Raw genomic sequence first — 57,671 nt, 5'->3', positions numbered from 1 at the left:
GGATCCTTCGCCACCGTGTACCGCGCCGTCGACGAACGGCTCGACGACACGGTCGCGATCAAGATCCTCGCCGAAAACCACAGCCTGAATCCCGAGATCCGCGAACGGTTCATCGCGGAGGGACGTTCGCTGCGGCGGGTAGGCGGCGCGCACGTCGCGGCGATCCACGACATCGGCGAGTCCGCGGAGCAGCAGCCCTACCTCGTGCTCGAGTACGCCGACCGGCGGTCGCTCGATGATCGGGTCGCGTGGCTGCGCGACCAGGGCTGGCGCGCGTCGCCCGCCGATCTGCTCGCCGTCGCGCGTCCATTGGCGGCGGGTGTCGAGGCGGTCCACCGCGCACGCCTCGTGCACCGCGACCTCAGCCCCCGGAACCTGCTGCTCGCCTCGGGCGCGCACAGCTCGCCTGGCGACGAGGGCACGAGCGGATCGTCCCTCGTCCGCGACGACGAGCGGCTGCTGCTCGCCGACCTCGGAATGTGCAAGGACCTCGCGCTGAACTCCGGCCTGACGGTGGCGGGTGGGACGTCCGGATTCCGGCCGCCCGAACAGGACGCCGTCGGCGTCGTCAATACGCAGGCCGACATCTGGGCGATGTCGGCGCTGCTGACGTGGCTTGCCGAGGGCGCGGCGATCCCGCCCGAGCTCAGGCGCGTCCTCAGCAGAGGCATGTCGGTCCGGCCTGAACGCCGTCAACTCGGCGCTCAGGCATGGCTCCGCGAGGTCGAGGCGGCCCTCGCGCCGCCGGCACCCACGGCGCCGGTTGACTCCGCGCCGGCGGCACCGGCGGATCCTCCTCGCCCGACCCGGGCATGGCGGTCGCGCGCTGCCGCGATCGGTGCCGTCCTGCTCGCTCTCGCGGGCGCCCTCACACTGGGTCTGTGGCTCGGCGACGAACCCGCGCCCCCCGCAGCGGTGGCCGGAGCGTCGATCAGCATCTCGGGTCCGTCCGAGATCGACGTCGGCGAAGAGGCGATTTTCACTGCGACGGTCGACGGCGTGACGTCATGGTCGTGGTCGCTGCCGACCCAGAGATTCGTCACCGACTCGGCGGAGGTCACGATGGTCGCGACGAGCCCGGGCACGGGGGAGGTCGTGCTGCGTTCGCGCACTTCCGACGGGGTGGAACTCGAGGCGCGTCACATCGTCCGCGTCGTGGAATGAGAATTCTTCCGATCTCATGCAACCAATCGGTGCCGGTCCGCGACATACAGGCGAACCATCCACGCCTCTGAAGGAGAGACTCATGACACACACGGCGAAGCGCGCGATGCTGGCTCGCGGCGGAATCGGTATCGCGGCACTGTCGATGCTCGTGCTGGCGGGCTGCGGGACCGAAACGCAGACCGCCGGGTTCGCTGACAGCGAGGAACCCGCGCAGACGACCGAGGGACCCACCCAGGCGAGCGAGGACGCTGCGCCGGCGCTGACGACTGACCCCGGGTTCGTCTACGAAGACATCTCCAAGGACGTGACGATGACCGGCACGATCCGTCCGGAGCAGGGCGAGATCATTACCCCCAGCGGCACGCTCACGGTCAATGAAGTGCAGGAAGTGACTGCCGTCGCCGCCGAGGAGGTCGGACTCGATCCCGCCCCCGGTACGGACGGTGAGGCGGCCGAGTACGGCGCGGCCCAGGGTGAGGCCTTTCGTATCGTTGACGTGACGTACACACCCCACTCGGAAGCGCCCGGCGACGATGTCGCCACGAGTGACCTCTCCCTCGTGGCGGGAGGCGCGCAGCAGCACCTCTCTGCGCTGGAGGATCAGCAGGACCACCGGATCCTGGTCTCCGCTCCCGACGACGGATCCACACGACTCGTGGTCTCCTCCGAAGGCCACGACCAGTACGTCGACGTGCTCACCGGCGAACGCGTCGACGACGAGGTCGCGGCCGCCTACTACCTGCCGACCGCGCGCCAGGAACTCCACCACACGTTCGCGATCGATGACGACGCCTTCCCGACCAAGACCCACAGCTCGCCGGCGGAGGACGTGACGATCGACTACTCGTTCCAGATCGTCACGGCGACGCTGACGGCGTGGACCGCCGACGACGGTTGGGCGTCTCCCGGCCAGGCGTGGCTCGAGGTCGACTGGAACTACGAGGTGACGGCCGAGCACCCGGTGATTCCTGGCAGCATCGAGAAGCTCGATGCGGCGCTCGCGATCGATGTCGACGGCGAGGTCACGGAGGAGACCATCCACGTCGAGGACGAGACGCGGGACGCGAAGGGCGACCAGACGGCCTCCCTCGCGGTGCCGGTCGATACGACCGAGGTCGGTCTCAGCGTCAGCGGCGACATCGAGGTCGGGATGCTCTACGGCAGCGGACTCGAGATGGCCGGCGAGAAGGCGGCGGAATTCTCCGGCGACGAGCTGACGGTGTCGTTCGCGGCCCGATGATCGTGTCCGGCGGCGGAGCGGCGCCCGGATCCGGTGTCGGCTCTCAGGCGACAGGCGCACAATGGCGACGATGCTTGAATTCACGCCTCGCTCTGCCGCCTCCCATCACGCACAGGATGAGCCCGTCGTCGCCACGAGCCGCCACGTTCTCGACAACCCCGCCTGGTCCGCGCTGACCGGTCCTCATGCCGCATTCGCCGAGGGCAACGACCTCGTCAAGCATTATCCGCAGGACATCTCGGCGTTCGGCGGCGTCGCGTCGTGGGACGACCCGGACGTCTGGGACGCGATCATCGACGTGTACGGGCACGGCGCAGAGGTGTTCGCCTCGCATGCCGAGCCGGAGCTGCCGGACGGGTGGGAGTACCTGCGTCGCGGCCTCGGCGTGCAGCTGGTGCCGACCGAGCGTCTCGAGACGAGGCCCCACCCCGAGGCGGTCGAGCTCGGCGCCGACGACGTCGACGACATGCTCGCGATCGTGGAGCGCAACAAGCCCGGTCCCTTCCTGCCGCGCACGCACGAGCTCGGGCGCTACGTCGGGATCCGGCGTGACGGACGCCTCGTCGCCATGGCGGGCGAGCGCCTGCGCGCCGACGGGTGGACCGAGATCAGCGCCGTGTCGGTGGACGAATCGGCGCGTCGGCAAGGTCTCGCCTCCGCCCTCACGCTCGACATCGCCCACGCGATCCGCGCGCGCGGCGACGAGGCCTTCCTGCACGCATCGGGCACGAACACCGCAGCCGTCTCGGCGTATGAGAAGCTCGGCTTCGTGCTGCGGCGGCGGGTGCCGTTCCTCCGGATCCGCACACCGTAGGGCGGTCGCGTCGTTCGCGCATCGGCGGGACCTTTTTCCTCTATCAGGAAGACTTATGCATCAAAGATGCATAAGTGGGATAGCGTGAAGGCACACCCATCACCTGCGACGAGGGAGTGCCGATGCTGCTCGAACGAGACCTGATCCAATCCACGGGGTTCCGCAACGTCTATGAGGGTGGGCGCGCGACGGGATTCCAATTCCGCGTGCGCATTCCCTCGTATCGCGGGATGGCCGCTTCGCTCATCGACGGCATCGGGGTGCGGATCCCCGGTCTCGTCGACGTCGCGCCCGATGTTCCCCTCTGGACGCTCGGCGGCCGCACGATGACCCTCGCCGAGGTCCAGGCGAGCGAGGGATACCGCTGGTCGCTCGAGGATGGCGCGCTCGTGACGGTGCCGCTCGACGGTGGGCTCCCCCAGGGCGTGCACGAGCTCTCGGTGGAGATCCGCTTGCGGATGTCCTACATCCCGATCGAGCACCAGCCCACGCTCGCGCGCGAGACGAAGCACGTCACGCTCGCGCCCGAGGGCGATGGCGGCCCCTTCAAGTACGGCGTCTCGCTGTACAGCTTCATGCACGACTACGGCACCGTGCTCGACCTCGAGACGTCGCTTCGGCACGTCGCGGACGTCGGCGCGACGGGCGTCGAGATTCTCGGCGAGGCGCACGTCGCCGGGTATCCGAACCCGACGACCGCCTGGATCGACGAGTGGTTCCGGCTGCTGGAGAAGTACGCCCTCGAGCCGACGAACTACGGATCCTGGATCGACACGCGACTGCACCCGGACCAGGACATGACGGCAGAGCAGGGCGCGGCCGCGCTGCAACGAGACCTGAAGCTCGCGAAGCAGTTCGGCTTCCGGTTCGTGCGCCCGAAGATCGGCGTCGTCTCCAGCGACCTCGTCCCTCACCCGATCTGGACGGAATCCGTCGAGCGCTCCCTCGACCTCGCCCACGAACTCGACGTGGTGATCTGCCCCGAGATCCACTCGCCGACGCCCATCAAGCACCCCGTCGTCGACGACTACATCTCGCTCATCGAACGCACCGGCACGAAGCACTTCGGTCTGCTGATCGACACCGGCATCTTCCAGGATCGTCCCATCCCGCTGCGCGCCGGAGAGACCCGCGAGACCCGCCCCGCGTTCCTCGACGGCATCGGGGTCGACCCCGCCGATTTCGCCGACGTCGCGAAGTACACGGTCTTCGTGCAGGCGAAGTTCCACGACATCGACGAGAACCTCGTCGATCAGCAGATCCCGTGGGAACCCGTGCTGCGCGCCATGAAGGACGCGGGCTACACGGGGTATCTCTCGAGCGAGTACGAGGGGGAACGCGATCCGTGGCGCTCGATCGAACAGGTGCGCCGTCAGCACTCCCTCATCCGCCGCATCGCCTCGTCGCTGTAAGGAGCACCCCATGCCCAACGGACTCATCGCACACGACAGTCTGCGGGCCCACCCCGCCGGCGCCGCCCTCCGTCTCCAGGTGCCCTGGTACCGCAGCCTGTGGCTGTCGTCCGTCACGTCGATCACGCTGTCGATCGACGGTGTCGAGGTCGCGCAGGAGAAGCTGACCTTCGAACTCGACGGCACAAGCTACGCGCTGTCGGAGCTGCCCGCCCAGAGCGAGACGCTCTGGTATCTCGAGTCGCACCCGCTCCTTGTCGTCGCGCTCGACGAGCCGGTGGTCGTCGGCGACCAGCGCGACGTCGTGATCCACGGCGAACTGCGCCTGCCGTACATGCAGATTGCGGCGGGCGAGAACGGCGGGCCCGGCATGTACGTGCCGAACATCGTCCACCAGGAGGAGCGTCTCACGGCGACGGATCGCGACGCGCCTGCGCCCGAGCTCGCCCGCGTGACGGATCCGCGGCCGCCCGCCGAGGATGATCCGTTTCCGCTCGGCCTGACGCTCTACTCGGCGAGCGCGGAGTTCCGTGCCGGCTGGTTCGACTTCGATCAGCTGCTCGATCGCGTCGCGGATCTCGGCATCGGGCCCGGCATCGAGATCGTCGCCTCGCAGATGCTCCCCGAGTATCCGCGCGTCACCGACGAGTTCGAGCGGCGCTGGCGGTCGGCGTTCGACCGCCACGGCTTCGTCGCGAGCTCGTTTGGCGCGAACCTCGACATGGGCAGACGCCGCGACCGCGACATGACGCCGGACGAAGAGTACGACTTCACTCGGACGCTCTTCGCCAGTGCCGCGCGGCTCGACTTCCCGCTCATCCGCATCCAGAGCGCGAAGCCCGAGCTGCTGCGTCGCCTCCTCCCGCTCGCCGAAGAGCTCGGCGTGAAGCTCGCGTACGAGATCCACGCACCCCTGGGGCCGAACTCGCCCGAGATCCTGCGCGTGCGCGAGGTCTACGAGGAGCTGGGCTCGCCGCTGCTCGGCTTCGTCGCCGACTTCTCGTCGACGATGCGCCGTATGTCGCCGACCCTGCTGCGCGCGGTCGCGCGCGCCGGCCTCGACAGCGCGGCGCTCGAGCGCCTGCAAGAGATCTGGGCGACCGATCGCTCGATGCGCGAACGCCAGGACGAGTTCATCGGGTACCTGCGCGGACGTGACTTCGACCCGGGACGGTTGGGATCCTTCGCGCACCTCGCATTCAACATGCACGGCCACGTCGACCCCACCGAGTGGGCCGACATCATGCCGCAGATCATGCACGTGCACGCAAAGTTCTATGACATCGACGAGTCGGGCGAGGAGCCCGCGATCGACTACCCGGAGCTCGTGCGCGTGTTCGTCGAGGGCGGCTATCGCGGCTACTTCTCGAGCGAGTGGGAAGGTCACGCGTTCGCCGAACTGGGTGAGGTGGATCCGCTTGTACTCGTGCGCCGCCAGCACGACCTGATCCGGGCGAGCGCCGCCGCTCTACGGGCGCACGTCTAGCTGGACCAAATGGGGTCGAACCCCACTTATGTCATACATCCGCAACGGTTATGTGTGTTTCTCGCATAACTTTGCGACAATCGAGTTATCGCGGGGCACGCCCACCCTGGGGCACCCGGATCGCGATCAGACGAAGACGTCGAAAGGGCACAACATGTCAACGCAGAACTCCCGCCGCACGCGCATGGTCAGTACCGTCGCGGTCGCAGCGATGGGCACGCTGGTGCTCGCGAGCTGTTCCGGGTCCGACGAGGGAGGCGACACTGCGCGCTTCTCGATGACGTACGCGACGTCGAACAACCTCGAGAGCCCCTATGAGACGCTCGCGAATGAGTACATGGAGACGCACGACGTCGACATCGAACTCAACCCGCAGCCGAACGACAACTATGCGCAGTCGCTTCGCACTCAGTTGCAGGGCGGCAATGCCGCAGACATCATCCAGACCGCTCCGGGGAGCGGACAGGGCCAGAGCCTGATCGAGCTGTCCGATGCCGGGTTCCTCACGAAGCTCGGCTCCGGTGCCGAGGCGCTCGTTCCCGAGGGCAGCGAGGATCTCTTCGGCGCCGACGGCGTGTACGGCGTCCCGATGGACTACACGATCGTCGCCACTGCGTTCAACGAGACGGCGGCAGCTGAGAACGACGTGACCTTCCCCGCGGACACTGACGAGCTGCTCGCGACGTGCGCCGATCTCGGCGGCGCACCGGTCTCTGCCTTCGCTCTCGCCGGGGCGGCGGCGCCGAACACGGGGATGATGGCGCTGTCCATCTCCGCCACGAAGGTCTTCGCCGAGGATCCCGCCTGGAACCAGAAGCGCATCGACGGTGAGGTCACCTTCGCCGAGAGCGAGGGGTGGCACGACACGCTCGAGCTGATCGTGGAGATGAACGAAGCGGACTGCTTCCAGCCCGGCGCGGCCGGCGCCGGCTTCGAGGCGATCACCAACGGGCTCGCGGCGAAGTCGTCGCTGACCGCCTTCGTCCCCAGCGGCGCGGTTCACGAGATCATGAGCGGGCCGGCCGAGGGCCAGGAGCTCACGCTCCAGCCCTTCCCGTCGGCCGGCGAGGAGGACTTCATCCTCGCGAGTTCGAACTATTCGCTCTCGCTCAACGCGGCTGCCGGTGATGCGGCGTCTGAAGCGGCGCAGGACTTCCTCGCGTGGGTCGCTGAGCCTGAGCAGTCTCAGACGTTCGCAGACATCGCAGGTGTCCTTCCCGCAAGCGGATACGCCGAGCTCGATCTGAGCGGGACGGCGTACGCCCCCGTTGCCGACGCGTTGCAGGCCGATCGATTCGCGCCGCTGCCCAACTCGCAGTGGGTGAACCAGTCGGTCTACGACGAGCTCGGCTCCGGCGTGCAGGGCCTGCTGACCGGACAGAGCACCGTTGACGACGTGCTCGCCGCGATGGATCAGGCCTGGGACAACTGACCCGCACCGCGATACACCGCGACGAGAGAGGGGAACGGCGATGACCACGTCAGCAACTGAGATCGTCACGGTGCCACGCCGACGGCGCGGACGGGGCCCTGCGGGAACCCGTCCGCGCTCGGGCGGCCTGCTGAGCTTCGGCCACTGGTGGTGGGCGCTCCCGGGCATCGTGCTCGTCTTCGGCGTCCACTACGCCGCCAACGCGGTCGGCGGGTTCTTCGCGTTCACCGACTGGTCGGGCATCGGCTCGTTCAACATGATCGGGTTCGACAACTTCGTCAGGATCTTCCGCGATCCGTCGAAGATCCTCGCGCTCGGCAACAGCCTTTTCCTCGCCTTCGGATCCGTGATCGCATCGAACGTCCTCGCGCTCGCGCTCGCCGTCGGCCTCAACCGAATCCTCAAGACCCGCTACGTGCTGCGCACGCTCTTCTTCATGCCGACGGTGCTGAGCCCGCTCGCCGTGTCGTACATCTGGAAGTTCATCTACGAGTTCGACGGCCCCCTGAACGGGCTCCTCGCCATGATCGGACTGGACGGACTCGTGCGCCCGTGGCTGGCGGATCCGTCTCTCGCGATCTGGATGATCCTCATCGTCATCGTGTGGCAGAACATCGGCTTCGCGCTCGTCATCTACATGGCCGGGCTCGCGAGCGTACCGGTGGAGGTCGAGGAGGCCGCCGCGATCGATGGCGCGAACCTGTGGCAGCGGTTCTGGAACATCGTCCTTCCCTCGATCAGACCGGCGATCGCGATCGCGACGACGCTGGGGATCGTCAACGGACTGCGCATCTTCGACCACATCATGGCGCTGACAGGTGGCGGTCCGGCCGACGCGACGCAGACTCTTGCGACGGAGATGTACAAGCAGGCATTCTCGCTCGGCAACTTCGGGTACGGCGCAGCGCTCGCCCTGCTTTTGACCATCGTCATCCTCTTCTTCGCGGTGCTGCAGCAGCGCGCGACCCGCGGCCCCAAGGAGGTCTGAGATGTTTCGCTACACGAAGCGCACGCTCGTCCGCGAGATCCTGCTGTGGGTCGCGGCGCTGGTCTACCTGCTGCCCTTCTATATTCTCGTCGTCACGGCGCTGAAGCCGGACAGCGAGGTGTTCACGACGTCGGGTGTCACCCCGCCGGAGCAGCCGACGCTCGGCAACTTCACGGAAGTGCTGACGGCCCAGGGCAACTCCAACATCCTGAAGGGTCTGATGAACAGCGTGATCCTGACGGGCGGGAGCATCCTCGCGCTCGTGCTGCTGGGATCGCTCACGGGATACGTCATCAGCCGTTCGACCCGGAGGTGGAGCAGGGGCGCGTTTTATCTGTTCCTCATCGCGATCGTGCTTCCGACGCAGCTCGGAACGGTTCCGCTGTACATCGGCGCCCGTGCGCTCGGCCTCACGGGAACGCTCCACGGGATGATCGTTCTCTACACGGGAATGATGCTGCCGCTCGCGATCTTCATCTACGCGGGATTCTTCCGCGGTCTCGGCACCGACTTCGAAGAGGCCGCGACGATCGACGGGGCATCACGCACACAGGTGTTCTTCCGCATCGTGCTCCCGCTGATCGCTCCGGCAACCGGCACGGTCGCGATTCTGACGGGTCTCATCGTGTGGAACGACTTCTTCGCGTCGCTGATCTTCCTCGGCGGATCCGACAACCAGACCCTGCCTGTCGCCATGTACTACTACGTCGGATCGCTGGTCTCGCAGTGGAACAAGATCTTCGCGATCGTCATTGTGTCGATGATCCCGATCCTCGCGCTGTACCTGATCGCGCAGAAGAAGTTCATCCAGGGATTCGCCGGCGGGCTCAAGGGCTGACGCGCGACGTCCGCTGAGCGCTCCCGACATCGAAAGGTCACCACATGTACCAACTCGCACCGAACATCGAACTCCTCTTCACGGAGACCGGCGACTATCCGGACCGCGTCCGCGCAGCCGCCGCGGCCGGCTTCGACGCCGTCGAGATGTGGGGGCCCACCGGCGTCGACGCCCCGGCCGAGCCGAAGGACGTGCCCGCGCTCAAGGCGGCGCTCGAGGAGACCGGGACGCAGCTGACGGCCCAACTGTCCGAACCGCGCACGCAGTTCATGATCCCGCCGTGGGATCACTCCGAGTTCTTCCGCAAGCTCGACGAGGGCGTCGCGATCGCCCGCGACCTCGGCTGCCCCCGCATCGTCGTCGGCAGCGGCACGGGCTTCGGCGGCTGGAAACGACACGTGCAGCTCGACAAGCTCGTCGAGATCTACCAGAAGGCCGTCACGCAGATCGACGGATCCGGCATCACGCTCGTCCTCGAACCCGTGAACATCCGCGTCGACCACCCCGGCTCGCTGCTCGACCGCACCGCGGAGGCGGCGTACGTCGCGCGCGGCGTCGACTCGCCGGACTTCGGGATCCTCTACGACATCTATCACTCCGCCGTCGAGGGGGAGGACATGGCCGCCGAGCTCGAGGGCGCGGGCGACCTCATCCGTTACGTGCAGCTCGCGGACGCGCCGGGCCGCGGCGAACCGGGGACGGGTGAGCTCGACTGGCCCGCGCGCCTCCGCACTCTCCGCGCCTCCGGATACGACGGACCCATCGGGCTCGAGTACTACCCGCAGTCGGCCTCGGCGGCGTCGGTGCGGCGGATCGTGGAATGGGCGGCCGTCGCATGACCAGATACCCGGAGTCGGTCGACGTGGTGATCGTCGGGTCCGGCCCCACGGGTGCCGCATACGCGCGGATCCTCTCCGAGACGGCACCGGGAACGACGGTCGCGATGTTCGAGGTCGGGCCGACGGTAACGGACCCGCCGGGTGCGCACGTCAGGAACATCGCGGATCCCGAGGGGCTCGCCGAAGCGCAGCGACGATCCGAGGGGCCGGGCGCGGGCGCCGCGACCGTGAGCTCACCGGGTGCGGTCAAAGCGGGAGACCGCCGGGCACGCCCCGGAACGTACCTCCTCGACGACGGGTACATCCAGGAGGGCGAGGACGGGCTGCCCGTCGCCGCGTTCTCGAGCAACGTCGGCGGGATGAGTGCGCACTGGACCGCGGCGTGCCCTCGGCCGGGCGATTCTGAACGAATCGGCTTCCTCGACGAGGAGGGCGTCTTCGACGAGCTGCTCGCCGAGGGCGACCGCCTGCTCGGCGTCACGGCCGACGCCTTCGACGCGGCGCCGTTCTCAGAGCTCGTGCGGGAACGGCTCGCGGCGGCGGTCGACGACGGGCGCCCGGAGGACCGTCGCGTCCAGCGCATGCCGCTCGCCGTCCGCAGGCGCGACGACGGACGACTCGTCTGGTCCGGATCCGACGTCGTGCTGGGCGACGTCACGCGCGCCAACCCGGCGTTCTCGCTACACGATGAGTCGCTCGTCACGCGGGTTCTCCTCGCGGACGGCCGCGCCGCCGGCGTCGAGGTGCGTGACGTGCGCGACGGCTCGCTCCACACCGTCGCGGCGCGGTTCGTCGTCGTCGCTGCCGACGCGCTGCGCACCCCGCAGGTGCTGTGGGCATCCGGGATCCGTCCCGCCGCGCTCGGCCGCTATCTCAATGACCAGACCCAGGTCGTGTTCGCGTCGCGGCTGCGCGACGTCTCGGCTCCCGCCGAAGAGCCCGCAGAGGCAGGCGTGCTGAGCGAGACGAGCGGCGTTAGCTGGGTGCCGTACAGCGACGCGCTCCCGTTCCACGGCCAGATCATGCAACTCGACGCGTCACCCATCCCGCTCGCCGAGGACGATCCGGTCGTGCCCGGTTCCATCGTGGGGCTCGGGTTCTTCTGCGCGAAGGACCTGCAGGCGTCGGACCGCGTCGCCTTCGACGAGGCCGAACTCGACCCCTACGGTATGCCGGCCATGCGGATCCACTACACCCTCACTGACACGGATCACGCGGTGATCTCGCGCGCGAAGGAGGAGATCGCTCGCCTCGGTCGCGCCGTTGGAGAGCCGCTCGACGAACATCCCTTCGTCTTGCCGTTCGGATCATCGCTGCATTACCAGGGCACGGTCCGGATGGGCCGCGACGACGACGGCGCGAGCGTCTGCGATCCGTTCAGCGAGGTGTGGGAGGCGCCGGGCGTCTTCGTCGCCGGCAATGGCGTGATCCCCACCTCGACCGCCTGCAACCCGACCCTCACGTCGGTTGCTCTTGCGGTGCGCGGCGCCCGTCGCATCGCCGCTCGCCTGGGCTGACGCAGACTCCTCCCGTCTGGACGACTCGTTGACTTACGTAGAAAAGAGACAATAGTATGTATGAAACAACAACAAGGATGAGGAGGCTCCGGTGATTCCCGACCGCATCATCGAGCAGGGCACGCTCACCAGCGACGGATCCCGCGCATCGGTCGAGGTGCGCATTCCCTGGTATCGCGCGCTCCCCGCGTCGTGCATCTCCGGCGCGACCCTGACCATCGACGGCGTCACGGCGCCGGCCGACTCGCTCCGCTGGGAGATGAACGGCCGCTCGCGCACGTTCGCGGAGATGGTCGACGACACCGAATCGTGGTGGTTCCCCCTCGACTCGGCCGTGCTGTCGGGAGATCTCGCGATCGACCCCGGCGCCGAGCACGAGGTCGCCGTCGATCTCACCCTGTTCATCCCGTACATCGTCATCGGTGACGGTGAAGTGCTGCACATCGACGAACACGATGCCAAGACCATGAAGGCGGTGGCCGCATGACCGCGCTCGGTACCCCGATCCAGGGCGTCACGCTCTACAGCTTCACCCGCGCGTTCCACGGACGCGAATACGACCTCGAGAGCCTCATCCGCAAGGTCGCGGCCGACGGATACGGCCCGGGGCTCGAGGTCATCGGTTTCTCGAGCCTGCGCGGCTTCCCCGACGTCGACGATCGCTTCGCCGGCTGGTTCCGCGACCTCGTCGATGAGGTCGACCTCGTGCCGACGTCGCTCGCGATCAACGCCGACATCGGGATCCACCGCGACCGTCTGCTGAACCAGGACGAGCTGATCGCATACATGACCCGCCAGATCGAGGCGGCGGCGAAGCTCGGCTTCCCCGTCGCGCGCGTGCAGATCTCGATCACGCCCGACTCGATGGAGCAGCTCGCCCCCATCGCCGAGCGCCACGGCGTCAGGCTCGCGCTGGAGGTGCACGCCGATCAGTATGCCTCGCACCCGCGGATCCTCGCCCTCCGCGACCGCTACGAGAAGGTCGGATCCCCGTACCTCGGCTTCACGATGGACTGGGGCGCGACCGTCTCGGGATTCGCCCCGTCGCTCGTGGAGTCGTACCGCCGCCGCGGCGCGAGCGAGGAGCTCCTCACCGCCGTCGTGAACCTGTGGGACGACTTCTATCGGGAAGGGCCGCCCGCGGACCAGGAGGAGCACAACGAGCGCTTCGGTCGCTTCATCGGCCTCGCGTCGCAGCACGGCCGGCCCGACCTCGGCATCGACTTCGGCATCAACGGCACCGGCCTGTTTGGGCCGGCGCGCGTGGACGACTGGCTCGAGATCATGCCGTGGATCCACCACGTGCACGCGAAGTTCTTCGGCATCGATGAGAACGGGGAAGAGCCGTCCGTGCCCGTGCGTGATCTCATCGAGCTGCTTGTGAAGAACGGCTACTCCGGTGCGGTCTCGAGCGAGTACGAGGGATGGCACTGGAACAACTGGCAGAGCCCGTTCGATATCGTCCGCGACGAGCAGGCCGTGCAGCGCTCGGCTGCCGAGAACGCCGGATCGCGCATGGTCACCGGCGCCGCAGACGCGCGCACGGTGCTTGCCGCACACCACGCTCTTGCAGACAAGAAGGAGGTCTCCCGATGAGTGACGGAATCGCCGGCACCGGGATCAAACTCGGTACCACCCTGTACTCGATGACGAGCGAGTTCGCCGCCGGGCAGTACACGCCCGAGACCCTCATCCGCGCCGTGGCGGAGCAGGGCATCGGGCCGGGCGTCGAGTTCAACATCGCGCAGCTGCTGCGCACCTACCCCGACGTCGACAAGGAGTTCGTCGACCTCTGGTTCAAGACGCTCGAGGAGTGCGAACTCGAGCCGAGCGCCGTCGGCACGAACCTCGACATGGGGCGCCGCAAGCACCGCGACATGACGCCGGATGAGGAGCACGAGTTCCTCGCGCGACAGCTGAAGACGGCGCACACACTCGGCTTCAAGCGGATCGTCATCCGCTCCCACGGCAAGGAGCTGCTGCGCAGCCTGCTGCCGCTGGCGGAGAAGTACGACCAGCAGCTCGGATTGGAGATCCACGCTCCGCTGGGCCCGAACTCCCCCGAGGTGCTGCAGATCCGCGAGATGTATGACGAGCTGCAGTCCGAGCGCCTCGGCTTCACGGCCGACTTCTCGTCGACCATGCACAGCCTCTCGCCGACGCTGCTGCGAACGCTTCGCGAGATGGGGATGGACGAGAAGCACTTCTCGGTCATGGACGAGATCTGGCGCGAACCGACGCCCATGCATGTGCGCAATCAGAAGTTCGAGGACTACCTGACTGGCGAGGGCGTGGACTTCCTGCGCTTTGGGCCGTTCACCAGGCTCGCGTTCAACATGCACGGGCTCGTGCCGCCGGAGGAGTGGCTCGACATCATGCCGCAGATGTTCCACGTCCACGCGAAGTTCTACGACATCGGGCCGGACGGCGAGGAACCCGCGATGGACATTCCGCGCATCGTGAAGCAGTTCGTGAAGGGCGGATTCGAGGGATACCTCTCGAGCGAGTGGGAGGGCCACGCGTTCTCCGATCTCGGCGAGGCGGATCCGATCGACCTCGTCCAGAAGCAGCACGCGCTGATGCGCGGCGCCATCGAAGAGGCCGTGGCCGAGCGCCAGACGGTGTGAGTCGAACGGCGCGTTAATCAATCTCAAGGAGTGACATGACCGACACCGTTGTCGATGCACGCATCACCGAGCTGGCCGCCGAGATCACGCGACTGCGTGAGCAGGTCGCTGGCGCGCAGCGCCTCGCGCAGCGCGCCGAGGACCGCGGGCAGGTGGAGAACCTCTTCAACCGCTACATGTATCTGCACAACGCCTTTCAGGACGAGCAGATCATCCCGTTGTGGGTGAAGGAGGGCACCGAGGGCATCCGCGCGCGATACACCAACGCGGGACAGTACACGACGTGGGAGAGCGTGACGCGCTATCACCGCGACCGTCCCACGCCGCCGGGGAAGCTCATCCTGCACGCCACCACGACGCCCGTGATCGAAGTGGCTGGCGACGGACAGACGGCCAAGGGTGTCTGGCTGATGGCCGGTACGGAGTCGGGTCTGACTGACCCGAAGGTGGCCGAGACCTTCCCGGACATGTACTCGCCCGACGAGGTGCTCGGCCAGAAGGTCTGGGCGCACTGGGTGTGGTGCAAGTACGCGATCGACTTCCTCAAGCAGGACGGCGAGTGGAAGTTCTGGAAGTTCCGCTGCTATGAGCTCGCCCGCGCGCCGTTCGAGGAGAACTGGGTGAGCTTCGGCCTGAAGAACCAGGGCGCCTTCGATCTCGACCTCATGTACTTCGGCGACGACGGTAAGCCGGTGTTCATGCCGCCGGCCGATGAGCCGGTGCCGACGACCAACCATCCGTACAGCCCGGAAACCGCGCAGAAGCTCGAGCCAGTGCCGCCGGTGGCGCACGACCACTTCACCGACACCTTCGCTTAGGAGACCTATCATGGCCACTCACAACTCCCTCTTCTCCGACAAGGACGTGCGCCGCACCGACGACGGGCTGGCGGTGTCGGTGCAGATTCCCTGGTACCGCAGCCTCTGGCTGTCGGCGGTCGACGGGGTCGCGGCGTCCGTGAACGGCACCGAGGTGCCGACCGAGAACCTGCGCTTCGCCCTCGGTGGTCGCGAGTACCGCGTGGAGGAGCTGCCTGAGCAGTTCGACACGCTCTGGTTCGTCGCCGACCGACCCGACGTGCTCATCCGCCTCGACGACGTGCCAGCCGCGGGTGAGACCATCACGGTCGAGGTCGTGCTCACGATGCGCCTGCTCTACATGCAGATCGCACCGGGCGTCGACGGAGGGCCTGGTCGTTACGTCACGAACCGCGTTCCCGTCGAGCGCGAACTTGTGCTGACGTGAGGACATCGACCGATGGCTGACGTGCTGAACGTGCTCATCCTCTCGGGTCACATGACCAGGGAGCACGACAACGAGTTCCGCAGCTTTCGTCAGCACAATCAGTGGCTGACGACGGTCCTCGAGGACACCGGGCGTTTCCGCGTGCGAGTCGTCGAGGACCCGCGCGGGCTCGGGCCTGAGATCATCGACAAGTACGACGTCGTGATCGTCGTGTTCGAGGGCCGCGACGGGTACCACGACAAGGCGGTCGGCTTCGGCGCGGAGACGGACGCCGCGCTGCTGAAGTTCGTCCACGACGACGGCAAGGGCATCGTGTGGTTCCACGGGTCGGCTGCACAGGAGGACGACTGGGGCTATCCCGACGAGTACAACGTCATGCGCGGCTCGAGGCTGACCGTCGACGGCGGTCTGCGGCCTCGCCCGTGGGGCGAGGCGCAACTCGACACCGTCGATCCGCGGCATCCGATTACTGACGGCATCAGCGCACGCTGGACCGTGACGGGTGACGACATTCTCGTCGGGGTGGAGATCCTCGACGGCGCTCAGGTGCTGCTCACGACGTTCGACGATCTCGAGGCGTACGAGAATGCGCCCGTCTGGCCCATGCCGCACTATCCGGTTGCGATCCCGGAGGAGGGCGTGGCGGCGCTGCCCGGTATGAACACCGATCAGCCGATCGCCTGGATCAACGAGTACGGCGAGGGCCGTTCGTTCACGATCACCATCGGCCATGACATCGACACGTTCCGTCGCATCGAGTTCATCCGGATGTTCCCGCGCGGCGTCGAATGGGCGGCCACCGGCGAGGTGTCGCTGAACGGCCCAGATCGCCGGGGCGAGCGTCGTTTCCTGCCCTGGCCGTACTACAACGGCGAAGGGTGAATTGGCACGCGGACCCTCGCTACCGCGTGATTGCGGACCGGTCGATATCGGCGATGTCGGTCGATCCAGTGCGGGGCGGCGACGTAGGGGATGCCGTCGTGCATCTGGATGAGCCACCCGCCGTCGTCGAGGCGGTGGTGGTGCCACCAGCAGAGCATCACGCCGTTCGAGGTGTGCGTGGCTCCGCCCCGCGAATGCTCCTCGACGTGGTGGATCTCGCACTGCGACGCGGGGACCTGGCATCCGGGGATGATGCAGCCGCCGTCGCGCGCGGCGATCGCCCGCCGCTGGTGCGCAGAGAACAGCCGCTCTGGCACGCCGAGCTGAAGGATCTTGCCGCCCCGGTCGAAGACGACCTTCTGCACGGCGCCCGTGCAGGCGATGCGGTGCGCGACGCGCGCGGGCATCGGAATGTCGACGCCGTCGGCCCGGCAGACGCCGCCGTCGAGGTCATTCACGGTCGCGGTGACGACGAGCGTGGGGGCGGCGCCGCCGATCGTCGGGGCCACGCGTGACGCGGCCTCGGCAGAGAGCATGCCCATGAGCGCATCGTGTTTACGCTGTGGGACCGTGCGCGGGTCGAGGACGTGCTCGGTGTCGGACCACGGTTCGTCGTGGTCTGCATCTTCGGGAGACGGCGCGAACGAGACCGATCGGGTCGGGGAGGCCAGGTGAGCGTCGAAGAGTCGCTGCAGCAGGCCGGCGGTCTCCGGCATCAGCCGGCCGCTGAGCGGCACGAGTCCGTCGCGTTCGCGACCGAGTGTGACGCCGCGCCTGCGTTCCGCGTAGGCGGCGTCGGGGTCGACGCCGTCCTGGTCGAGCGCCGTCGCCCACAGGCTCGTGACGGCGCGGACATCGTCGTGGGTCTCGGCGGGGGTCTCCTCTGCCGAAACGTCGCCCGTCGCGAGGGCGACGACACTCGCCTCGGCCGCATCGACATCGGCGGGATCGGCGACCCCGCGATCGGTCACCTTCGCGAGCGCGTCCGTGATCGTGAGAGCCGCGTCGACACCGAGGGCTCCGTCGTGAAAGGCTGCCGCGACCGAGGGGAACGCCGCCGGCAGGGGCTCGCCCGTCAGGGTCGTTCCCGCGCGAGTGCGGCGGTCGAGGCGGATCCGTTCCTGGATCTCGCGCCGGGACGCCTTCGTGGTCAGCGCCAGCAGCCCGGCCGCGTTCGGGCACGCATACTTCTGAGACAGGCGCTCCTCGGGAGGCAGCGACGAGCTCGACCGCTCGTCGACCTCGCCCGCGATCCGCACGCGTAACGCGTCGACGAAGCGTCCCAGCTCCTCGACCGTCCTCGATGCGTCGGCCAGCGCAGCATCCGGCAGCTGTTCGACGCGCTCGATCAGCCCGGCTACGAGCGCGACGGCGGCTCCCACGTGCCGCCGCGGCGGCAGTATCGCGGGCGCTTCCGCGGGTGCCTCGAGGATCGTCGTCATGCTGTCAGAATAGAACAGACATACGACAAACGAAGGAGAAGCTGGCGGAGCAGCTCGAATAAAAGTATGACTGACACCTCGCGGCGGCCGCGTGCACAGGATTCAGGCAGCGGCGCCCTCCGCGAGTGCCTGGCGGGCGAGCGCGAGGTGCGCTCGCGTCATGTCGGTCGCGTCGGCGTCGAGCCAGTCGTGTCCGCCCCACTCGCTGCAGAGCGCGCCGGCGAAGCCGGAGCGGGCTAGCTCGGATCCGAGCTCCCGGATGGGCGTGCTCACGCGCCCGTCGGTATCGTCCAGATCCCAGAACTTCAGGTGGACCGCGCCCACCAGCGACAGGACCGGTCGCAGGTCGGCGGCGGTCGAACGGCCGAAGCGCACGATGAGATTCATGAACGTCGTGCGCAGTTCGGGCGGGACGGATCCGCCTCGCAGCGCCGCGATCACCGCCTCATGGGTCGCGGGGTCCCGCCATTCTTCGCGCAGCCGCGCGTGCAGCTCCGCCGGAAGCGACGTCATCCGCTCGAGGTAGGTGACCGGGAGCGCCGGCATGAGCATGCTCGTGTCGACGAGAACGCGCAGACGCGGGTCATCGAGGTCGGCGATGTCGTCGAACGCAGCGCCCGAGGGGGCCTGCTGCCCCTGCATCTCCTCGTACAGCACGAGATCCAGTTCCTCGAGAACCGGGAGCAGGCGCTCGAGCAGCGGGCGCCCGGCATGCCCGAGCGGGAGGCGCACGCCCTCGGCGCCGACGAGAGAGGCAGCACGGAGCTGCGGAAGGAGGAAGGCGAGCCGCTCATCGTCGTCACGGCGTCGAGCCGTCCCCACCCAATCGTCGATGCTCGCGCCGACCATGCTCACGGATCCGCCTACCGCGGCGACATCGTTCCGGAGCCGCAAGACGTCGTCGGACGAGGGCGCCGGGAAGGCAGGCCACACCTGCCCCGGTTCGACCTCGATCACGGATGCGACGCCGTCGGCGACGATCCCGACGACGATGTCGTGGGCGGGCCGGTGCGCGCCCACGACGTCCGGGGTCCAGTTGAACGCGTTGGCGCTGAGGCGCCACTCGTCCGGCAGGGTCGTGGCCGGGGCGCGATCCGCGGTGCCGGAGATCGGAGACCCACCGTGCGCTGGCCCTGCGCCGCCCCCGGCGTCATCAGAACCCGAAGGCCCGCCGGTCGCCCCGATGCTCGCCTCGGCGGCGGGCGACGCTCCCGTCGTGGGTGCGACCTCGCCGCAGACATCACGCGAAGCCGACGCGCGGTGAACGGACGGGTCCAGCTCGCGTTCCTCGCGCAACGGGAGCACGAGCGGTCCGTCGGGTCCGCCCGCGAGATAGGGCACGACGAGCCGGAACAAGGCCTCGACGCGATGCGCTCCAGGCCCGAGTGAGGCGGATCCGCGCAGCACCAGTCGATCCTGTAGGAACCACCACGCGTCCTCCCGCGCGAGGTCCGCGGGCGGGATCTCGCGGTCTCCGAGGGCGACGGCAACGTCGCAGCGCGCGCCGCCGATGACGACGGACAGCTCCGTCACGCACGCGAGCGGCATCGACCGGATCCACGGCAGCGACAGCCGCAGCTCGAATCCGTCGGGCCTGGCGGTCAGCGCGTCGTCGCGCAGTATCGGGGCAGCCACGTCACACCCGCGTGAGGGCCGGCGACGGCCTCGCGTCCGCGAACCAGCGCGGGAAGGTGGTCTCGAAGAGCTCCTCGATGGCGAGCTCCGCACCGCCCGAGATGGGCGCCGACTGATCCTTGCGCGACGTATCGATCACGAGGTCTCGCGTCGCGAGGGGGAGGGACAGCTCGTAGATCCGCTGCCGCACCTCGGCGAGCATCACCTCGCCGGCGCTCGCGATCGCCCCGCCGATGATGATCGTCTTCGGGTTGAACATGTTCACGAGCACGGCGAGCGCATCGCCCGCCACCCGCGCCGAGGTCTGCACGAGCTTCAGCGCGAGTGCGTCCCCGTCGCGCACCGCGAGCGTGATGTGCTCGGGTTGGAGCGGCTCACCGGCGGCGACGCGATCCGCGAGCACTGACGTCGCGCCGTCGGCGATGGCGCGCTCGGCGTCGCGGATGAGGGCCCAACCGCCGGCGACCGCCTCGAGGCAGCCGGTCTTTCCGCAGCGGCACTGTTCCTCGGCGCCCGCGATGCGGACGTGGCCGATGTCGCCCGCAGATCCGTTCGCGCCGCGGTGGAGACGGCCGCGCGAGAGCAGGGCGGATCCGACGCCCGAGCCGATCTTCATGTAGATCATGTCTTCATGCGGCGCTCGGCGGCCCTCGCGCTCCGTGAGGACGAGCATGTTCACGTCGTTGTCGACCCACACGGGCGCCTCGTACCGCTCTTCGAAGGGCGCGCGCACGTCGAACTCGTTCCAGCCGGGCATGATGGGGGGCGCGACGGGACGGCCGGTCGCGAAGTCGACGGGGCCCGGAAGGCCGACGACCACGGCCCACACGTCGCGCTCGCCGTGCTGCGTGACGAGCTCATCGACGAGCACGATCGCCCGTTCGAGCGTCGCCTGGGGGCCCTGGGCGATCTGCCAGACGACGTGCGTGTCGTCGACGATGTTCCCCTCGAGATCCGTGATGCCGACGTGGATGTGCTGCGCGCCGAGCGCGCAGACGATGATTCGACCGCGCTCCGCGCGGAACCGCAGGGTGCGCGCCGAGCGTCCGCCCGTGGAGGGCGCGAGGTCGGCGTCCTCGAGGAAGCCCATGTCGATCGCGTGGTCGATGCGCTGCGTGACGACGCCGCGGCCGAGGCCCGTGAGGCGCCCGATCTCGGGCCGGGTGACCGCTTCGCGTGTGCGGACGAGGTTGACGATCCTGAGGAGGCTGGTGACCTCGTCGGTCTGTGCGGCGAACCGCAGCGTAGATCCGGTGCCCATGGAATCTTCCTGATGAGAGTGACGTATCTCACCGAGTGTATGCGTTATCGTCGAATTCGTTGCCGCTTAAGTTGATTTTCTACGTAAGTGAGTCGGGTATGGCTGCTCAATGGGGCGTGGGGATGATCGGCGCGGGGCCTGGTGTCTCCGCGCTGCACCTGCCGACGCTGGCGCGCCTCGGCGAGAGCTTTCGCGTCGTGCGCGTCGCTGACGGCGGCAGCGGGCGAGCGGCCGACCTCGCGGCGCGCACCGGCGCACGGGCAACGAGCGACGCGGCAGATGTGATCGCCGACCCCGCCGTCGAGGTCGTCGCGATCTGCAGCCCGCCTGAGCTGCACGCCGCTCAGGCGATCGCCGCAGCGCACGCACGCAAGCGCGCGATCCTCTGCGAGAAGCCCCTCGGCACGACGCACGACGAGGTCGATCGAGTGATCGAGGCGTGCCGCGCGCACGGCACGGCGCTCGTGGTCGGCACGAATCACCTGCACGACCCCGCGTGGGGGCGGGCGAAGCACTACATGCTGGAGCGGGAATGGCGCGTGCGCGGGATATCGGTCACGCTCGCATTGCCGCCGAACGGGCGATACCACGAGGCCGTCACCGAGTTGCCCGCGATGGCGCCTGGGGGCAGGCGTCCCGCCCCCGATTGGGGGAACCCCGCGGTGGTCGCCGCCATCGTGCGCCAGCTGATCCTCGGGCTCGCGATCCACGACCTGCCCCTCGTGCGCGACCTCGCCCCGGACCTCGAGCGCGTCGCATTCGCGCGCCCCGCCCCGCCGATCGGGTGCTCCGTCGGGTTCGTCGCGAGTGGCGTACCCGTCAGCCTCACCGCCGTCATGCTGGCCGGCGGCGCCGACGCTCTCTGGCGGATCCGGATCCTCACCGACGGAGACGAGATCGATATCGACTTCCCACCGGCGTTCGTGCATCGCGGCAGCGCGGCGGTCACCGTGCGCGACGCGGATGGGCGGGAAATTCGCTACCCCACGGATCCCGAGGACGGGTACGTCGCGGAGTGGCGAGCGCTGGCGGCACTCATAGATGGCGGGCAGACCACGGAATACGACGAAGTTGCCGCGGACGCGCACTTCGCGATCGCGCTCGCCGATGCCGCCGCCGAGTGGATTCGCGCCGAGGCGGCGTCGTGACGCGCGTGATCACTACCGAGCTGGCCGCGTATCGCGCGGCGGCGGCGGAGCTGCCGCTGAGCGCGTCGCTCGGTGCGGAACCGGCCGGGGCGGTCGTCGTGGTCCCCAGCCTCGCTGCCGTGAGGTGGGCGATCGCGCAGGGTGCGGCGGCCGTGGTCGTCGCCGACGTCTCCAGCGCCACGTCAGCCGAGGCGGCAGAAGTCACCGGGGCGCGCGTGCCGATCGTCCTCGCCCGCCCGCGCCTGCGAGCCGATGAATCCGATTCGGTGAGCGCCCGTGCGGAGCAGCCGCGACACGTCGTCGCAGACGTCGTCGCCACTCCGCCCGAACGCGCGGCCGCCGTGGCGGACGCGGCCGGCTGGATCCGGATCCTCACCGGAGGCGTCCCGACGGTGCGCGCCGTGGATCCCGTCGGCCTCGCCCTGCTCGACGGCCCGCGTGGCGAGGCGATCACGCTCACGGTCGCGTCGCCGTCCGCCCGCAGTCGCGGCGCGAGCCTCCGCGTCGAGGCGCTCGGCGAGGCGCGCGTGACGATCGCCGCGGACGGCACGGGCGGTGACCTCAACGTGACGATGACCACGTCCGCGGGTGCGCTCCGCGCGCCGCGCCGCTGGGAGACGACGGAGCGCCATGCCCTCCGTCGCGCGCTCGCCGCACTGAACGGCGGGCCGGTCACGGATCTCGGGGACCTCGCGGCCGACCTGCGGGTGGCGGAGGCGCTCGACGGCTGATCCGTCGTCACGTATGGTGCGCCGTTCGACCCGTGCGGTCACGCGGCGGCGCGCGCCCCCAGCGTCGCCGCGGCCTCGACGAACAGTTCGCGCAGCCACGCGTGCTCGGGGTCTCGCTCGTGGATCGGATGCCACCACATCGCGTTGAGCACCGGAGTCGCTTCGAAGGGGAGCTCAAAGCGGGCGACCTTCGCGGATCCCTCGAGGGACGATGCGAGGGATTCGTGCACGATGCCGAACCGGTCCGTGCCCTCGACGAAGTGTCCGAGCGCGAGGAAGCTCTCGACCACCACCTCGATCCGCTGCTCGATGCCGAGCTGCTGCACCTGTCGCTGGGCGGAGGTGAACGCCTCGCGGGCATGCCAGGTGAGGACCCACGGCCGCTCGGCGAGATCCTCCATCGTGACGGGCGCGGTCACCCGCGGGTCGTCCGAGCTGCGGATCCCGACCCACCGGTCGTGCCAGAGGTCGGTGTACGGGAGGTCGTTGAGGAAGCCGTGGGGGATGAGGAGCGCGTCGGCCTGTCGGAGCCGGGTTGCGGCTTCCTCGACGATGAGCGGGTTGTGCATCTGGAACCGCAGCCGCACGCCCGGCGCGCGCAGGCTGGCGAGGCGGCTCACCTCGCGCCCGAGCGTCGCGAAGGCGTAGTCGGATCCGTAGATCGAGAATTCGCGCGTCGACTGCTCCGGATCCCACGCGGCCTGGGCCTCGAAGACGCGGCGCGCCGCCTCGAGCGCCGTCGCCGTGTGGTCCGTGAGTCGCACGGCGAACGGCGTGAGCTCGTAGGAGTTGCCGCGGCGGGCGAGGATCGGGTCGTTGAAGTGGGTGCGCAGGCGCGACAGCGACGCGCTGAGCGCGGGCTGGCTGAGGTGCAGGCGCTCGGCGGCCCGCGTGACGCTGCGCTCGGTGAGCAGGGCGTCGAGCGAAATGAGGAGATTGAGGTCCAGTCGGGACAGCAGGGGGGCGTCGGACACGGCGGAATACTCCTCCTGTCGGGTTCTCTCATCGATGAGGTGGCGCCATTCTATCCGTCTGATCTATCGAGCAGAAGAGGAGTATCAGAGGCGTCGATCACCGTCGGGTGAATTCATTATAGTCAGCATCAGGCACACTTATGTCGTAAAGCTACCTAAGGGTGGTAGGGTGGCATCGACATCGGGGCCCCGAGGGCCCGTCCTCACCGCCGACGAGGTCCGTGAGGCACACCTGGTCGAGTCGACAGCCCGGTCGTTTCGGGCCACATCCTATGAACCTCTCACCGCTCCGTACGCGCCTCGTCGTCGGCGCACTCTTCGTCGTCGCGCTCCTCGGCGCGCTCGATCACACCGTCGTGGCGACGTCGCTCGCGACGATCGCCGGCGATCTCGGCGCGCTCGCGCACATGAGCTGGATCATCGTCGCCTACACCCTCGCCAGCACGGTGCTCCTCCCCGTCATGGGGCGCCTCGGCGACGCGATCGGTCCGCGCACCGTCTTCCTCGCGTCGATCACGCTCTTCCTCGCCGCGTCCCTCGCGTGCGGATTCGCCTGGAACATGACGAGCCTCGTCGTCGCGCGCGTCGTGCAGGGCATCGGCGCCGCCGGGATTCAGCTCATGTCGCAGACCCTCGTCGCGTACATCGCCGAACCGCGCCGTCGTGCGCAATACATGAGCGTCATCGGCGCCGCATTCCCCGTGGCCATCGTGGCCGGCCCGCTCATCGGAGGCGTCATCACCGACACCTGGGGCTGGCCGTGGGTGTTCTGGATCAACCTCCCGGTCGGCGGCATCGCGCTCGTGTTCGCGGCCTCCGCCCTGCCCCGTGTGGCGCGAGCCGAACGGCGCCCCCGCATCGACGTCCCCGGCGCCATCGCCTTCGCGACCGGAATGACCGCACTCGTGCTCGGTGTGACGTGGTTCGGCGAGGGCGCGGGAGCACCGGCGGTCGCGGCGGTCGTGCTCGCCGCAGTCGCTTTCACGGCCTTCGTCGCGATCGAGCGCCGCGCCACGCACCCGCTCGTCGCCCTCGAGATCTTCCGCGACCGGCGTATGGCCGCCGCGACCGCGCTGTCCGCGATCATCGGCGTCGGGCTGTTCGCGATCGTCGCCTACGTCCCGACGTTCATCCAGATGGCGTACGGAGTCACGGCGACCGTCTCGGGCTTCGTGCCCATCGCGACCGTGTTCGGCATGCTCGTCGCGAGTCTCGGCACCGGATGGCTTGTCGGGCGCACGGGCCACTACCGTCGCTACGCGATTGCGGGCCCCCTCATCTCCGCCGCCGGTCTTGCGACGATGGCGTTCCTCCCCACGGGCCTGCCGCTCGGTGTGCCCATGGCCGCGATGGCGGTCGTCGGGATCGGCACGGGCGCCTTCATGAGCCTCGTCGTCGCCGTCGCCCAGAGCTCGGTGCCGCGGGAGAGCACGGGCGCCGCGACCGCGGCCGTCAATCTCGTGCGCCAGATCGGATCCACCGTCGCCACCGCGATCGTCGGCGGGATCATCGGATCCGGCGTCGCCGCGCTCCTCGGAGCCGACATCGCGTCCCTCACCCCGAGCGAGATCCGCGCCGCGTCCGACGGCGTGCAGGCGGCCGTCGTCGACGCGTACGCGACCGTCGTGAGCCCCGTGTTCGGGGCGCTCGCCGCGGTCTATGTGATCGGCTTCCTCATCGCCCTCCTGCTTCCCGCCGGCCGCATCGACGATGCACACCCCGCCCCCACACCGTCCCACCAGACCACCACCTGAGGAGACCCCTATGACCGCTTCGCCCACCGTCGCCATCGTCGGCAGCGGACCCGTCGGATCCGCATACGCCCGCGTCATCCTCGAGAGTCATCCGACGGCTCGCGTCGTGATGTTCGAGGCGGGGCCGCAGCTTACGGAGAAGCCGGGCGAAAGTGTCCGCAACATCGCGGATCCCGCCGAGAAGGCGCGCGCCCGCGAGGTCTCCCAGGGGCCCCAGTCGGGCGAGCACCGCGAGACGCTCGGGATCCCCGAGGGCACCGTCGTCGAGGGCATGTTCACGGCACGCGAGGGAACGCACCTGCTCGACTTCGGGGGCAGCGGATCCGCGCACGCCCCGCAGTTTCCCGCCGCGGCGGCGTCGACGAACGTCGGCGGCATGGGCGCGCACTGGACGTGCGCGACGCCGCGGCCGACCGGATCCGAGCGCGTCGACTTCATCGACGACGCCGAGTGGAGTCGGCTGATCGACGACGCCGAGCGGCTCCTCCACGTGCAGAGCGCCGCCTTCGCGGATTCGGCCGTCGGCGCCGCGATCCGGTCTCTGCTCGCCGAGGAGTTCGCCAGCGAGCTCCCCGAGGGGTTCGGGCCGAGCACGCTGCCGGTCGCGGGTGATCCGCAGCCCGACGGCACGGTGCGGTGGGCGGGGGCCGACGTCGTCCTCGGCCCGCTCGTGGAGGCGTCGTCGCCGATCTCCGAGCGCTTCACCCTGCGCGACCTCTCCCTCGTGCGGAGCATCGCACACGAGGGGTCCCGCGCGACCGGCGTCGTCGTCGAGGATCTGCGCACGCGGGAGACCGAGACCCTGCACGCTGACCTCGTCGTCGTCGCGGCCGACGCCTTCCGCACGCCGCAGCTGCTCTGGGCGTCCGGCGTCCGCCCAGCGGCCCTCGGGCGCTACCTGACGGAGCACCCCGTCGTCATCTCGACCGTCGCGCTCGACGCCGAGCGGATGCGCCGCTTCTCGACCGATGACGACCTCGCGGGTGAGCTCGCGCGCCGCGCCGCGAACCCGGTCGACCCGGTGGCGGCCGTGAATCGGATCCCGTTCTCCGAGCCCTACCATCCGTTCTCCCTCCAGGTGATGTATGCGGAACAGCCGCCGTTCCCGCTGTCCGCCGACCATCCGCGCGCAGGAAACGCCTGGGGGTACGTCAATATGGGGTACGGCATGCGCAAGCGTCCGCGGGTCGAGGACGGGATCGTCTTCTCCGATTCCGAGCTCGATTATCGCGGCATGCCGAACTTCACGATCGAGTACGCGCTCACGCCCGAGGAAGAGGCGGAGATCGCCGACGGCACGGCTCACCTACGCCGCGCGGGCGAGGCGCTCGGCGAGTTCATCGCGGATCCGCGCCTCATGCCGGCGGGGTCGAGTCTGCACTACCAGGGCACGACACGACTGGGCTCGACCGACGACGGCACGAGCGTCGCGGATCCGCATTCGCGCGTGTGGGGGTTCGACAACCTCTACGTCGGCGGGAACGGGACGATCCCCACCGCGACGACGATGAATCCGACGCTCATGTCGGTCGCGATCGCGGTACGCGGTGCGCGCGATGCGGCGGCGCGGCTGCCGGGCGACCGCGCGTCGGGCCCGTCGCGGCCCGGCGAGGAAGCCGCCACCGGGGTATAAATCGCGTCGATTCGCCGAATACACAGATTCGGGTTCCCTGATGTGCCCGAATCGTCGAGAGTGGAACCATAGCAACCCGATGAAAGGGATCGAAGATGATCAAGCTGTTGTCGCATCTGTCGTTCGTGGCGATCACGACGCCTGACGTTGACGCGTCCGTGAAGTTCTACGAGGAGCAGGTCGGCCTGCAGGTCACGGACCGCATCGACGGCGCCGTCTACCTGCGCTGCTGGGGTGACTACTACCGCTACAGCGTCGTCGTCATGCCGGGTGACGAGCCCGCGCTCCACACGGCCGGCTGGCGCACGTCGAGCCCGGAGGCGCTCGAAGAGGCCGTCAAGCGACTCGAGGCCGAGGGCGTCGAGGGCGAGTGGTCGGACGAGCACACCATCGGACGCGCGTACCGCTTCATCGGCCCGCAGGGCCACCCGATGACGCTCCACTGGGACGTCGAGCACTACCAGAGCGGATCCGACATCGCGTCGATCTACCCCGACCGTCCGCAGCGTCGCTCGTCGCACGCCGGCGCTCCGCGTCAGCTCGACCACGTCACGATCGCGGCGAAGGACGTCGACGAGTTCGCGGCCTGGTACGAGCGCGTCCTGGGCTTCCGCATCATGGCGCGCACCATCCTCGACGAGGCGCCCATCTCGGTGTTCAGCGTGCTGACCACGAACGAGAAGTCGCACGACCTCGGCGTCGTGCTCGACGGATCCACGCGCGCCGGTCGCGTGAACCACTTCGCGTTCTGGGTAGACACCCGCGAGGAACTACTCATCGCCGCGGACGTGCTCATGGAGAACGGCACGGCGATCGAATACGGTCCCTCGATCCACGGCATCGGCGAGCAGAACTTCCTCTACTACCGCGAGCCGTCGAGCCTGCGCATCGAGCTCAACACGGGCGGCTACCGCAACTACGTGCCGGACTGGCAGCCGAACACCTGGAAGCCGTCGCTCGGATCCAACAACTTCTATCGCAACGGCACCATGCCGATGTCGATGACGGAGTCGTTCCCGCCCGCCGATGGCCCGAGCGCGACCGAGGAGGGTGTGCCCGACGAGATCAAGGACGCCCTGCTCAACCCCTACGCGAAGGAAGGCCGGGGCTGACGGCCCGCCGCCGCGACCGTCTCGTTACGGTCGCGGCGGCTCCGTTCGTTTCCCGCAACACTGAGGATCATGAGGACAGGACGATGACGTCACACCCACAACTCGACAACCGCTTCGCCCTCGCGCGCTTCCGCGACGGCGACACCGTTCGCCTCGGCCTGGTCGCGGGCGCGAGCATCCGCCCGCTCACCGCCGACGACCTCGGCGCAGAAGACCTCAACGCCTTCCTCGCTACGGGGGACTGGGACCGGATCGCCGCGCTCGCGGACTCAGACGGCCCGTGGCGTCCCCTCGACGAGGTCGAGTTGACGGCCCCCGTCGAGCCGCGCCAGGTGCTGCAGACCGGTGCGAACTACCGCGAGCACGTGATCGAGCTCGTCGCGTCGGGCCTGTCGGCGAATCCGGACACGAACCTCGAGGAGGCGCGCGATCTGGCGGCGCGCATGATGGACGAGCGCCGCGAGAACGGCGCCCCCTACTTCTTCATCGGCCTGCCCGCGTGCGTCGTTGGCGACGACGTTCCCCTCGTGCTCCCCGCCGTGAGCGACACGCACGACTGGGAGCTGGAGCTCGCGGTCGTCATCGGGCGCGAGACGTTCCGCGTCAGCCGCGACGAGGCGCTCGACCACGTCGCCGGCTACACGATCGTCAACGACATCTCGACACGCGAGTTCACGTTCCGAAAGGACATGAAGGAGATCGGATCCGACTGGTACCGCTCCAAGAACTCGCCGGGTTTCCTGCCGACAGGCCCCTTCCTCGTGCCGGCGCCGCTCGTGGACGGATCCTCTGTCGACGTGCGTCTCGAGCTCAACGGTGAGGTGAAGCAGGACGCGAACACCTCCGACCTGCTCTTCGACATCCCCGCCCTGATCTCGGCGGCGTCGCAGACCCATCCGCTGCTGCCGGGCGACCTGCTCCTCACGGGCAGCCCCGCCGGCAACGGCCAACACTGGAAGAGATTCCTGAAAGGCGGCGACGTGATGACCGGATCCATCGCCGGACTCGGCACGCAGGTCGTCCGGTGCGTCGCAGAGGAGACGGCATGAACCTCGAAGACCCGACATCGATCGATCCCGCGGACCCCGACGGCTACCTCGCGGCGGCCACCGAGGCGTACCGCAACTGGGGACGCTGGGGCGACGATGACCGCGTCGGCACACTCAATTTCATCGACGACGCCACCCGCGCCCGCGCCGCGGCGATGGTGCGTGACGGCCACGTCGTCTCGCTGTCGCAGTCGTTCGACATGGACGGTCCGCAGAAGGGGTGGCGTCGCCGTACCAACCCCGTGCACACGATGCTCGACACCGGCACCGACGCCGAGCGCGGCCTGCAGGGCTTCCCTCACGGCATCGGGGGCGCGGACGACGTGATCGCCATGCCGCTCCAGTGCTCGACGCAGTGGGACGGCCTCGGTCACATCTTCGACCGCGGCTTCGCGTGGAACGGCCGCCGAGCCGGCGACGTCGTCACGAGCGACGGGGACAAGGTCACCGGCATCGAGCACATGGCCGATCGGATCGTGGGTCGTGGCGTGCTGCTCGACATGGGCGCGTTCCTGCGCCCCGAGACCGGCGAGCTCGACGACGGGTACGCGATCACGACGGCCGATATCCAGGCGTGCATCGCGGCGCAGGGCGCAACGAGCGCCGTCGGTCGCGGCGACATCGTCCTCGTGCGCACGGGACGGCTCGCCCGCGCCCGCCGCGAGGGGTGGGGCGACTATGCGGGCGGCCCCGCGCCCGGGCTCTCGGTCACGACGGCCGGCTGGCTCCATCGGACCGAGATCGCGGCGATCGCGACCGACACGTGGGGCTTCGAGGTGCGCCCGAACGAGTTCACCGAATCGTTCCAGCCGCTGCACCAGATCGCGATCCCGAACATGGGACTCACGATCGGCGAGATGTGGGATCTCGACGCCCTCGCGGACGCCTGCCGCGAGCGTGGGCGCTGGGAGTTCCTGCTGACCGCGCCACCGCTGCGGATCACGGGGGCCGTCGGGTCGCCAGTGAATCCGCTTGCCATCTTCTGAACACGAGTTTTCCGAGAACGAGGAGGTTCCGATCATGACCGCAGTCACCACGGTCGCCATCGCCGGGTGCGGCGCGGCGAGTCTCGCCGCCGCGATCCCGCTCGCCGAAGCCGGGGTCAGCGTCGACGTCTACGAGCTCAAGCGGGAGGTGTCCGCGCTCGGCTCCGGCATCACGCTGCAGGGCAACGCGCTTCGCGCGCTCGGGCAGCTCGGCGTCTGGGAGCAGGCCGCTGCCGAAGGGTACGCGTTCGAGGGGCTCACGCTCCGCGCGCCGGGGCCCGATGCCGCGGTCGTCGCCGAGCTGCCGGAAGTGAAGACGGGCGGTCCGGACTTCCCCGCGGGCATGGGGATGTACCGGCCTGATCTCGCACGGATCCTCACCGCGCGCGCCGAGGCCGCGGGCGTCCGGATCCACTTCGGTGCGAAGGTGACGGCGGTCACCGAGACCGACTCCGGCGTGCGCGTCGACGTCGGCGGGGCGCCCGTCGGCGAGTTCGACCTCGTGATCGGCGCCGACGGGCTGCACTCGACCGTGCGCGAGCTCATCGGAATCGAGACGCGACCCGAGCCGACCGGCATGGGCATCTGGCGCGCGTTCGTGCCGCGCCCGGCCGAGGTCACGCAGACGCAGCTGTACTACGGCGGTCCGGCGTACATCGCCGGGTACACGCCCACGGGCGACGACACGATGTACGCGTTCTTCGTCGAGGACGCGCAGGATCGCTTCGATGTGCCTCCCGCCGAGGGCGCGGAGATCATGCGGGAGATCTGCGGCGCGTATGGCGGCCCGTGGAACGAGGTACGCGAGAACCTCGACGACACGCGGCGGATCAACTACACCTGGTTCACGTCGCACCTCATCGACGGCGCGTGGAACCGCGGCCGCGTCGTCGTGATCGGCGACGCCGCGCACAGCTGCCCTCCGACGATCGCGCAGGGCGCGGCGCAGGCGTTCGAGGACGGACTCGTCCTCGCCGAGCTGCTGATCGCCGCCGACGCCGTCGACGACGATCTGTGGGAAGCGTTCCATGCGCGTCGTATCGAGCGCGCGAAGGCAGTCGTCGACGCGTCCGTGCAGCTCGGGGCGTGGCAGCTTGAGCACAATCGCGAAGCCGACGCCCCCGGGCTCATCTTCGGCGTCGCGCAGAAGATGGCGGAACCGGCGTGACGGCTCCGATCGACGTCCATGCCCACCTGATCATGCCGCCGGTGCAGGAAGAGGTGGTGCGCCGCGATCCCGACGGCTTCGCGGCGTCGCAGGCGCTCGAGGCGAAGCGCAACGGTCGAGAGAGCCTGGCCGTCTCCGGCCAGATGGTCGGATCCCGCATCCGGCTGCTCACCGACGTCGATGCGCGCCTCGCGGCGATGGACGAGCAGGGAATCGCCCAGCAGTGGGTGAGCCCGTCGCCGAACCACTACTATCCGTGGGCCGGCGAGGACCTCGCGGTGTGGGTCGCAGCGGAGGCGAACCGCCGCGTCGCCGAACACATCGCCCGCGCGCCCGAGCGGTTGAAGGGCCTCGGCCTCGTGCCGCTGCAGCATCCGTCCCGCGTCGTCGAGGCGCTCGACGACGCGGTCCTCACTCACGGACTCCTCGGCGTCGAGATCTCGTCGTTCGCGGGCGAGGTCGAGCTGTCGGACCAACGGCTCGAACCGTTCTGGGCGCGGGCCGCCGAGCTCGGCGCCGTCATCTTCCTGCATCCGTTCGGATGCTCCCTCGACGAACGGCTCGACCGCTTCTACCTGTCGAACACGGTCGGCCAGCCGGCGGAGAACGCCGTCGCGCTGTCGCACCTCATCTTCGCCGGTGTGCTCGACCGGCATCCAGGACTGAAGATCGTCGCCGCGCACGGCGGCGGCTACCTGCCCACCGCGATCGGCCGCTCCGACCGCGCGTGGAAGGTGCGCCCCGAGGCACAGGGATGCGAGCACGCACCCTCCAGCTATCTCTCGCGCATCTGGTACGACACGGTGGTGCACGACGAGCGGGGCCTCCGCGACCTCGTCGAGATCGTCGGATCCGACCGTGTCGTGCTCGGCAGCGACTTCCCGTTCGACATGGGGCTCGACGATCCGGTCGCGTTCGTGACGGGCGCGGGCGTCGGTGACGAGGCCCGCAGCCGGATCCTGGAGGACAACGCCGCGGCGCTCGCCGCGGGCGCGGAAAAGGGAGCGCGAGAATGAGGATCGGACGCTGGACCCGAGCCGGGGCCGACGAGGACGGATTCATCGAGGACGCCGGTGTCATCCCGTTCCCGGACGGTCTCACCGTGACGGATGTCCTTGCCCGCGGGCTCTCGGCGCTCGCCGAGCTGCGCGCGCGCTCCGGCGACCCCGTGGCGGCGGTGGACGACGTCGTGCTGCGCGCACCGCTCGCCCCCGCCTCCGTGCGCGACTTCGTGGCGTTCGAGGAGCACGTCGAAGGTGTCTCAGCGGGCGTCGAGGGCAAGAGCCACGTGGCCGACGAGTGGTACGAGGCCCCGACGTTCTACTTCACCAACCCGCACACCGTGGCGGGGCCTGGCGCGGTCGTCGCCATCCCCGAGACGGCGCGGCTCGACTTCGAGCTCGAGCTCGCGGCCGTCATCGGAGGACCCCCGGCTGCGAACCTCGACGCAGTCGAGGGCGAGCGGTCGATCTTCGGCTACACCATCATGAACGACTGGTCGGCGCGTGACCTGCAAGCCCGCGAGATGAAGGTGAGGCTCGGGCCGTGCAAGGGCAAGGACTTCGGGACGTCGCTCGGTCCGTGGATCGTCACGGCGGATGAGCTCGAATCGTTCCGCGACGACGAGGGCTTCCTCGCATTGCGCGCAGAGGTGTTCGTGAACGGGCATCTCGTGGGCGAGGATCTCGTGTCCAACATGGGGTGGCCGTTCGGAGAACTTGTTGCGTACGCGTCCCGCAACGCGCGGATCGTGCCCGGCGACGTGCTCGGATCCGGCACTGTCGGAAACGGCGGCTGCCTCGGCGAGCTCTGGGGTCGGGGAAGCGACATCGCCGCACTCGAACCGGGCGACGAGGTGCACATGACGATCGAGGGCGTCGGCGAGCTGGCCGGAATCGTCGGGGAACGGGTCCCCGCGCCGCCGCTCCCACGGGCTCGCTCGCGCCCCCGGGATCGCGTTCGCAGCTGAGGTGTCACGCGCTCTCACCCATCGGAGGTGTCGAAGCCACCGTCGGCGAGCAGGGCGCCGTCAGGACACCGGCGCGCCGGTCGACTCGCGCACGATGAGCTCCGTCGCGAGGGTCTCGGAGGTGTCCCGTTGTGCGCCATCGAGCGTCGCCACGAGGTCGCGTACGGCGGCCTCGCCGGCGAGGCCGAGCGGACTGCGCACGGTCGTGAGCGTCGGAGTCGTGAGATCCGCGCCGAAGATGTCGTCGAAGCCCACAACGCTGAGGCCGCCCGGCACGCTGACGCCCGCTTCGCGGCAGGCGCGCAGGAGTCCGATCGCCATGAGGTCGTTGTACGTGAGGGCGGCAGTGGCGCCCGACGCGCGTACGCGGCGGAGCGCCGCCTCGCCGCCGTCGCGCGTCGGGGAATTCGGTCCGATCTCGACGAAGGTCATGCCGCGTGCGACGGCGCGCTCCAACAGCAGTTCGCCGCGTGTGCGCGAGATCCACGACGTCGCGGGTCCCGCGAGGTAAGCGATCGACGTGTGGCCAAGGTCGGCGAGGTGGTCGACGGCCTGTGTCACGCCGACATTCGGATCGGGGACGATCGCGGAGAGATCCCCCACGCGGCGATTGACGAGCACGACATCCTTGGTCGCGGCGATCTGCGAGATCTGCTCGTCGTCGAGGCGGGCCGCGGCGAGCACGACGCCGTCGACAGCGGGCAACAACCGGTCGAGTGTGCCGTACTCGACTTCGCCCGACTCCTGCGACTCAGCGAACACGAGGGTGTACCCGAGCTCGCCGCACGCGTGCTCGGCGCCCCGCACGAGTCGGAAGAAGACAGGGTTCGTCACGTCGGACACGACGAGCCCGAGCATCCGCGTGCGGCCCGTCGGCAGGGCGCGCGCCATCGGATTGCTGCGGTAGCCGAGTTCGGCTGCGGTATCGCGGATCCGCTTCTCGGTCTTCGCCGCGATGCGCCCCGGTTTATTCAGTGCGCGCGAGACCGTCGACGGACTGAGGGCAAGCTCGCGGGCGATGTCATAGATCGTCGCGGAAGGCTTCCGGTTGCCATTCGCGCCGTGCCTCAGCCCAGTGTCGACCATGCGGTTTCTCTCGCCCTCCGTAGGATCCGTATGCTCACCATGGTGCCACACGAACTCTGCGTGCTTCGCCGCGATACGACAACCGGTGGCCATTCTGTCGTTGACGTGCGCGGCGTCGTCAACTATGGTCGCTCATGGCAACCGATTGACGATCGACCCGACATACTCTGAAGAGAAGGAAACGAACAATGACGTTCAGAAAGCTTGCAGCCGCGGCGCTGCTCGTGCCCGCACTCGCCCTCGCATCGTGCTCGGGAGGCGACGGCGCGGCGGAAGGAGCATCGGATCCGTCCGCGGACGGCGACGGCGCGACACTCAGGATCGGCACCAGCGGGACGCTCCCCTCGTGGGCATCGGAGGATGCGCATGTCGGTCACACCCTCTTCCCGTACCAGGCGCCGTACGACAGCCTGATTCGTCGTGACGAGAACGGCGAGTTGCAGCCGATGCTGGCCACGTCGTGGGAGTACGACGAGACGCGTACCGCGCTCACGCTGGAACTCCGTGACGACGTCACCTTCAGCGACGGCGCTGCGTTCGATGCCGACGCCGTGAAGGCGAACCTCGAGCACTTTCAGCAGGACGCGTTGCGCCAGGCGTCGCAGCTCGCGGCGCTCGACAGCGTCGAGGTCGTCGACGCCGCGACGGTCGTGCTCCACCTCACCGATCCGGACCCGGCCTTCGAGTTCAACCTGAGCCAGGCCGCGGGTCTCATGGCCAGCCCCGACTCGGTCGGGACCCCGGAAGCCGACACCGTCCCCGTCGGCTCGGGCCCATACGTGATGTCCGAAAGCGAGACGGTGGCCGGAACCCAGGTCGTGTTCACGGCCCGTGAGGACTATTGGGCGCCCGAGCTGCAGGAGTTCGAGCGCGTCGAGTTCCGCATTCTCGACGAGACGTCAGCCCGCCTGAACGCGCTGCAATCCGGGCAGATCGACGTGACGATCCTCGACGCGACGACGATCGACCAAGCTGAGGGCGCCGGCTTCGAGATCGTCGACGATTACCAGGTCGACTGGCACGGCTTGATCCTCATGGATCGCGATGGAGACCTCAACCCGGCGCTCGGTGACGTGAACGTGCGTCAGGCGATCAACTACGCCGTCGATCGAGAAGCCCTCGTCGAGCAGAACGAGCGTGGACACGGCACGGCGACGGCGCAGCCGTTCGGGCCCGAAAGTGGCGCCTACGTCGAGGAGCTCGACGAGCGCTACCCGCACGACCCCGAGAAAGCACGTGAACTTCTCGCCGAGGCCGGCTACGCCGATGGCGTCACGATCAGCGTGCCGCTCGTCCCGGGATGGGATGCCATGCACGCCGCGCTGCGCCAGCAGCTGAGCGAAGCGAACATCACACTCGAGTCCGTGCCGGCGCAGATGGCCAACATCTTCGGCGACATCGGACAGCAGAAGCTCGAGATCTTCTACTTCAACTTCTTCCAAAGCGAGCCGTGGGTCAACGTCCAGCAGCTGCTCGCCGAGAACACGCTCTACAACCCCTTCGAGACCGCGGATCCTGAACTGACGGCGCTGATCGAGGAGCTGCAGGCCGCGCCCGACGGTGACTCCATCGCCCAGGAGATCAACGAATACGTCGTCGAGAACGCGTGGTTCGTGCCGCTCTACCGTCTTGACCAGGTCGTGGCCTACGACAGCGACGCGATCGACGTCGTCAAGCAGCCGCAGCAGGCATTCCCGTCGATGTACAACTTCACGCCGGCCGCGTAACGGGGCTCTGAACAGAGAGGAGGGGGAATGCTCACGTTCATCGCGAAGCGCGTCGTCTCGGGGGCGATCCTCCTCCTTGTGATCTGCGCGCTCGCATACACGCTCCTGTTCTTCTCCGGGACGAACATCGCGCGTAATCTCGCCGGCGACCAGGCGACGGAAGAGCAGGTCGCGTACCGCGCACAGGAACTCGGCCTCGACCGGCCACTCGTCGAGCGGTTCTTCTCGTGGCTCGCGAGTGCGGCATCGGGCGACTTGGGCACGTCGTGGTTCACGGCCCAGCCGGTCACCGCGACGATCGGAGACCGGCTGCCGGTGACACTCGTGATCGTCACGGTGTCGATCCTGCTCACTGCGCTCGTTGCCGCCGCGATCGGTGTCGCCGCCGCCGTACGGGGTGGATGGGTCGATCGCGCCGTGCAGGTGGGATCGATCGCCGGAGACATCGTGCCGAACTTCGTGCTGGCGCTCGCGCTCGTCATCATCTTCGCGATCAACCTGGATGTCTTCCCCGCGGTCAGCACGATCGCGCCGGGAGCGCCTCCGAGCGTATGGATCGCGTCGCTGACCCTGCCGGTCATCGCGATCGTGATCAGCGCGGTGACCGGCAGTACGCAGCAGTTCCGCAGCGCAGTGCTCGCGCAGTTGGAGAAGGAATACGTTCGGACGCTGCGCAGCCGCGGCATCGGCGAGGGCGAGATCCTCTTCGCCCACGTGCTGAAGAACGCCGCGCCGGCGGGACTGACGGTCCTCAGCCTGCAGTTCATCGGCATGCTCGGCGGCGTCGTCATCGTCGAGAAGATCTTTTCGATCCCGGGGATCGGGTCCACCGCTGTCTCGGCGACGTCTCAGAGCGACATTCCGGTCATCATGGGCGTCGTGATCGCAACGGTCATCATCGTCATCATCGTCAATCTGCTGGTCGACATCGCGAACGGCTGGCTCAACCCGAAGGTGCGTGTCTCATGAGCAGCACCGACATGATCGTCCTCGACTCCATGCGTGCACGGACGTCTCCCGTCCGTCGCCTCCTCACCAATCCGCTCGGACTCGTCTCCCTGTCGATCCTCGCGACTGCGGTCGTCATCGCCGTTTTGGCCCCACTCCTCGCCCCTTACGGTGCGAACTATGCCGAAGTCGGCAACGCCTTCGCGGGGCCGAGCGCGGATCACCTTCTGGGCACGGACAGCGCGGGCCGCGACGTGTGGAGCCGACTGGTCTTCTCCGCGCAGATCACTCTCCCGTCCGCGGTCCTCTGCGCCGGTGTCGCGATCGCGATCGGGCTCCCGTCTGGTCTGATCGCCGGCTACTACGGGCGAGCGTTCGACGGCATCGCGGACTGGTTTGCGGGTCTCATCATGAGCCTGCCCGGGATCATCGTCTTGCTGACCGCACGGGCTGTGTTCGGCCCTTCGGTCTGGATCACGATGATCGTCTTCGGCATCCTCATCAGCCCGAGCTACTTCCGTCTCACGCGCACAGCCGTGCAGTCGGTGCGGAACGAGTTGTATGTCGATGCGGCCCAGGTGGCGGGTCTCGGCGATCTGCGAATCATCAGCCGCCACGTCATGTCGGTCGTCCGCGCGCCGATCATCATCCAGACCGCCATCATCTGCGGTGTCGCGATCTCGATCCAGAACGGCATGGAGTTCCTCGGCATCGGCGATCCGCTCACGGCGACGTGGGGCGCGATGATCAGCGACGGGTTCCGCAATATCTATACGGCGCCCCAACTCATTCTCTGGCCTGCGCTCGCGATCGGGCTGACCATCGGCTCGCTCGTGCTGCTCGGAAACGCGATTCGCGACGCCCTGGAGGGCGGATCGACGATTGCGCCGCCGACGAAGCGTGGCGGCGGCCGGAAGAGCGGCCCGCTGGTCGAGGTGTCGTCCGAGCACCTGCTCGAGGTGCGAGGGCTTCACACCGGCTTCCCCCGTGCCGACGGATCCACGAACGCGGTCGTGAAGGACGTGAGCGTCGCGGTCGACCGCGGAGAGGTGCTCGGGATCGTCGGTGAATCCGGCTCAGGGAAGACGCAGACCGCCTTCTCGATCCTCGGCCTCCTCCCGGAGACCGCCCGCATCGTCGGCGGGGAGATCGCTTTCGACGGCGTGCGCACCGCCTCGGCCGACGGCGGCACCGACCAGCGCGCCCTCAGCGCGCTGCGCGGCACGCGCATCGCGTACATCCCGCAGGAGCCGATGTCGAACCTTGACCCGGCGTTCACGGTCGGAGCCCAACTGACCCGCCCGATGGTGAAGGGCCTCAAGATCTCGCGTGCGGAAGCCCGCCGCCGGGCCGTCGCGCTCCTCGAGCGGGTCGGCATCCCCGACCCCGAGCGCACCATGCGCGCCTTCCCGCACGAGCTCTCCGGCGGTATGGCCCAGCGCGTGCTGATCGCCGGCGCCGTGAGCTGCGATCCCGACCTCATCATCGCGGACGAGCCAACAACGGCCCTCGACGTCACGGTGCAGGCCGAGGTGCTCGAGCTGCTCCGCGAGATGCGGCAGGAGCTCGGCATGGCGATCATCGTCGTTAGCCACAACTTCGGGCTCATCGCCGATCTCGCGGACCGCGTCGTCGTCATGCGCGCGGGCGAGATCGTCGAGCAGGGCGCGGTGCGCGACGTGCTCCTCGCCCCGCAGCACCCGTACTCGAAGCATCTGCTGGCGTCGACCGTCGCGGGGCGCGAGCCTCTGACGCCGTTGCTCGCCACCACCGATCAGGGAGGTGCGGAATGACCGCGCTGCTCACCGTCGACGACCTCGTCGTGGAGTTCCCCGGCTCGGGTTTCCTCCGTAAGCCGTTTCGGGCATTGCACGGAGTCTCCCTGTCCGTCGCGGCCGGGAAGACGCTCGGGCTTGTCGGCGAGTCCGGCTCGGGCAAGACGACGATCGGGCGCGCTGCGCTCGGTCTCGCGCCCGTCACGGGCGGCACGATCACCTTCGACGGGCGCGATATCAGTCGCATCTCGCGGCGCCGCCGCCGTCGGGAGATCTCCCGCGACCTCCAGGTCGTCTTCCAGGATCCGTACGGCTCGTTGAATCCGGCGATGGAGGTCGGCGACATCCTCGCCGAGCCCCTCGTCGCGCAGGGCACGGCGGCTTCGGCGGCGCACTCGCGCGTGGGCGAGCTGCTCGACCGCGTGCACCTGCCCAGCGATGCCGCCTCCCGCCTTCCGCGGGAGTTCTCCGGTGGCCAACGGCAGCGCATCGCGATCGCTCGGGCCCTCGCATTGAAGCCCAAGCTCATCGTGTGCGACGAGGCGGTCTCGGCGCTTGATCTGTCGACGCAGGCGCGCGTGCTCGACCTCCTGCTCGAGATTCAGCAGGACACGGACGTCGGGTATCTGTTCATCTCGCACGACCTCGACGTCGTCAAGCACATGAGCCACGACATCGCCGTCCTCTTCCGCGGGAATATCGTGGAGCAGGGGCCGGCCGCGCAGATCGCGGGCGCGCCGACGCATCCATATACGCAGCGGCTGCTGCTGGCCTCGCCCGTCATCGACCCCGATGAGCAACGAGCGCGCCGCGAGGCGTTCCAGCGGCTCGACCCTGCCGAGTTCGAAGGGGTGCGCACATGAGTGACATGACGACGACCGAGCACCTGCATCTCGACCCCGACCGGCTGTTCCCTGCCGACCCCCGCACCCGTGACATCGCGCGTGAGCTGTTCTCGGAGGTCGCGAATCTGGCGATCCTCTCGCCGCACGGCCACGTCCCGGCCGAGTGGATCGCCGACGATGAACCGTTCGCGGATCCCACCAGTCTGCTGCTCTCGCCCGATCACTACGTCACTCGGCTGCTGCACGCTTCGGGCGTCGACCTCGCTCAGCTCGGCGTGGGGGGCACCGCGGCGGATCCGCGTGAGGCGTGGCGCATCTTCTGCGCGCGCTGGGGCCTGTTCACTGGGACCGCATCGGCCGGTTGGCTCGAGCACGTGTTCTCGCACGTGTTCGCTGTCTCCGAGGTGCCCTCGGCCGCGACAGCCGACATCATCTATGACCGCATCTCCCGGTCGCTCGCGACGCCGGAGTTCCGGCCCCGTGCGCTGTTCGAGCGCTTCCGGATCGAGGCGCTCGCGACGACGGATGATCCGCTCGACGACCTCGACGCGCACCGGCGGATCTCGGCGGATCCGACGTTCCGCGGTCGCGTGCTCCCGACCTTCCGCCCCGACAAGTACATCGATCCGGAGGCGCCCGGCTTCGCCAATGCCGTCGCGCGGCTTGCGGATCAACACGGTATCGCCGTCGACGACTACCGCGGGTACATCACCGCGCTCGAGGAGCGGCGGGCGCACTTCGTCGCCCGCGGCGCGGTGTCTGCCGATCACGGCGTCGCCGACGCCTACACGACCGTGCTCGACGCCGACGACGCCGCGGCATTGTTCCGGCGGGCTGTGCGCGGGAAGCTGTCACCTGCCGAGGCGCGCGAGTTCCGTGGTCACATGCTCGTCGAGATGGCGCGTATGAGCGTCGCCGACGGCCTGGTGATGACACTGCACCCCGGCGTGCAGCGCAATCACAGCAGTGTCACGTTCCGCGACTTCGGTCCTGACTCAGGCCACGACATCCCGGTTCGTGTGGAATTCACCCGCGGGCTGCGTCCACTGCTCGAACGGCACGGCCTCGAACGCGACTTCCATCTGGTGCTGTTCACGATCGACGAAACCGCCTATTCGCGTGAGATCGCGCCACTCGCGGGTTTCTATCCATCCGTGTTCATCGGTGCGCCGTGGTGGTTCCTCGATGCGCCCGACGCGATCGGTCGCTTCCGGGCGGCGGTGACCGAGACGGCCGGGTTCTCCCGCGGATCCGGGTTCATCGACGACACGCGCGCCTTCCTGTCGATCCCTGCGCGCCACGACGTCGCCCGCCGTTCCGAGGCCGCCTTCCTCGCGCGCTACGTCGCGGAGGGGCGGATCTCCCTCGCCCGCGCGAGGGAGATCATCGTCGATCTCGTCGACCGCCAGCCCCGGGAGGTGTTCAAGCTGTGACCCGGCTCACCCGCGTCGCTGCGGGCCTCGGATCCGCCCCGCCCGTTCGTATCGTGCATCTCGGGCTCGGTGCCTTCCATCGATCCCACCAGGCCTGGTTCACCGCGCGTGCGGGAGATGATTGGGGCATCGCCGCCTTCACGGGCCGCAGCCCCGCCGCGGCCGTGCCGCTCGCCGAGCAGAACGGCCTGTTCACGCTCGTCGAGCGCGGGCCGGACGGCGACAGTGCCGAGATCATCGGATCCATCGCCCGCGCGCACGACGGAAGAGATCTCGAGGCGCTCGCCGCCGCCATCGCCGCACCGACGACGGCCATCGTGACGCTGACGATCACCGAGGCCGGGTATCTGCTGGGGCCCGATGGCCGCCTCGACGGATCCGATGACGCCGTGATCGCGGATCGGGCTGCACTCCGGGCGGCGACGCGCGATCCCGTTCGTGCACCTCGTCCGAGTACCGCACTCGGACGCCTCGCGATGGCACTTGAGGCGCGCCGTCGGGCGGGTGCGGGCCCGATCGCCGTCGTGCCGTGTGACAATCTGCCCGGTAACGGCCGGGTCGTCCGTGAGGCCCTGCTGGGACTCGCCTCTGATGCCCCTGAGCTGCGCGCCTACATCGAGGCGGAGGTGTCGATGGTGTCGACGTCGGTCGATCGCATCACCCCCGCCGCGACGGACGACGACCACGCGCTTGCCGAGCGTCTCACCGGATTCGTCGATCACGCGCCCGTGGTCGCCGAGCCGTTCCACGACTGGGTCCTCGCCGGAGAGTTCCCCGCGGGGCGGCCTGCGTGGGAGCGCGCCGGCGCGCGATTCGTCGACGACATCGAGCCCTTCGAGAACCGCAAGTTGTGGATGTTGAACGGGGCGCACACGATCCTCGCGTCGGTCGGCCCCGCGCGAGGGCACGAGACGGTTGCGAGCGCCATGGCGGACGCAACCGTGCGCGGGCTCGTCGAGCGATTCTGGGACGAGGCGAGCCGGCACCTGGCGCCCGAACTCGAGGCGGACAACTATCGCGATGCGCTCATGGCGCGGTTTCTCAACCCGCGCATCGAGCACCGCCTCGCCCAGATCGCGCAGGGTGCCGGCATCAAGGTGCGGGCACGGATCCTCCCCGTGCTCCAGCGAGAGCTGGCGGCCGGCCGGGATGCGTCCGGCTGTCTCGCGGCGCTCGCCGCGTGGGCGGACGCCGAGGGACAGGGCATCGACTCATCGCGGTTGTTCGCCAGAGTGTCCGAAGACTTCACGCCGGTCGTTGAGCGTGTGGATGCGCTCCGCCGCCGTCGATGACAATGCAGATGAGAGAGGGAGAAGACATGTTGAAACCACAGGACTCCGAGACGCGCGATGCACGACTGCTTGACGGGATCTGGTCGTTCAGTGCGGGACCGTCGCCCGGGGCACGGCCGTGGACGGCGCCGCTCGCCGGCGGCCGCGACGCGGCTGTCCCTGCGAGCTACAACGATCTGTTCACCGATGACGCGACGCGTATGCACGTCGGCTGGGTCTGGTATCAGCGTGAGATCCGGATCCCCGCGGGCTGGGCAGGGCAGCGAATCGTCGTACGCGTGGACGCAGCGACCCACCGTGGTCGTGTCTACCTCGGCGACGACCTCGTCGCCGAGCACATCGGCGGTTACACGCCATTCGAGGCGGACATCACCGACCTCGTCGAGGCCGGCGGAACCGCTCGGCTGACGATCGGTGTCGACAACGAGCTCACGAACGAGACGATCCCGCCGGGATTCCTGCAGGAGGACGAGAACGGGGCCGTGCACCAGAAGTATCGCCACGACTTCTTCAACTACGCGGGTCTCGCTCGGCACGTTCGTCTCGTCGCGACGCCGAAGGAGCGCGTCACGGACGTCACGATCGTCACGGAGGAGGCGTCGGGATCTGCAGCAACGGTCTCCTACCGCGTCGACACGGCGGGCGGATCGGCGGTCCGCGTCGCGATCGTCGACGAGGACGGGCGCGATGTCGCCCACGGCGACGGGGCCGCGGGAACGCTGCAGCTCTCGGAACCGCGCCTCTGGAACCCGGGCGAGGGCAACCTCTACGACCTGCGCGTCGAACTGCTCGCGGACGACGGAGAGCTCGTCGACGTGTATCGCCAGCCGTTCGGCGTGCGCACGGTCGAGGTGCGCGGCGCCGAGTTCTTGATCAATGGCGAGCCCTTCTACTTCCGGGGCTTCGGCAAGCACGAGGACAGTGCCGTGCGCGGCAAGGGACACGACGATGCCCTGCTGGTGCATGATTTCGCCCTCATGGAGTGGTCGGGCGCCAATTCGTTCCGCACATCGCACTACCCGTATGCGGAGGAGGTGCTCGACTATGCCGACAAGCACGGCATGGTCGTCATCGACGAGACGGCCGCGGTCGGTCTCAACCTCGGTCTCGGGGGCGGTGTTCACGGTCAGGCTGGCGAACCGGCGTTCAGCCCGACGATGTTCAACGAGCGCACGAGGGACGCACACGCGCAGGCGATCCGCGAACTCGTTGCCCGTGACAAGAATCATCCGAGCGTCGTGCTCTGGTCGATCGCCAACGAACCGGAGGCCGTCGAGCCGGCCGCGCGCGACTACTTCGAGCCGCTGGCGGCCCTCACGCGCGAGCTCGACCCGACACGGCCGATCGCTTATGTGAACGAGCTACGAGCGAGCTTCCACAACGATGCGATCGTCGATCTCTTCGACGTTATCTGCCTCAATCGCTACTACGGCTGGTACGTCGACAATGCCAACCTCAGTGCGGCGGAGACGCGTCTTGAGCGCGAGTTGCGCGGGTGGGAAGAGACCCACGGTAAGCCGATCATCATCGCTGAGTACGGCGCCGATACGCTCGCGGGACTGCATTCCGTCCACGTTCAGTCGTGGACGGAGGAGTACCAGGCCGAGTTGCTGGACATGTACCATCGCGTGTTCGACCGCGTGCCCGCTGTCGTCGGGGAACAGGTGTGGAACTTTGCCGACTTCCAGACGTCGCCGGGCATCATCCGCGTCGATGGCAACAAGAAGGGCGTGTTCACACGCGATCGCCGTCCGAAGCGAGCGGCGCACCTGTTGCGCTCTCGGTGGGCGACCGCTCCGACGCGGAATGCCGCCCCCGAGCCAGGAGACCACGCGTGATGATCGACAAGGCCGACGTCATCGTCACCAGTCCCGATCGCAACTTCGTGACGCTCAAGATCACCACCTCCGACGGCGTGACGGGGCTCGGCGACGCGACGCTCAATGGGCGCGAGCTCGCGGTCGTGGCGTATCTGAAAGAGCACGTCGTGCCGCTGCTGCTCGGACGTGATCCGCAGCGCATCGAGGACACGTGGCAGTTCCTGTACCGGGGAGCATACTGGCGCCGTGGCCCCGTCACGATGGCAGCGATCGCCGCGGTCGATATGGCGCTGTGGGACATCAAGGGCAAGCTCGCGGGGATGCCCGTGCACCAGTTGCTCGGAGGGGCCTCCCGCGATGGACTGCTCGCGTACGGGCACGCGTCGGGGAAGGAGCTCCCGGAGCTCTTCGACTCCGTGCGTGAGCATCTCGACGAGGGCTACCGGGCGATCCGGATCCAATCCGGGATCCCCGGCCTGAAGGCGATCTACGGCATCGCCTCCCAGTCCGCCGCTGCTGGCGGCGGCGCGGCACGCTACGACCACGAGCCCGCCCGGCGCGGCGCACTGCCCGTGCAGGAGGACTGGGACACCCGCGCGTACCTGCGGCACCTTCCCGGGGTGTTCGAGGCCGTCCGGAACGAGTTCGGTCCCGAGATCCCGCTGTTGCACGACGGGCATCACCGGATGACGCCGATCCAGGCGGCGAAGCTCGGAAAGGAACTCGAGCCGTACGACCTGTTCTGGCTCGAGGACTGCACGCCCGCCGAGAACCAGGAGGCGCTGCGCCTCGTGCGACAGCACACCACCACGCCACTGGCGATCGGTGAGATCTTCAATACGATCTGGGACTTCAAAGATCTCATTCGTGACCAACTCATCGACTATGTGCGCGGCGCGGTCACGCATATGGGAGGCATCACGCCGCTGAAGAAGACGATCGACTATGCCGCGCAGTACCAGGTCAAGTCTGGCTTTCACGGTCCGACCGACATCTCGCCGGTCGGGATGGCCGCCCAAGCCCACCTCGGCCTCTCCATCCACAACTTCGGCATCCAGGAGTACATGCCGCACGGAGACAAGACGAACGAGGTCTTCCAGCAGTCCTACACGTGGCAGAACGGACTGCTCCACCCGGGCGACAAACCCGGGCTTGGCGTCGAGCTCGATGTTGACGAGGCAGGCAGGTATCCGTACGAGCGGGCGTACTTGCCATACAACCGCCTCGCAGACGGAACGGTGCATGACTGGTAGGGAACGTCAATGGCTGCGAACCGACCTTGCGTGAGTCGTTTCGCAGCCGACGTGGCGCCGTGCGTGAGGACAGGTGAGGTGAGTTTCGGGCGCGCCGAGGCGCGCGCCTCGGTCAGCGCAGAAGGCCCTCGAGGAACCCGCGCATGAGGTGTGCCTGCGAGTGTTCTCCGACGCGGTACAGACGTTGCAACTGCAGGCCGTCCGAGAGGGCGACGAGGTACTGCGCGGCAGCGTCCGGGGCGATGCCCTCGCGGAGTTCGCCGGCTTCGGCCGCTTCCGAGAATCCGCGCCGCACGGTGTCGATCACGAGCTCGTACCGTTGCGTGAAATACTCGTGCGCAGGGTGCTCGGTCATCGTCGCCTCAGCGGAGAGCACGGCGAACAGCTGGGTGAGGTTATGGTCGGCCTCGTCTCGGGTGACGATCTCGAGCACGCCGCGCAACAGGTCCGCGCCGGTGCGCTCTGCGAGGTGGGCACCGGCGTCGACGTCGCGCTCGCGCAGCACAGCTTCGAGCAGCACCGCCTTGGTGGGGAAATGGTTGGTCATGCCGGGTACGGTCATCCCGGCGCCTTCGGCGATCTCGCGCATCGAACTGTTGAGATACCCGCCTCGTGAGAACACGGCGAACGCCGACGCGAGGATCGCTTCACGTGTCTTCGGCGTCTTCGCGTATTCGCCGCGGGGTTTTCGACGTGCGCTCACCCGGTGAAGCTAGCAGATTGGCGAATTCTTTGAAAATGTTTGTCGAGTAAGATTTTCGTGTTAGCTTCCCTTCAGTGGTCCGCCCGTGGCCGCGCCCGTTTCCATCGGAAGGATGTGCAATGTCGCACCGCACCAAGTTCGCAGCAGTCGTCGCCGGCGGCCTGATCACCGCGCTGGCCCTGTCTGGCTGCGCTAACCCCGCTGCCTCTCCGGGCGACGCCGATAGTGATGATGAAACCGAGCTCCGCCTCGGCGTGGTCACCCAGCTCAGTTCGTTCGCGCCCTGGGAGGCCTCCTGGGCGAATCAGTCGCCGTACCTGCAGGCCGTGTACGACACGCTGCTCCGCACCGACGCTGACGGCACGGTCGTTCCGGGCTTGGCGACCGAATGGAGTTGGGACGACTCCCGTACGGCCTTAACGCTCACCCTGCGGGACGGTGTTGAGTTCAGTGACGGGACCGCGCTGACGGCGCAGGTCGCCGCCGATAATCTGACGCGCTTCCGCGACGGCACCAGCGAGAATGCCGCTTTCCTTTCCGGGATGACCGCCGCGGAGGCGCCCGACGACACCACCCTTGTTGTCACGCTCGAGGCTCCCGACCCCGCTCTGCCGGTCTACCTCAGCCAGAACGCGGGCCTGGTGGGCGCCCCGGCGATGTTCGACGCTGAGGACGCGCAGACCTCGCCGATCGGCTCGGGTCCCTACACGCTCGATGCCGGGGAGAGCGTCGTCGGCTCGAAGTACGTCTTCGACGCGAACCCTGACTACTGGGACGCCGAGAGCGTGCACTACGACGAGATCGAGATGACGTTCTACGGCGACCCGACCGCGCTCATGAACGCCGTCAAGGGCGGTCAGGTCGATGCGGCCAACACGCAGTCGCCGACGCAGGGCGCGGATGCTGAGGCAGCCGGCTTCACGGTGCAGAATTACGAGCAGAACTGGACCGGCTTCCTGCTCTCCGACCGCGACGGTGCCGTCAACGAAGCCATCGGCGACGTGCGCGTGCGGCAGGCGTTCAACCACGCGCTCGACCGCGAGGGTCTGCTCGAGGCGCTCGCCGGAGGCCTCGGCACGACGACGACGCAGGTGTTCTCGCCGAACTCAGCTGCCTATGACGCAGAGCTCGATGAGCGCTACCCGTACGATCCCGAGAAGGCGACGGAGCTGCTTGCGGACGCCGGCTATCCCGACGGCTTCACATTGGTGATGCCGAGTAACGACTTCGTGCCGGAGTCGGAGTTCGCGATCTACGCTGAGCAGCTCGGCGCGGTCGGCATCGACGTTGAGTGGGAGTCGACCGGCGACGACCTGTTCGGCCGGATGCTCGGCGGCGATTGGGCGGCGTTCTCGTTCGTCCTGCAGATCGATCCGACGCCCTGGCAGACGATCCAGTTCTCGATGCTCCCCGAGTCGACGTGGAACGTCTTCCAAGCTAGCGACCCGGAGATGCTCGAACTGGCCGAGACGGTGCGCGCCAGCGAGGGCGCTGAAGCGGATGCCGCGGCGAAGGCGCTCAACGAGTACATCGTCGAGCAGGCGTGGTACGCGCCGATCTATCGTCCGTACTCGGCGTTCATCACCAACGCTGACACCGAGGCCGTGGTGCAGAGCGACAACGCCGTGCCCTACCTCTGGAACATCACGCCCGCCAACTGAAAGGACCGGCGGACCCGGTGAGAACCGGGTCCGCCGCCCGAGACGACATGATCTCGTTCATCATCCGACGCCTGATCGCGGGCGTTCTCACCGTCATCACGATCTGCGTGTTCGGGTTCTTCCTTCTCTATCTCGGCGCACACGACATCGCTCGGCGCCTGGTCGGAAGTACCGCCGATCCCGAGATCGTCGCCCGCAAGGAGATCGAGCTCGGCCTTGACCGACCGCTGCTCACGCGGTTCGTCGACTGGACTGGCAGCGCGCTCGTCGGCGACCTCGGACGATCGTGGTTCTCCGGCCAGGAGGTCACCGACGCGCTTGCGACGCGCCTCCCCGTGACGCTCTCGCTCACCCTCGGAGCGACGATTCTGACGGCCGTGGTCGGTGTGCTCGTAGGCGTGCTCGCGGCCAGCCAGCGCGGAACGGCCGACCGGATCATCCAGGTGATCATCGTCGTCGTCTCGGCTGTGCCGGGCTTCCTCATCGCGCTCTTCCTCGTCTTCATCTTCGGCCTCACTCTGCGCATCTTTCCGGCCACCGGCTACATCCCGTTCGGCACATCGGTCGTCGGCTGGCTCTCTACGATCGCTCTGCCGGTCATCGCCCTCGCGCTCGGCGCCATCGCGAGCGTCGCGCAGCAGGTGCGCGGTGCGATGATCGACTCGCTCCGCCTCGACTACGTCCGCACCCTCCGCTCGCGCGGCATCCCCCATGGCCGCGTCGTCTACAGGCATGTGCTCCGCAACGCCGCTGGTCCCGCCCTCAGCGTGCTCGGCCTGCAGGTGATCGTGATGTTCGGCGGCGCGGTCGTGGTCGAACAGGTCTTCTCGTTGCCGGGTCTCGGCCAAGCCGCCGTCGCGGCGACGCTACAGGGCGACGTTCCGCTCGTCATGGGCATCATTGTGTCCACCGCGCTGCTCGTGCTCGTCATCAACCTCATCGTCGACTTGCTCCAGGGCGTTCTCAACCCGAAGGTGCGTGTCTCATGACGTCCGTGAACCACGGCCGCCGCCCCGTCGCGGCGCGGCTCATCCGCAATCCGCTCGGCGCCGTTGCATCGGCCTATCTGGCGCTGCTCGCTCTCGTCGCCGTGGTCGGGCCGTTCGTCGTCCCGTTCGGCGCCGACGAGGTCGACCTCGGATCGGTGCTCGCGCCGCCCGGCGGCGACCACCTGCTCGGGGGCGACAGCGCAGGGCGCGATGTGCTCTCGCGGCTTGTCGTGGCCACGTCGGTCAGTCTCGCCGGTGCCTTCGTCGCGGTCGCAGTCGCGGCCGTCATCGGAGTGACGTCCGGCCTCATTGCGGGCTACCGGCTCGGATGGTTCGACCTGGTCTCGAACTGGTTCGCGGGAGCCGTATTGTCCCTGCCAGCGATCGTCGTGCTGCTCGCGGCACGCGCGGTGATCGGCCCCTCGATCTGGGCGATCATGGTCGTCTTCGGCGTGATCCTCGCGCCCTCATACCACCGCATCGTCTACGGCGCCGTGCAGGGAGTGCGCGCCGAGCTGTACATCGATGCCGCGCGGGTCGCCGGTCTGAGCGATCTGCGAATCCTCGGTCGGCATGTTCTCACCGTGGTGCGCGCGCCGGCGATCCTGCTCACCGCCGGGTTGTTCTCGGTCGCCATCGCGATCCAGGCCAGCCTCGACTTTCTCGGCGTCGGCGACAGTTCGCTGCCGACCTGGGGTGGGATCCTCAGCGACGGCTTCACGAACATCTCGCGCACGCCGCTGCTGATGATCTGGCCGAGCGCCGTGATCGCGCTGACCTGCCTCGCGCTCAACCTGTTCGGCACGGCACTGCGCGACGAGCTCGAGCAGACCGGTGACAGCCCGCGCCGCCGCGCCGACGCATGGCAGCCGCAGCAAGAGGCCGCATCGTCGATCGTTCACGCCGCATCAGATGCGCGCGAGAAGCTCGTCGAGATCGATGGCCTCGCTGTCGCCTACCGGCAGGGCACCGGATGGAAGACCGTCGTCCACGAGCTCTCTCTCGAGATCGGAAGGGGCGAGGTGCACGCGCTCATCGGCGAGTCCGGCTCGGGCAAGACCCAGACGGCCTGGTCCGTGCTCGGTCTGCTCCCTGAAGGCGGCGAGATCGTCGCCGGCTCGATCCGATTTGACGGACGCGACCTGAGCGGCTTGCACGAGAACGAGCGCGCACGTCTGCGCGGCCGTCGGATCGGCTATGTCCCGCAGGAGCCGATGTCGAACCTCGATCCCGCGCGCACAGTGGGCGCCCAGCTCACCGAACCGCTGCGCCTCGCGCTCGGATTGTCGAGGTCGGGGGCGCGCGGACGCGCGCTGGAACTGCTGGCGCGCGTGGGCATCGCCGATCCGCAACGCACGTTCCGTCTCTACCCGCACCAGATCTCCGGCGGCATGGCACAACGCGTGCTGATCGCCGGCGCGGTCTCGCTCGAGCCCGACCTGATCGTCGCCGACGAGCCGACCACCGCCCTCGATGTGACCGTCCAAGCCGAGATCCTCGAGCTGCTGCGTGAGCTCCGCGCGGAACGCGGTCTTTCGATGCTGCTCGTCACGCACAACTTCGGCGTCGTCGCCGACCTCGCGGACTCGGTCTCTGTGATGCGCGACGGCGCGATCGTGGAGAGCGGCGCCGTTGCCGATGTGTTCGCCGACCCGCGACACCCCTACACCCGGGGCCTCTTCGACGCGCTGCTCGATGACGCGCCGGCGCGCGGGCCCCTCGAGCCGATGGAGCTGTCATGAGCACCGCAACCACCGCCTCCCTGCTCGACGTGCGCGATCTGCGCGTCGCCTACCCGGGCCGCGGTCTGCGGCGTTCCTCGCCCGAGATCCTGCACGGGACCAGCCTCGATGTGCGCGCTGGCGAGACCGTCGGCCTGGTCGGCGAGTCCGGTTCGGGCAAGTCGACGCTCGGCCGGGCGGTGCTCGGGCTCGCGCCGGTCACCGGCGGGGAGATCGCGTTCGACGGCCGCCGCATCGACACGCTGCGTCCCCGCGAGCGCCGTCGCGCGCTCGCCGCCGACATCCAGGTCGTCTTCCAGGATCCGTACTCGTCCCTCAGCCCCGCGCTCAGCATCGGCGAGACACTGGCCGAGCCGTTGCGCGCCCGCGGCGTCTCGGCCGCCGCTGCTCGCGGCCGCATTGCCGACCTGCTCGACCTGGTCGGGTTGCCGAGCGATGCCGCTGGACGTCTGCCGCGCGAGTTCAGCGGCGGCCAGCGCCAACGCGTCGCGATCGCACGGGCGCTCGCGCTCGAGCCGAAGCTGATCGTGTGCGACGAACCGGTTTCAGCCCTCGACCTCACCACGCAGGCCCGCGTGCTCGAACTCTTCCTCGAGGTGCAGCAGCGCACCGGCGTGGCGTATCTCTTCATCTCGCACGATTTGAACGTGGTGCGCGCGTTGAGCCACCGCGTCGCTGTGATGCAGGGCGGCGAGATCGTCGAATGGGGTGACGGCGAGACCGTCACAGGAGCTCCCCAACACCCCTATACCCAGCGGCTCCTGCTGGCCTCTCCCGTCGCCGACCCCGCGCGACAGGCCGAGCGCCGCGCCGAGCTCGCTCTCCGAAAGGCCGCTGCATGACCATCGAAGCCCTCGCCATCGACCAGCAGGCACGGACCCTCGTCGAGGCGCTGCCCGTCGCCGATCGCGTCGGCCTGCTCTTCCATCCGATCGTGATGCTCCGCGCCGGACAGGACCTCGACGAGCCTTCGCCGTTGGGGCCGTCCCTGCGCGAGCTCATCATCGATCGCGGCATCCGCTTCTTCTGCCTCAGTGCGATACCGTCGCCTGCCGAGACCGCTGAGGTCACCGACCGGCTGCAGACCCTCGCGCGCGACGAGGGGAACGGCCTGCCGCTGGTCTTCTCGACCGATCCGCGCCACTCCTTCGTGCAGAACGCCGGCGCAGCGCACGCCGCCCACGGTGTCTCGCAGTGGCCCGAGCCGCTCGGTCTCGGTGCAATCGGCGACGCGGATGAGGTGCGTCGCTTCGGCCGCACCGTCCGCGACGACTATCGCACCATGGGAATTCGGATGGCGCTGCACCCGCAGGTCGATCTCACCACCGAGGCACGTTGGGCGCGTCAGGCGCAGAGCTTCGGTACCTTGCCAAGCGAGACCTCCCGCCTGCTGCGCGCATTCCTCGAGGGGCTACAGGGCGAGCATCTCAGCGAGGAGAGTGTGGCGGCGGTGGTCAAGCACTTCCCTGGCGGTGGCGCGCAACTCGATGGTGAGGACCCGCACTTCCCCTACGGACGCGAGCAGGTCTATCCGGCGGGCCGCTTCGAGGAGCATCTCGAGCCGTTTCGTGCGGCGATCGACGCGGGCGCCGCGGCAATCATGCCCTACTACGGCGTGCCCGTCGGGCTGCGCCGTGGCGGCCGCGCCATTCCCGAGGTCGGCTTCGGGTATAACCGCGACATCATCACCGGGCTGCTGCGCGAAGAGCTCGGCTACGACGGCATGGTGCTCAGCGACTTCGGCCTCGTCACCGACGCCGAGGTATTCGGCAAGCCGTTCCCGGCCCGTGCCTGGGGAGTGGAACACCTCAGCGTCGGTGAGCGATACGCGGCCCTGCTGGCAGCCGGTGTCGACCAGTTCGGCGGTGAGCACGACACCGCCGCGGTGCTCGACCTGGTCGCCTCCGGCGCCGTCTCGGAGGAGACGATCACGACCGCGGCCGCCCGGACCGCGACCGTGCTCATTCGGATGGGCTTGGCCGACACCGAGTTAGCGCGGCGGCCCGACGCGTACGTGCTGCCGCGGGTTGCGGACGTCGCGGCCGGTCGGCGGGCGCAGAGTCGGGCGGTCACCGTGTTGAAGTACGAGGCCGCGACCCTGCCGATCCGGAGGGCTCACCGCGTCTACCTCGACGGGGTGTCGCCCGACGCCCTCCCAGACGGCTGGACCGTCGCTTCGCTGGAGGAGGCGGAACTGGCGTTCATTCGCCGGACCGCTCCGTTCGAGCCGCGCGACACCTACTTCCTTGAAGCCGGTATGCAGCAGGGCTCGCTCGATTTTCCAGACGAGGACGTCACCGAGATCGCTCGCGTCGCCGCGCACGCGCCGACCGTGGTCGTCGTGACGCTGACACGGCCCGCGATCCTCACCGAGATCGAGCCGCACGCGGCCGCGCTGGTCGGTGACTTCGGCGCCAGCGATGCGGCGCTGATCGATGCGCTCACCGGCGTCGTTCCGCCCGAAGGTCGACTCCCGTTCGAGCTGCCGCGCAGTATGGCGGCCGTCGAGGCAGCCGCCCCGGACGCCGGTGCCGATACCGTCGACCCGCTCTTCCCGCTCGGCCATGGACTCGACATTATGAAGGACGCCTGAATGACAACGATCGCGCTCCGCGCAGAATACCGCAGCGATTCTCCATTCGTCGCAACCGCGCGCCCGAGGATTTCGTGGGTCGTCGAGACCGACGAGCCCGGCTGGTCGCAGCGGCGCGTCGAGGTTCGCCTTGACGACGATGAAGCAGCCGTCCTCGACACGACCGCCAACGTCTTCGTCGGCTGGCCGTTTGCCGATCTCGACGAGGCACCCCACGAGGTGCGCGTGCGCGCGCAGTCGGCCGCCGGCGACTGGACGCCGTGGTCCGCGCCGCTGCCGGTGCGCTCCGCGATCGTCGCTGATTGGAAGGCTCCGTTCATCGGCCTCGCCGCTCCGGAGCGCCCCGCTCAGCCCGTCCTGCTCAGTCGGACGATCGACATCCGACCAGGTCTCGTCGACGCCGTCGTACACGTCGCCGCCCTCGGCGCGGCGACCGTCGAGATCGACGGCAGCGAGATCGACGACAGCGTGCTCGGGCCCGGTTGGACGAGCTACGATTCGCGCGTGCTGCACGACTCGGTCGATGTCACCGCCCGGCTCGTGGAGGGCGAGCATCGGCTCTCGATCGAGGTCACCGGGGCCTGGTACACCGAAGAATATGGTTTCGGTCCGACGGGCACTCGCGTCTACGGCGACCAGCCGTCGGCGGCTCTCGAACTGCACCTGCGATACGGCGACGGCTCGCGTGAGGTGATCCGCACCGGCGCCGACTGGACGGCCGCTGGCGACGGTGAGATCGTCGAATCCGGCATCTACCAGGGCGAGCGCATCGACCTGCGCCTCGTCGGAGAGAAATCAGGCTCGCCGGCTGCGGTGGTCCTCGACGACCTGGTCCCCGTCGCGCGCATCTCGGAGCCGGTGCGGCGCACGGGCGAGCTGGCCGTGCAGGAGGTGCTGCGCTCGGCATCGGGCGGGCTGATCCTCGACTTCGGGCAGAACCTGGTCGGCCGCCTCCGTATCACCGTCGACGGGCCGGCGGGTCACGAGGTCGTCATTCGGCACGCAGAAGTGCTCGACGGCGGCGAGCTGGCGACGCGTCCGCTGCGTCGGGCTGCCGCCACCGACCGGATCATTCTGGGCGGCGGCGAGTGCACGATCGAGCCGCGCGGCACCTTCCACGGTTTCCGGTACGCCGAGATCACTGGGTGGCCCGCCGAGTTCGACCCCGAATGCGTACGCGCGGTCGTGTTGCACAGCGACATGCGCCGCACCGGCTGGTTCTCTTCGTCGCATGAAGGTCTCAACCGGCTGCATGAGAATGTGCTCTGGTCGATGCGCGGAAACTTCCTCTCCGTGCCCACAGACTGTCCGCAACGCGACGAGCGGATGGGGTGGACCGGCGACGCACAGGTGTTCGCACCGACCGCTACGACGCTCTTCGACAGCGCCGGTTTTCTCGCCAGTTGGCTTGACGATCTCGCGGCGGAGCAGTCCCAGCGAGATGGCATCGTGCCATTCGTCGTGCCCGATGTGCTTCGCTTCCCGGTCGGTCCCATGGCTGCGTGGGGCGATGCGGCGACGGTGATCCCGGACGTCCTCGCAGGGCGCCTCGGCGACACCGGCATCGTCGCGCGGCAGCTGGACAGCATGCGCTCGTGGGTCGACGCGATCGTGCCGTTCGTCGGGCCCGCCGGCGTCTGGGAGAACCACAATCAGTTCGGCGACTGGCTCGACCCGGACGCCCCGTCGGACGCGCCCGGAGCGGCCAAGACCGCCCGTGACATCGTCGCCACCGCACACCTGTTCCGCTCCGCTTCGCTGGTGGCCGGGTGGATGGCACGGCTCGAGGTCGACGGAGCCGACGGTTATCGTGCGCTCGCTGAGCGCACCCGCGAAGCGTTCTTGGCGCATTACGTCACGCCCGCCGGTCGGATGGCGTCGGATTCGCCGACGGCCTATTCGCTCGCATTGCAGTTCGGTATCGTGGCGGACCAGCCGATGCGCGAGAAGCTGGGGGAGCGGCTGGCCGATCTCACCCGCCGCAACGGCTACCGCATCGCTACCGGCTTCGTCGGGACGCCGCTGATCCTCGATGCTCTCGCCGACACCGGACATGGAGACGCTGCCATCCGGCTGCTGCTTCAGACCGACTTCCCCTCCTGGCTGTACCCCGTGACGATGGGCGCGACCACGATCTGGGAGCGATGGGACTCGCTGCAGCCTGACGGCACGATCAATTCCGGCGAGATGACGTCGTTCAACCATTACGCGTTCGGTGCCGTTGCAGACTGGCTCTACCGCAGGCTGGCGGGCATCTCGCCTGCGGCAGACGCCTACCGGGTGATTCGGTTCGCGCCGGTGGTGTGCCGCGAGCTCGACCATGTCGAGGCGACTCTGTTCTCGCCCTCCGGTCGGATCGAGGGCGGCTGGCGGCGCGAGGGCGCACAGGTCCGGCTGCGGTTGCGCGTGCCGGCGCACGCCACCGCCGACGTCGAGCTCCCTGACGGGCGGAAGTTGTCCGTCGGATCGGGCGACCACTCGTGGACGATCGTCGAGCAGAGTGAGGTCTTCGCTCCCGTCGCGTTCTGGTCGACGTTCCGCGACGTCGTCGACGATGCCGAGGCGCGAGCGGCGATCTGGGAACCGATCGAGGCCTTCAGTCCTGAGCTCGCGGCGACGCTGCGACGGCGGATCGAATGGACATTGCAGGATGCGCTTCCGGCAGGACTGTTCGACGTGCCCCCGCACGTGCAGGATCAGATCGCCGCGCGCCTCATGGCGCTGAACGAGCGTCGGGGTCTGCACTCACGATGAAACAGAAGAGGGGCCCGGACCGTGTCCGGCGCCCCTCTTCTGGGTCGCGGGGCCGGGGATCTCCCCGGCCGCATCCAGCTCAGCGTCCGGGCCGGGAGGCCACCCAGGTGATCACCGCGATGGGGGCTGCGATGATGCCGAAGATCCCGATCGCCGTGACGATCCCGATGTTCGCGCCGATGCCATTCACGACCGGGGCGACGAGGAAGTTGCCCAGGAAGAACGCCGCGGTCCACAGACCGGTGACGCGGCCGCGCTCCGCGAAGCCGGCACGGACGACGACCCAGGTGAGGAAGCCGGGCAGCAACAGGCCGGATCCGAACGACGCGATCAGCGCACCGACGACGACGCCCGGGATGCCGAGCGGGCTGAGGAGCCACAGCAGCACGAGGCCGACGGCCTGGAGCGCGAACGCGAGCGGCACGACCCGGTGATCGAGTCGGCGCTTGATCGCCGGGAACACGATGCCGCCCGTCGCCACGACGGCCGAGGCGAGAGCCGCGAGCCCACCGATCGCCGGGCTCGCCGCGTCGAGCTGGCCGACGGTGGCGACGATCTCCGGCAGGTTGACGACGAGCGCGTAGAACGTGATGCCGCCGAAGACGGTCACGATCAGTGGGCCCCAGAGGCGCCCCCACGGGATCCGGCCCCGCTCGACCGATTCGCCCGTGGCCGCCGCCCGCGGCTCCCAGAGCAGCCAGAGCGCCGGCAGCGCGATGACGAGGCTGATGAGGTAGATCCAGAACGGTGCGCGCCAGCCCTGCGTGCCGAGGATGGTGCCGACGATGATGAACACCGTCGCGCCGATCGCGCCGGCCGCGCCCTGCAGCCCGAGGTAGCGGTTGCGCTTGTGGTCCTCGTGGAAGTAGTCGACGATCAGCGCGGTCGCGACCGTGATGATCGCCGACTCGCTGACGCCGAGTGCGAGGCGCGAGAGGAGGATCATCGTGAGGCCGTCGACGAATGCGGGGATCACGCCCATGAACGCGTAGGCGACGAGCGCCACGACGATGAGGGTCTTGCGGCCGACGCGGTCGACGATCTGTCCCGCGAACGGCGCGAACACGGCCACCATGAGTGCGGGAAGGCCGACGATCATCGGCACGAGCACCCGGTAGCCGTCGACGTCGGAGAAGTGCTGCAGCATCTGCGGCAGGACCGGCGTGATGAGCGTGGCGGCCATCACGGGCATGCACGCGGCGGCCAACAGGATGATGACCTGCGCCAGCCCGGCGCGCCGCGCGGTTCCCGCGTGAACGACTGAAGACATGCGAACTCCCTTGTCCGATCGCCGCATCCACGTCGACACGGCATGACCTGACTGGAATCTAGCCCGGGCGCGGCGGATCCGATCCGCTGATCTGATGATGCGAGATATCAGCCTGGTCGATCCGCGCGCGTGGTCGGCGGCGCAATCCCTGGCTAATCGCGCCGCCGCGCGGTACCCTGGATTCGCACAGCGAACGCCTGTTCGCACAGCGAACACCGTGGAGGTTCGGATGATCGATAAGGAAGTCGCGGGCGTCGCCGACGCCGTCGCGGGGATCGAAGACGGGAACACCGTCATGATCGGCGGGTTCGGTCGTGCCGGTCAGCCGGTCGAGCTGATCGACGCGCTGATCGCACAGGGGGCGACCGACCTCACGATCGTGAACAACAACGCCGGCAACGGAGACACGGGTCTCGCCGCGCTCCTCGCGG

At 68.6% G+C, this 57,671-nt stretch carries 48 protein-coding genes (2 of these 48 cut by a window edge); 41 read left to right on the top strand and 7 right to left on the bottom strand.

Features of this window, described 5'->3' with window-relative positions; all coding sequences use genetic code 11:
- From IEW87_RS01625 to IEW87_RS01550, 16 genes are all read left to right on the top strand, one after another.
- A protein-coding gene (locus tag IEW87_RS01625) for a serine/threonine-protein kinase (RefSeq protein WP_188710579.1) crosses the window boundary here: on the top strand, nucleotides 1–1,164 show its 3' portion. 48 nt of this gene lie to the left of the window's left edge; 1,164 of the gene's 1,212 nt are visible here — the last part of the coding sequence; its start codon lies beyond the left edge, outside the window; its stop codon occupies nucleotides 1,162–1,164.
- 82 nt (nucleotides 1,165–1,246) lie between these two features.
- Nucleotides 1,247–2,407, top strand: coding sequence for a hypothetical protein (locus IEW87_RS01620; RefSeq protein ID WP_188710578.1), 1,161 nt, complete (start codon nucleotides 1,247–1,249; stop codon nucleotides 2,405–2,407).
- A 70-nt stretch (nucleotides 2,408–2,477) separates the two neighbouring features.
- Entirely contained in the window at nucleotides 2,478–3,221 is a 744-nt protein-coding gene (locus tag IEW87_RS01615; RefSeq protein ID WP_229730825.1) for a GNAT family N-acetyltransferase, read from the top strand.
- Between the two features lie 122 nt (nucleotides 3,222–3,343).
- Entirely contained in the window at nucleotides 3,344–4,633 is a 1,290-nt protein-coding gene (locus IEW87_RS01610; protein ID WP_188710576.1) for a C-glycoside deglycosidase beta subunit domain-containing protein, read from the top strand.
- 10 nt (nucleotides 4,634–4,643) lie between these two features.
- Nucleotides 4,644–6,119 carry a C-glycoside deglycosidase beta subunit domain-containing protein gene (locus tag IEW87_RS01605; RefSeq protein WP_188710575.1) on the top strand — a complete coding sequence of 492 codons (1,476 nt, stop codon included), beginning with the start codon at nucleotides 4,644–4,646 and terminating at the stop codon, nucleotides 6,117–6,119.
- A gap of 154 nt (nucleotides 6,120–6,273) precedes the next feature.
- Nucleotides 6,274–7,551, top strand: a complete 1,278-nt coding sequence (locus IEW87_RS01600) for an ABC transporter substrate-binding protein (RefSeq protein ID WP_188710574.1) — start codon at nucleotides 6,274–6,276, stop codon at nucleotides 7,549–7,551.
- Nucleotides 7,552–7,591: 40 nt separating this feature from the next.
- Nucleotides 7,592–8,539: a carbohydrate ABC transporter permease gene (locus IEW87_RS01595; protein WP_188710573.1), complete on the top strand. Its 948-nt coding sequence runs from the start codon at nucleotides 7,592–7,594 to the stop codon at nucleotides 8,537–8,539.
- 1 nt (nucleotide 8,540) lies between these two features.
- Complete coding sequence (locus IEW87_RS01590; protein ID WP_188710572.1) at nucleotides 8,541–9,377, top strand: carbohydrate ABC transporter permease; 837 nt, start codon at nucleotides 8,541–8,543, stop codon at nucleotides 9,375–9,377.
- A 44-nt stretch (nucleotides 9,378–9,421) separates the two neighbouring features.
- Entirely contained in the window at nucleotides 9,422–10,216 is a 795-nt protein-coding gene (locus tag IEW87_RS01585) for a TIM barrel protein (protein WP_188710571.1), read from the top strand.
- Entirely contained in the window at nucleotides 10,213–11,733 is a 1,521-nt protein-coding gene (carA, locus tag IEW87_RS01580) for a c-glycoside 3-oxidase CarA (RefSeq protein WP_188710570.1), read from the top strand. Before IEW87_RS01585 ends, carA begins: the two co-directional genes overlap by 4 nt.
- Before the next feature lie 91 nt (nucleotides 11,734–11,824).
- On the top strand, nucleotides 11,825–12,220 hold the full coding sequence (locus tag IEW87_RS01575) for a C-glycoside deglycosidase beta subunit domain-containing protein (protein ID WP_188710569.1): 396 nt from the start codon (nucleotides 11,825–11,827) through the stop codon (nucleotides 12,218–12,220).
- Nucleotides 12,217–13,329 (top strand): sugar phosphate isomerase/epimerase family protein, encoded by a 1,113-nt coding sequence (locus IEW87_RS01570; RefSeq protein ID WP_188710568.1) that lies wholly within the window; start codon nucleotides 12,217–12,219, stop codon nucleotides 13,327–13,329. Before IEW87_RS01575 ends, IEW87_RS01570 begins: the two co-directional genes overlap by 4 nt.
- Nucleotides 13,326–14,360 (top strand): sugar phosphate isomerase/epimerase family protein, encoded by a 1,035-nt coding sequence (locus tag IEW87_RS01565; RefSeq protein WP_188710567.1) that lies wholly within the window; start codon nucleotides 13,326–13,328, stop codon nucleotides 14,358–14,360. The genes IEW87_RS01570 and IEW87_RS01565 overlap by 4 nt, the downstream gene beginning before the upstream one ends.
- Before the next feature lie 35 nt (nucleotides 14,361–14,395).
- Nucleotides 14,396–15,178, top strand: coding sequence for a nuclear transport factor 2 family protein (locus IEW87_RS01560; protein ID WP_188710566.1), 783 nt, complete (start codon nucleotides 14,396–14,398; stop codon nucleotides 15,176–15,178).
- Nucleotides 15,179–15,188: 10 nt separating this feature from the next.
- A complete protein-coding gene (locus IEW87_RS01555) occupies nucleotides 15,189–15,605 on the top strand; it encodes a C-glycoside deglycosidase beta subunit domain-containing protein (protein ID WP_188710565.1) in 417 nt (138 codons plus the stop codon).
- A gap of 12 nt (nucleotides 15,606–15,617) precedes the next feature.
- Nucleotides 15,618–16,487, top strand: coding sequence for a ThuA domain-containing protein (locus IEW87_RS01550; protein WP_188710564.1), 870 nt, complete (start codon nucleotides 15,618–15,620; stop codon nucleotides 16,485–16,487).
- Here the strand turns inward: IEW87_RS01550 and IEW87_RS01545 are convergent.
- The 3 genes from IEW87_RS01545 to IEW87_RS01535 all read right to left on the bottom strand — a co-directional run bounded on the left by IEW87_RS01545 (nucleotide 16,469) and on the right by IEW87_RS01535 (nucleotide 20,825).
- Nucleotides 16,469–17,929, bottom strand: coding sequence for an HNH endonuclease signature motif containing protein (locus IEW87_RS01545; RefSeq protein WP_188710563.1), 1,461 nt, complete (start codon nucleotides 17,927–17,929; stop codon nucleotides 16,469–16,471). The two genes, IEW87_RS01550 and IEW87_RS01545, sit on opposite strands and share 19 nt — an antisense overlap.
- 102 nt (nucleotides 17,930–18,031) lie before the next feature.
- Nucleotides 18,032–19,564 carry a hypothetical protein gene (locus IEW87_RS14970; RefSeq protein ID WP_229730823.1) on the bottom strand — a complete coding sequence of 511 codons (1,533 nt, stop codon included), beginning with the start codon at nucleotides 19,562–19,564 and terminating at the stop codon, nucleotides 18,032–18,034.
- A gap of 1 nt (nucleotide 19,565) precedes the next feature.
- Nucleotides 19,566–20,825, bottom strand: a complete 1,260-nt coding sequence (locus IEW87_RS01535) for an ROK family protein (RefSeq protein WP_188710562.1) — start codon at nucleotides 20,823–20,825, stop codon at nucleotides 19,566–19,568.
- Nucleotides 20,826–20,923: 98 nt separating this feature from the next.
- Here IEW87_RS01535 and IEW87_RS01530 point away from each other — a divergent pair, with 98 nt between their 5' ends.
- Together IEW87_RS01530 and IEW87_RS01525 are read left to right on the top strand one after the other, a co-directional pair.
- Nucleotides 20,924–21,973: a Gfo/Idh/MocA family protein gene (locus IEW87_RS01530; RefSeq protein WP_188710561.1), complete on the top strand. Its 1,050-nt coding sequence runs from the start codon at nucleotides 20,924–20,926 to the stop codon at nucleotides 21,971–21,973.
- Nucleotides 21,970–22,704 (top strand): hypothetical protein, encoded by a 735-nt coding sequence (locus IEW87_RS01525; protein ID WP_188710560.1) that lies wholly within the window; start codon nucleotides 21,970–21,972, stop codon nucleotides 22,702–22,704. Before IEW87_RS01530 ends, IEW87_RS01525 begins: the two co-directional genes overlap by 4 nt.
- Before the next feature lie 38 nt (nucleotides 22,705–22,742).
- Here IEW87_RS01525 and IEW87_RS01520 read toward each other — a convergent pair whose 3' ends face one another.
- A complete protein-coding gene (locus IEW87_RS01520; RefSeq protein WP_188710559.1) occupies nucleotides 22,743–23,678 on the bottom strand; it encodes a LysR family transcriptional regulator in 936 nt (311 codons plus the stop codon).
- Between the two features lie 272 nt (nucleotides 23,679–23,950).
- Between IEW87_RS01520 and IEW87_RS01515 the strand changes: the two genes are divergently transcribed.
- The 8 genes from IEW87_RS01515 to IEW87_RS01480 all read left to right on the top strand — a co-directional run bounded on the left by IEW87_RS01515 (nucleotide 23,951) and on the right by IEW87_RS01480 (nucleotide 33,349).
- A complete protein-coding gene (locus IEW87_RS01515) occupies nucleotides 23,951–25,432 on the top strand; it encodes an MFS transporter (protein ID WP_188710558.1) in 1,482 nt (493 codons plus the stop codon).
- A 10-nt stretch (nucleotides 25,433–25,442) separates the two neighbouring features.
- Nucleotides 25,443–27,065 (top strand): GMC oxidoreductase, encoded by a 1,623-nt coding sequence (locus tag IEW87_RS01510; protein ID WP_188710557.1) that lies wholly within the window; start codon nucleotides 25,443–25,445, stop codon nucleotides 27,063–27,065.
- Between the two features lie 95 nt (nucleotides 27,066–27,160).
- Nucleotides 27,161–28,177 carry a VOC family protein gene (locus IEW87_RS01505; RefSeq protein ID WP_188710556.1) on the top strand — a complete coding sequence of 339 codons (1,017 nt, stop codon included), beginning with the start codon at nucleotides 27,161–27,163 and terminating at the stop codon, nucleotides 28,175–28,177.
- 83 nt (nucleotides 28,178–28,260) lie between these two features.
- Nucleotides 28,261–29,226 carry a fumarylacetoacetate hydrolase family protein gene (locus IEW87_RS01500; protein ID WP_188710555.1) on the top strand — a complete coding sequence of 322 codons (966 nt, stop codon included), beginning with the start codon at nucleotides 28,261–28,263 and terminating at the stop codon, nucleotides 29,224–29,226.
- Complete coding sequence (locus IEW87_RS01495) at nucleotides 29,223–30,212, top strand: cyclase family protein (protein WP_188710554.1); 990 nt, start codon at nucleotides 29,223–29,225, stop codon at nucleotides 30,210–30,212. Before IEW87_RS01500 ends, IEW87_RS01495 begins: the two co-directional genes overlap by 4 nt.
- A 34-nt stretch (nucleotides 30,213–30,246) precedes the next feature.
- The gene (locus IEW87_RS01490; protein ID WP_188710553.1) at nucleotides 30,247–31,380 is read left to right on the top strand and encodes an FAD-dependent monooxygenase; all 1,134 of its coding nucleotides are present in this window, start codon (nucleotides 30,247–30,249) and stop codon (nucleotides 31,378–31,380) included.
- Nucleotides 31,377–32,396: an amidohydrolase family protein gene (locus IEW87_RS01485; RefSeq protein WP_188710552.1), complete on the top strand. Its 1,020-nt coding sequence runs from the start codon at nucleotides 31,377–31,379 to the stop codon at nucleotides 32,394–32,396. Before IEW87_RS01490 ends, IEW87_RS01485 begins: the two co-directional genes overlap by 4 nt.
- Nucleotides 32,393–33,349 (top strand): fumarylacetoacetate hydrolase family protein, encoded by a 957-nt coding sequence (locus tag IEW87_RS01480; protein ID WP_188710551.1) that lies wholly within the window; start codon nucleotides 32,393–32,395, stop codon nucleotides 33,347–33,349. The genes IEW87_RS01485 and IEW87_RS01480 overlap by 4 nt, the downstream gene beginning before the upstream one ends.
- A gap of 60 nt (nucleotides 33,350–33,409) precedes the next feature.
- Here the strand turns inward: IEW87_RS01480 and IEW87_RS01475 are convergent, their stop codons facing one another.
- Nucleotides 33,410–34,435 (bottom strand): LacI family DNA-binding transcriptional regulator, encoded by a 1,026-nt coding sequence (locus IEW87_RS01475; protein WP_188710550.1) that lies wholly within the window; start codon nucleotides 34,433–34,435, stop codon nucleotides 33,410–33,412.
- A 188-nt stretch (nucleotides 34,436–34,623) separates the two neighbouring features.
- Between IEW87_RS01475 and IEW87_RS01470 the strand changes: the two genes are divergently transcribed.
- The 8 genes from IEW87_RS01470 to manD are packed head-to-tail and all read left to right on the top strand — an operon-like array spanning nucleotide 34,624 to nucleotide 45,528.
- Complete coding sequence (locus IEW87_RS01470) at nucleotides 34,624–36,162, top strand: ABC transporter substrate-binding protein (RefSeq protein ID WP_188710549.1); 1,539 nt, start codon at nucleotides 34,624–34,626, stop codon at nucleotides 36,160–36,162.
- A 27-nt stretch (nucleotides 36,163–36,189) separates the two neighbouring features.
- Nucleotides 36,190–37,131 carry an ABC transporter permease gene (locus tag IEW87_RS01465; protein WP_188710548.1) on the top strand — a complete coding sequence of 314 codons (942 nt, stop codon included), beginning with the start codon at nucleotides 36,190–36,192 and terminating at the stop codon, nucleotides 37,129–37,131.
- Complete coding sequence (locus IEW87_RS01460; RefSeq protein ID WP_188710547.1) at nucleotides 37,128–38,903, top strand: dipeptide/oligopeptide/nickel ABC transporter permease/ATP-binding protein; 1,776 nt, start codon at nucleotides 37,128–37,130, stop codon at nucleotides 38,901–38,903. The genes IEW87_RS01465 and IEW87_RS01460 overlap by 4 nt, the downstream gene beginning before the upstream one ends.
- Nucleotides 38,900–39,748 (top strand): ATP-binding cassette domain-containing protein, encoded by an 849-nt coding sequence (locus IEW87_RS01455; protein WP_188710546.1) that lies wholly within the window; start codon nucleotides 38,900–38,902, stop codon nucleotides 39,746–39,748. The genes IEW87_RS01460 and IEW87_RS01455 overlap by 4 nt, the downstream gene beginning before the upstream one ends.
- Complete coding sequence (uxaC, locus tag IEW87_RS01450) at nucleotides 39,745–41,163, top strand: glucuronate isomerase (RefSeq protein WP_373285079.1); 1,419 nt, start codon at nucleotides 39,745–39,747, stop codon at nucleotides 41,161–41,163. Before IEW87_RS01455 ends, uxaC begins: the two co-directional genes overlap by 4 nt.
- Entirely contained in the window at nucleotides 41,160–42,455 is a 1,296-nt protein-coding gene (locus IEW87_RS01445; protein WP_188710545.1) for a mannitol dehydrogenase family protein, read from the top strand. Before uxaC ends, IEW87_RS01445 begins: the two co-directional genes overlap by 4 nt.
- A gap of 26 nt (nucleotides 42,456–42,481) precedes the next feature.
- Nucleotides 42,482–44,293, top strand: coding sequence for a beta-glucuronidase (gene uidA, locus IEW87_RS01440; protein ID WP_188710544.1), 1,812 nt, complete (start codon nucleotides 42,482–42,484; stop codon nucleotides 44,291–44,293).
- Nucleotides 44,293–45,528, top strand: coding sequence for a D-mannonate dehydratase ManD (gene manD, locus IEW87_RS01435; RefSeq protein ID WP_373285124.1), 1,236 nt, complete (start codon nucleotides 44,293–44,295; stop codon nucleotides 45,526–45,528). The genes uidA and manD overlap by 1 nt, the downstream gene beginning before the upstream one ends.
- Before the next feature lie 112 nt (nucleotides 45,529–45,640).
- On the opposite strand, the gene IEW87_RS01430 is transcribed toward manD, so the two are convergent.
- Complete coding sequence (locus IEW87_RS01430; protein ID WP_188710542.1) at nucleotides 45,641–46,231, bottom strand: TetR family transcriptional regulator; 591 nt, start codon at nucleotides 46,229–46,231, stop codon at nucleotides 45,641–45,643.
- 119 nt (nucleotides 46,232–46,350) lie between these two features.
- Between IEW87_RS01430 and IEW87_RS01425 the strand changes: the two genes are divergently transcribed.
- Genes IEW87_RS01425 through IEW87_RS01400 form a run of 6 tightly spaced genes read left to right on the top strand, consistent with a single transcriptional unit; the run spans nucleotide 46,351 to nucleotide 55,970 of the window.
- Nucleotides 46,351–47,892 (top strand): ABC transporter substrate-binding protein, encoded by a 1,542-nt coding sequence (locus IEW87_RS01425; protein WP_188710541.1) that lies wholly within the window; start codon nucleotides 46,351–46,353, stop codon nucleotides 47,890–47,892.
- Nucleotides 47,893–47,939: 47 nt separating this feature from the next.
- Entirely contained in the window at nucleotides 47,940–48,881 is a 942-nt protein-coding gene (locus tag IEW87_RS01420; protein ID WP_188710540.1) for an ABC transporter permease, read from the top strand.
- The gene (locus IEW87_RS01415; protein ID WP_188710539.1) at nucleotides 48,878–50,623 is read left to right on the top strand and encodes a dipeptide/oligopeptide/nickel ABC transporter permease/ATP-binding protein; all 1,746 of its coding nucleotides are present in this window, start codon (nucleotides 48,878–48,880) and stop codon (nucleotides 50,621–50,623) included. Before IEW87_RS01420 ends, IEW87_RS01415 begins: the two co-directional genes overlap by 4 nt.
- A complete protein-coding gene (locus tag IEW87_RS01410) occupies nucleotides 50,620–51,465 on the top strand; it encodes an ATP-binding cassette domain-containing protein (RefSeq protein WP_188710538.1) in 846 nt (281 codons plus the stop codon). Before IEW87_RS01415 ends, IEW87_RS01410 begins: the two co-directional genes overlap by 4 nt.
- Entirely contained in the window at nucleotides 51,462–53,216 is a 1,755-nt protein-coding gene (locus IEW87_RS01405; RefSeq protein WP_188710537.1) for a glycoside hydrolase family 3 N-terminal domain-containing protein, read from the top strand. Before IEW87_RS01410 ends, IEW87_RS01405 begins: the two co-directional genes overlap by 4 nt.
- Nucleotides 53,217–55,970, top strand: a complete 2,754-nt coding sequence (locus IEW87_RS01400; RefSeq protein WP_188710536.1) for an alpha-L-rhamnosidase — start codon at nucleotides 53,217–53,219, stop codon at nucleotides 55,968–55,970. It abuts the gene before it with no gap.
- A 79-nt stretch (nucleotides 55,971–56,049) separates the two neighbouring features.
- On the opposite strand, the gene IEW87_RS01395 is transcribed toward IEW87_RS01400, so the two are convergent.
- Complete coding sequence (locus IEW87_RS01395) at nucleotides 56,050–57,240, bottom strand: MFS transporter (RefSeq protein WP_188710535.1); 1,191 nt, start codon at nucleotides 57,238–57,240, stop codon at nucleotides 56,050–56,052.
- Nucleotides 57,241–57,469: 229 nt separating this feature from the next.
- On the opposite strand from IEW87_RS01395, the gene IEW87_RS01390 reads away from it, so the two are divergent.
- Nucleotides 57,470–57,671, top strand: the beginning of a protein-coding gene (locus IEW87_RS01390) for a 3-oxoacid CoA-transferase subunit A (RefSeq protein ID WP_188710534.1). 545 nt of this gene lie beyond the right edge of the window; the window shows 202 of its 747 coding nt (coding positions 1–202); the start codon lies at nucleotides 57,470–57,472; its stop codon lies off the right edge, out of view.

The organism is Microbacterium faecale, assembly GCF_014640975.1.
GTDB lineage: Bacteria > Actinomycetota > Actinomycetes > Actinomycetales > Microbacteriaceae > Microbacterium > Microbacterium faecale.
The sequence above is the reverse complement of the archived record's forward strand: the minus strand, read 5'-3'. Positions and strand labels throughout refer to the sequence as shown.

What these genes read in the sequence shown, in the direction of transcription:
- IEW87_RS01620 (WP_188710578.1), top strand. Translation starts at nt 1,247, where the DNA reads ATGACACACACGGCGAAGCGCGCGATGCTGGCTCGCGGCGGAATCGGT.
- IEW87_RS01615 (WP_229730825.1), top strand. Translation starts at nt 2,478, where the DNA reads ATGCTTGAATTCACGCCTCGCTCTGCCGCCTCCCATCACGCACAGGAT.
- IEW87_RS01610 (WP_188710576.1), top strand. Translation starts at nt 3,344, where the DNA reads ATGCTGCTCGAACGAGACCTGATCCAATCCACGGGGTTCCGCAACGTC.
- IEW87_RS01605 (WP_188710575.1), top strand. Translation starts at nt 4,644, where the DNA reads ATGCCCAACGGACTCATCGCACACGACAGTCTGCGGGCCCACCCCGCC.
- IEW87_RS01600 (WP_188710574.1), top strand. Translation starts at nt 6,274, where the DNA reads ATGTCAACGCAGAACTCCCGCCGCACGCGCATGGTCAGTACCGTCGCG.
- IEW87_RS01595 (WP_188710573.1), top strand. Translation starts at nt 7,592, where the DNA reads ATGACCACGTCAGCAACTGAGATCGTCACGGTGCCACGCCGACGGCGC.
- IEW87_RS01590 (WP_188710572.1), top strand. Translation starts at nt 8,541, where the DNA reads ATGTTTCGCTACACGAAGCGCACGCTCGTCCGCGAGATCCTGCTGTGG.
- IEW87_RS01585 (WP_188710571.1), top strand. Translation starts at nt 9,422, where the DNA reads ATGTACCAACTCGCACCGAACATCGAACTCCTCTTCACGGAGACCGGC.
- carA (WP_188710570.1), top strand. Translation starts at nt 10,213, where the DNA reads ATGACCAGATACCCGGAGTCGGTCGACGTGGTGATCGTCGGGTCCGGC.
- IEW87_RS01570 (WP_188710568.1), top strand. Translation starts at nt 12,217, where the DNA reads ATGACCGCGCTCGGTACCCCGATCCAGGGCGTCACGCTCTACAGCTTC.
- IEW87_RS01565 (WP_188710567.1), top strand. Translation starts at nt 13,326, where the DNA reads ATGAGTGACGGAATCGCCGGCACCGGGATCAAACTCGGTACCACCCTG.
- IEW87_RS01560 (WP_188710566.1), top strand. Translation starts at nt 14,396, where the DNA reads ATGACCGACACCGTTGTCGATGCACGCATCACCGAGCTGGCCGCCGAG.
- IEW87_RS01555 (WP_188710565.1), top strand. Translation starts at nt 15,189, where the DNA reads ATGGCCACTCACAACTCCCTCTTCTCCGACAAGGACGTGCGCCGCACC.
- IEW87_RS01550 (WP_188710564.1), top strand. Translation starts at nt 15,618, where the DNA reads ATGGCTGACGTGCTGAACGTGCTCATCCTCTCGGGTCACATGACCAGG.
- IEW87_RS01545 (WP_188710563.1), bottom strand. Translation starts at nt 17,929, where the DNA reads ATGACGACGATCCTCGAGGCACCCGCGGAAGCGCCCGCGATACTGCCG.
- IEW87_RS01535 (WP_188710562.1), bottom strand. Translation starts at nt 20,825, where the DNA reads ATGGGCACCGGATCTACGCTGCGGTTCGCCGCACAGACCGACGAGGTC.
- IEW87_RS01530 (WP_188710561.1), top strand. Translation starts at nt 20,924, where the DNA reads ATGGCTGCTCAATGGGGCGTGGGGATGATCGGCGCGGGGCCTGGTGTC.
- IEW87_RS01515 (WP_188710558.1), top strand. Translation starts at nt 23,951, where the DNA reads ATGAACCTCTCACCGCTCCGTACGCGCCTCGTCGTCGGCGCACTCTTC.
- IEW87_RS01510 (WP_188710557.1), top strand. Translation starts at nt 25,443, where the DNA reads ATGACCGCTTCGCCCACCGTCGCCATCGTCGGCAGCGGACCCGTCGGA.
- IEW87_RS01505 (WP_188710556.1), top strand. Translation starts at nt 27,161, where the DNA reads ATGATCAAGCTGTTGTCGCATCTGTCGTTCGTGGCGATCACGACGCCT.
- IEW87_RS01500 (WP_188710555.1), top strand. Translation starts at nt 28,261, where the DNA reads ATGACGTCACACCCACAACTCGACAACCGCTTCGCCCTCGCGCGCTTC.
- IEW87_RS01495 (WP_188710554.1), top strand. Translation starts at nt 29,223, where the DNA reads ATGAACCTCGAAGACCCGACATCGATCGATCCCGCGGACCCCGACGGC.
- IEW87_RS01490 (WP_188710553.1), top strand. Translation starts at nt 30,247, where the DNA reads ATGACCGCAGTCACCACGGTCGCCATCGCCGGGTGCGGCGCGGCGAGT.
- IEW87_RS01480 (WP_188710551.1), top strand. Translation starts at nt 32,393, where the DNA reads ATGAGGATCGGACGCTGGACCCGAGCCGGGGCCGACGAGGACGGATTC.
- IEW87_RS01475 (WP_188710550.1), bottom strand. Translation starts at nt 34,435, where the DNA reads ATGGTCGACACTGGGCTGAGGCACGGCGCGAATGGCAACCGGAAGCCT.
- IEW87_RS01470 (WP_188710549.1), top strand. Translation starts at nt 34,624, where the DNA reads ATGACGTTCAGAAAGCTTGCAGCCGCGGCGCTGCTCGTGCCCGCACTC.
- IEW87_RS01465 (WP_188710548.1), top strand. Translation starts at nt 36,190, where the DNA reads ATGCTCACGTTCATCGCGAAGCGCGTCGTCTCGGGGGCGATCCTCCTC.
- IEW87_RS01460 (WP_188710547.1), top strand. Translation starts at nt 37,128, where the DNA reads ATGAGCAGCACCGACATGATCGTCCTCGACTCCATGCGTGCACGGACG.
- IEW87_RS01455 (WP_188710546.1), top strand. Translation starts at nt 38,900, where the DNA reads ATGACCGCGCTGCTCACCGTCGACGACCTCGTCGTGGAGTTCCCCGGC.
- uxaC (WP_373285079.1), top strand. Translation starts at nt 39,745, where the DNA reads ATGAGTGACATGACGACGACCGAGCACCTGCATCTCGACCCCGACCGG.
- uidA (WP_188710544.1), top strand. Translation starts at nt 42,482, where the DNA reads ATGTTGAAACCACAGGACTCCGAGACGCGCGATGCACGACTGCTTGAC.
- manD (WP_373285124.1), top strand. Translation starts at nt 44,293, where the DNA reads ATGATCGACAAGGCCGACGTCATCGTCACCAGTCCCGATCGCAACTTC.
- IEW87_RS01425 (WP_188710541.1), top strand. Translation starts at nt 46,351, where the DNA reads ATGTCGCACCGCACCAAGTTCGCAGCAGTCGTCGCCGGCGGCCTGATC.
- IEW87_RS01420 (WP_188710540.1), top strand. Translation starts at nt 47,940, where the DNA reads ATGATCTCGTTCATCATCCGACGCCTGATCGCGGGCGTTCTCACCGTC.
- IEW87_RS01415 (WP_188710539.1), top strand. Translation starts at nt 48,878, where the DNA reads ATGACGTCCGTGAACCACGGCCGCCGCCCCGTCGCGGCGCGGCTCATC.
- IEW87_RS01410 (WP_188710538.1), top strand. Translation starts at nt 50,620, where the DNA reads ATGAGCACCGCAACCACCGCCTCCCTGCTCGACGTGCGCGATCTGCGC.
- IEW87_RS01405 (WP_188710537.1), top strand. Translation starts at nt 51,462, where the DNA reads ATGACCATCGAAGCCCTCGCCATCGACCAGCAGGCACGGACCCTCGTC.
- IEW87_RS01400 (WP_188710536.1), top strand. Translation starts at nt 53,217, where the DNA reads ATGACAACGATCGCGCTCCGCGCAGAATACCGCAGCGATTCTCCATTC.
- IEW87_RS01395 (WP_188710535.1), bottom strand. Translation starts at nt 57,240, where the DNA reads ATGTCTTCAGTCGTTCACGCGGGAACCGCGCGGCGCGCCGGGCTGGCG.